52 protein-coding genes and 4 pseudogenes are annotated in these 55,248 nt (G+C 61.2%); 25 read left to right on the top strand and 31 right to left on the bottom strand.

Annotation, left to right across the window (positions count from 1 at the left end; translation table 11 throughout):
• The 6 genes and pseudogenes from OZ411_RS32545 to OZ411_RS32520 form a co-directional block, all read left to right on the top strand.
• A pseudogene (locus OZ411_RS32545) lies at positions 1 to 794 on the top strand (hypothetical protein); the annotation flags it as partial.
• Positions 795 to 1,420: 626 nt separating this feature from the next.
• Positions 1,421 to 1,876, top strand: coding sequence for a DUF3788 domain-containing protein (locus OZ411_RS32540; RefSeq protein WP_130578701.1), 456 nt, complete (start codon positions 1,421 to 1,423; stop codon positions 1,874 to 1,876).
• Positions 1,877 to 2,556: 680 nt separating this feature from the next.
• The gene (locus tag OZ411_RS32535; RefSeq protein ID WP_282531212.1) at positions 2,557 to 3,006 is read left to right on the top strand and encodes a (2Fe-2S)-binding protein; all 450 of its coding nucleotides are present in this window, start codon (positions 2,557 to 2,559) and stop codon (positions 3,004 to 3,006) included.
• A gap of 3 nt (positions 3,007 to 3,009) precedes the next feature.
• Positions 3,010 to 5,217: a xanthine dehydrogenase family protein molybdopterin-binding subunit gene (locus OZ411_RS32530; RefSeq protein ID WP_282531211.1), complete on the top strand. Its 2,208-nt coding sequence runs from the start codon at positions 3,010 to 3,012 to the stop codon at positions 5,215 to 5,217.
• Positions 5,218 to 5,458: 241 nt separating this feature from the next.
• The gene (locus OZ411_RS32525; RefSeq protein WP_130578697.1) at positions 5,459 to 6,478 is read left to right on the top strand and encodes a helix-turn-helix domain-containing protein; all 1,020 of its coding nucleotides are present in this window, start codon (positions 5,459 to 5,461) and stop codon (positions 6,476 to 6,478) included.
• Positions 6,479 to 6,864: 386 nt separating this feature from the next.
• Positions 6,865 to 7,026, top strand: a complete 162-nt coding sequence (locus OZ411_RS32520; protein ID WP_282531210.1) for a hypothetical protein — start codon at positions 6,865 to 6,867, stop codon at positions 7,024 to 7,026.
• Between the two features lie 140 nt (positions 7,027 to 7,166).
• Here the strand turns inward: OZ411_RS32520 and OZ411_RS32515 are convergent, their stop codons facing one another.
• From OZ411_RS32515 to OZ411_RS32500, 4 genes are all read right to left on the bottom strand, one after another.
• Positions 7,167 to 7,751, bottom strand: a complete 585-nt coding sequence (locus OZ411_RS32515) for a DUF3095 family protein (protein WP_130578695.1) — start codon at positions 7,749 to 7,751, stop codon at positions 7,167 to 7,169.
• A 152-nt stretch (positions 7,752 to 7,903) separates the two neighbouring features.
• Positions 7,904 to 8,419 carry a DNA starvation/stationary phase protection protein gene (locus OZ411_RS32510; RefSeq protein WP_130578694.1) on the bottom strand — a complete coding sequence of 172 codons (516 nt, stop codon included), beginning with the start codon at positions 8,417 to 8,419 and terminating at the stop codon, positions 7,904 to 7,906.
• Between the two features lie 26 nt (positions 8,420 to 8,445).
• The gene (locus OZ411_RS32505) at positions 8,446 to 10,071 is read right to left on the bottom strand and encodes a GMC family oxidoreductase N-terminal domain-containing protein (protein WP_130578693.1); all 1,626 of its coding nucleotides are present in this window, start codon (positions 10,069 to 10,071) and stop codon (positions 8,446 to 8,448) included.
• Between the two features lie 354 nt (positions 10,072 to 10,425).
• Positions 10,426 to 10,995: a hypothetical protein gene (locus tag OZ411_RS32500; RefSeq protein WP_282531209.1), complete on the bottom strand. Its 570-nt coding sequence runs from the start codon at positions 10,993 to 10,995 to the stop codon at positions 10,426 to 10,428.
• 126 nt (positions 10,996 to 11,121) lie between these two features.
• Here OZ411_RS32500 and OZ411_RS32495 point away from each other — a divergent pair, with 126 nt between their 5' ends.
• Entirely contained in the window at positions 11,122 to 11,349 is a 228-nt protein-coding gene (locus OZ411_RS32495) for a hypothetical protein (protein WP_282531208.1), read from the top strand.
• 272 nt (positions 11,350 to 11,621) lie between these two features.
• Here OZ411_RS32495 and OZ411_RS32490 read toward each other — a convergent pair whose 3' ends face one another.
• The 4 genes from OZ411_RS32490 to OZ411_RS32475 all read right to left on the bottom strand — a co-directional run bounded on the left by OZ411_RS32490 (position 11,622) and on the right by OZ411_RS32475 (position 14,637).
• Positions 11,622 to 12,023: a hypothetical protein gene (locus OZ411_RS32490; protein WP_130578691.1), complete on the bottom strand. Its 402-nt coding sequence runs from the start codon at positions 12,021 to 12,023 to the stop codon at positions 11,622 to 11,624.
• 399 nt (positions 12,024 to 12,422) lie between these two features.
• The gene (locus OZ411_RS32485) at positions 12,423 to 13,313 is read right to left on the bottom strand and encodes a LysR family transcriptional regulator (protein ID WP_130578690.1); all 891 of its coding nucleotides are present in this window, start codon (positions 13,311 to 13,313) and stop codon (positions 12,423 to 12,425) included.
• A 13-nt stretch (positions 13,314 to 13,326) separates the two neighbouring features.
• Positions 13,327 to 13,713: a winged helix-turn-helix domain-containing protein gene (locus OZ411_RS32480; protein ID WP_282531207.1), complete on the bottom strand. Its 387-nt coding sequence runs from the start codon at positions 13,711 to 13,713 to the stop codon at positions 13,327 to 13,329.
• A 288-nt stretch (positions 13,714 to 14,001) separates the two neighbouring features.
• Positions 14,002 to 14,637: a response regulator gene (locus OZ411_RS32475; RefSeq protein ID WP_282531206.1), complete on the bottom strand. Its 636-nt coding sequence runs from the start codon at positions 14,635 to 14,637 to the stop codon at positions 14,002 to 14,004.
• A gap of 231 nt (positions 14,638 to 14,868) precedes the next feature.
• On the opposite strand from OZ411_RS32475, the gene OZ411_RS32470 reads away from it, so the two are divergent.
• On the top strand, positions 14,869 to 15,261 hold the full coding sequence (locus OZ411_RS32470; protein ID WP_130578687.1) for a response regulator: 393 nt from the start codon (positions 14,869 to 14,871) through the stop codon (positions 15,259 to 15,261).
• Here OZ411_RS32470 and OZ411_RS32465 read toward each other — a convergent pair.
• The 3 genes from OZ411_RS32465 to OZ411_RS32455 all read right to left on the bottom strand — a co-directional run bounded on the left by OZ411_RS32465 (position 15,256) and on the right by OZ411_RS32455 (position 25,881).
• On the bottom strand, positions 15,256 to 21,141 hold the full coding sequence (locus tag OZ411_RS32465; protein ID WP_282531205.1) for an AAA family ATPase: 5,886 nt from the start codon (positions 21,139 to 21,141) through the stop codon (positions 15,256 to 15,258). The two genes, OZ411_RS32470 and OZ411_RS32465, sit on opposite strands and share 6 nt — an antisense overlap.
• A 403-nt stretch (positions 21,142 to 21,544) precedes the next feature.
• The gene (locus OZ411_RS32460) at positions 21,545 to 24,718 is read right to left on the bottom strand and encodes a multidrug efflux RND transporter permease subunit (protein WP_282531204.1); all 3,174 of its coding nucleotides are present in this window, start codon (positions 24,716 to 24,718) and stop codon (positions 21,545 to 21,547) included.
• Positions 24,715 to 25,881, bottom strand: a complete 1,167-nt coding sequence (locus tag OZ411_RS32455) for an efflux RND transporter periplasmic adaptor subunit (RefSeq protein WP_282531213.1) — start codon at positions 25,879 to 25,881, stop codon at positions 24,715 to 24,717. Before OZ411_RS32455 ends, OZ411_RS32460 begins: the two co-directional genes overlap by 4 nt.
• A 1,010-nt stretch (positions 25,882 to 26,891) precedes the next feature.
• Here OZ411_RS32455 and OZ411_RS32450 point away from each other — a divergent pair.
• From OZ411_RS32450 to OZ411_RS32435, 4 genes are all read left to right on the top strand, one after another.
• Entirely contained in the window at positions 26,892 to 27,383 is a 492-nt protein-coding gene (locus OZ411_RS32450) for an OsmC family protein (RefSeq protein WP_130578685.1), read from the top strand.
• Between the two features lie 258 nt (positions 27,384 to 27,641).
• Positions 27,642 to 28,559, top strand: a complete 918-nt coding sequence (locus tag OZ411_RS32445) for an NADP-dependent oxidoreductase (RefSeq protein WP_282531203.1) — start codon at positions 27,642 to 27,644, stop codon at positions 28,557 to 28,559.
• Between the two features lie 16 nt (positions 28,560 to 28,575).
• Complete coding sequence (locus OZ411_RS32440) at positions 28,576 to 28,809, top strand: nitroreductase family protein (protein ID WP_349017052.1); 234 nt, start codon at positions 28,576 to 28,578, stop codon at positions 28,807 to 28,809.
• A gap of 36 nt (positions 28,810 to 28,845) precedes the next feature.
• Complete coding sequence (locus OZ411_RS32435) at positions 28,846 to 29,391, top strand: carboxymuconolactone decarboxylase family protein (RefSeq protein WP_130578683.1); 546 nt, start codon at positions 28,846 to 28,848, stop codon at positions 29,389 to 29,391.
• A gap of 389 nt (positions 29,392 to 29,780) precedes the next feature.
• On the opposite strand, the gene OZ411_RS32430 is transcribed toward OZ411_RS32435, so the two are convergent.
• The 7 genes and pseudogenes from OZ411_RS32430 to OZ411_RS32400 all read right to left on the bottom strand — a co-directional run bounded on the left by OZ411_RS32430 (position 29,781) and on the right by OZ411_RS32400 (position 34,221).
• Positions 29,781 to 30,200, bottom strand: a complete 420-nt coding sequence (locus tag OZ411_RS32430) for a cupin domain-containing protein (protein WP_130578704.1) — start codon at positions 30,198 to 30,200, stop codon at positions 29,781 to 29,783.
• 912 nt (positions 30,201 to 31,112) lie between these two features.
• Positions 31,113 to 31,718 carry an MFS transporter gene (locus OZ411_RS32425; RefSeq protein ID WP_165421101.1) on the bottom strand — a complete coding sequence of 202 codons (606 nt, stop codon included), beginning with the start codon at positions 31,716 to 31,718 and terminating at the stop codon, positions 31,113 to 31,115.
• Positions 31,719 to 31,735: 17 nt separating this feature from the next.
• A pseudogene (locus tag OZ411_RS32420) lies at positions 31,736 to 32,005 on the bottom strand (hypothetical protein); the annotation flags it as partial.
• Complete coding sequence (locus tag OZ411_RS32415; protein ID WP_282531202.1) at positions 32,005 to 32,922, bottom strand: NADP-dependent oxidoreductase; 918 nt, start codon at positions 32,920 to 32,922, stop codon at positions 32,005 to 32,007. The pseudogene OZ411_RS32420 and the gene OZ411_RS32415, both read right to left, overlap by 1 nt.
• 335 nt (positions 32,923 to 33,257) lie before the next feature.
• Positions 33,258 to 33,524 (bottom strand): hypothetical protein, encoded by a 267-nt coding sequence (locus OZ411_RS32410; protein ID WP_282531201.1) that lies wholly within the window; start codon positions 33,522 to 33,524, stop codon positions 33,258 to 33,260.
• Positions 33,524 to 33,715 (bottom strand): hypothetical protein, encoded by a 192-nt coding sequence (locus OZ411_RS32405; RefSeq protein WP_207234456.1) that lies wholly within the window; start codon positions 33,713 to 33,715, stop codon positions 33,524 to 33,526. The genes OZ411_RS32410 and OZ411_RS32405 overlap by 1 nt, the downstream gene beginning before the upstream one ends.
• 101 nt (positions 33,716 to 33,816) lie before the next feature.
• Positions 33,817 to 34,221: a DUF4440 domain-containing protein gene (locus tag OZ411_RS32400; protein WP_130578680.1), complete on the bottom strand. Its 405-nt coding sequence runs from the start codon at positions 34,219 to 34,221 to the stop codon at positions 33,817 to 33,819.
• A gap of 360 nt (positions 34,222 to 34,581) precedes the next feature.
• Here OZ411_RS32400 and OZ411_RS32395 point away from each other — a divergent pair, with 360 nt between their 5' ends.
• Both OZ411_RS32395 and OZ411_RS32390 read left to right on the top strand, forming a co-directional pair.
• Positions 34,582 to 35,058 carry a redoxin domain-containing protein gene (locus OZ411_RS32395; protein WP_130578679.1) on the top strand — a complete coding sequence of 159 codons (477 nt, stop codon included), beginning with the start codon at positions 34,582 to 34,584 and terminating at the stop codon, positions 35,056 to 35,058.
• Positions 35,059 to 35,091: 33 nt separating this feature from the next.
• Entirely contained in the window at positions 35,092 to 36,555 is a 1,464-nt protein-coding gene (locus OZ411_RS32390; protein ID WP_282531200.1) for an MFS transporter, read from the top strand.
• Here OZ411_RS32390 and OZ411_RS32385 read toward each other — a convergent pair.
• The 9 genes from OZ411_RS32385 to OZ411_RS32345 form a co-directional block, all read right to left on the bottom strand.
• Positions 36,552 to 37,895: an MFS transporter gene (locus OZ411_RS32385; protein ID WP_282531199.1), complete on the bottom strand. Its 1,344-nt coding sequence runs from the start codon at positions 37,893 to 37,895 to the stop codon at positions 36,552 to 36,554. The genes OZ411_RS32390 and OZ411_RS32385 overlap by 4 nt on opposite strands.
• A gap of 61 nt (positions 37,896 to 37,956) precedes the next feature.
• Positions 37,957 to 38,502, bottom strand: a complete 546-nt coding sequence (locus OZ411_RS32380; protein ID WP_282531198.1) for a DUF1993 family protein — start codon at positions 38,500 to 38,502, stop codon at positions 37,957 to 37,959.
• A gap of 165 nt (positions 38,503 to 38,667) precedes the next feature.
• The gene (locus OZ411_RS32375) at positions 38,668 to 39,243 is read right to left on the bottom strand and encodes a cytochrome P460 family protein (protein ID WP_282531197.1); all 576 of its coding nucleotides are present in this window, start codon (positions 39,241 to 39,243) and stop codon (positions 38,668 to 38,670) included.
• A 508-nt stretch (positions 39,244 to 39,751) separates the two neighbouring features.
• Positions 39,752 to 40,489, bottom strand: coding sequence for a peroxiredoxin-like family protein (locus OZ411_RS32370; protein WP_130579956.1), 738 nt, complete (start codon positions 40,487 to 40,489; stop codon positions 39,752 to 39,754).
• Positions 40,486 to 41,421, bottom strand: a complete 936-nt coding sequence (locus OZ411_RS32365; RefSeq protein ID WP_130579969.1) for a LysR family transcriptional regulator — start codon at positions 41,419 to 41,421, stop codon at positions 40,486 to 40,488. Before OZ411_RS32365 ends, OZ411_RS32370 begins: the two co-directional genes overlap by 4 nt.
• A 417-nt stretch (positions 41,422 to 41,838) precedes the next feature.
• Positions 41,839 to 42,525, bottom strand: coding sequence for an antibiotic biosynthesis monooxygenase (locus tag OZ411_RS32360; RefSeq protein ID WP_282531196.1), 687 nt, complete (start codon positions 42,523 to 42,525; stop codon positions 41,839 to 41,841).
• Positions 42,526 to 42,540: 15 nt separating this feature from the next.
• Positions 42,541 to 42,672, bottom strand: a complete 132-nt coding sequence (locus tag OZ411_RS32355) for a hypothetical protein (protein WP_282531195.1) — start codon at positions 42,670 to 42,672, stop codon at positions 42,541 to 42,543.
• Positions 42,673 to 42,776: 104 nt separating this feature from the next.
• Entirely contained in the window at positions 42,777 to 43,523 is a 747-nt protein-coding gene (locus OZ411_RS32350; protein WP_282531194.1) for a ferredoxin reductase, read from the bottom strand.
• On the bottom strand, positions 43,516 to 44,121 hold the full coding sequence (locus OZ411_RS32345) for a sulfite oxidase-like oxidoreductase (RefSeq protein ID WP_130579959.1): 606 nt from the start codon (positions 44,119 to 44,121) through the stop codon (positions 43,516 to 43,518). Before OZ411_RS32345 ends, OZ411_RS32350 begins: the two co-directional genes overlap by 8 nt.
• A gap of 420 nt (positions 44,122 to 44,541) precedes the next feature.
• Here OZ411_RS32345 and OZ411_RS32340 point away from each other — a divergent pair, with 420 nt between their 5' ends.
• The 4 genes and pseudogenes from OZ411_RS32340 to OZ411_RS32325 all read left to right on the top strand — a co-directional run.
• Positions 44,542 to 45,048, top strand: coding sequence for a HAMP domain-containing histidine kinase (locus OZ411_RS32340; RefSeq protein ID WP_130579960.1), 507 nt, complete (start codon positions 44,542 to 44,544; stop codon positions 45,046 to 45,048).
• Positions 45,036 to 45,305 (top strand): annotated as a pseudogene (locus OZ411_RS32335) (thioredoxin domain-containing protein); the annotation flags it as partial. The gene OZ411_RS32340 and the pseudogene OZ411_RS32335, both read left to right, overlap by 13 nt.
• A gap of 40 nt (positions 45,306 to 45,345) precedes the next feature.
• Positions 45,346 to 45,564: a Na+/H+ antiporter NhaA gene (locus OZ411_RS32330; protein ID WP_245476344.1), complete on the top strand. Its 219-nt coding sequence runs from the start codon at positions 45,346 to 45,348 to the stop codon at positions 45,562 to 45,564.
• Positions 45,565 to 45,915: 351 nt separating this feature from the next.
• Positions 45,916 to 46,179: pseudogene (locus OZ411_RS32325) on the top strand (SOS response-associated peptidase); the annotation flags it as partial.
• 136 nt (positions 46,180 to 46,315) lie between these two features.
• Here the strand turns inward: OZ411_RS32325 and OZ411_RS32320 are convergent.
• Both OZ411_RS32320 and OZ411_RS32315 read right to left on the bottom strand, forming a co-directional pair.
• On the bottom strand, positions 46,316 to 46,588 hold the full coding sequence (locus OZ411_RS32320) for a hypothetical protein (RefSeq protein WP_130579961.1): 273 nt from the start codon (positions 46,586 to 46,588) through the stop codon (positions 46,316 to 46,318).
• 444 nt (positions 46,589 to 47,032) lie between these two features.
• Complete coding sequence (locus OZ411_RS32315) at positions 47,033 to 47,860, bottom strand: hypothetical protein (protein WP_282531193.1); 828 nt, start codon at positions 47,858 to 47,860, stop codon at positions 47,033 to 47,035.
• Between the two features lie 490 nt (positions 47,861 to 48,350).
• Between OZ411_RS32315 and OZ411_RS32310 the strand changes: the two genes are divergently transcribed.
• Genes OZ411_RS32310 through OZ411_RS32295 form a run of 4 tightly spaced genes read left to right on the top strand, consistent with a single transcriptional unit; the run spans position 48,351 to position 50,633 of the window.
• Complete coding sequence (locus OZ411_RS32310; protein WP_282531192.1) at positions 48,351 to 49,535, top strand: PD-(D/E)XK nuclease family protein; 1,185 nt, start codon at positions 48,351 to 48,353, stop codon at positions 49,533 to 49,535.
• Entirely contained in the window at positions 49,532 to 49,876 is a 345-nt protein-coding gene (locus tag OZ411_RS32305; RefSeq protein ID WP_282531191.1) for a hypothetical protein, read from the top strand. The genes OZ411_RS32310 and OZ411_RS32305 overlap by 4 nt, the downstream gene beginning before the upstream one ends.
• Positions 49,873 to 50,370 (top strand): UvrD-helicase domain-containing protein, encoded by a 498-nt coding sequence (locus OZ411_RS32300; RefSeq protein WP_282531190.1) that lies wholly within the window; start codon positions 49,873 to 49,875, stop codon positions 50,368 to 50,370. The genes OZ411_RS32305 and OZ411_RS32300 overlap by 4 nt, the downstream gene beginning before the upstream one ends.
• A complete protein-coding gene (locus tag OZ411_RS32295; RefSeq protein WP_282531189.1) occupies positions 50,355 to 50,633 on the top strand; it encodes a hypothetical protein in 279 nt (92 codons plus the stop codon). Before OZ411_RS32300 ends, OZ411_RS32295 begins: the two co-directional genes overlap by 16 nt.
• A gap of 509 nt (positions 50,634 to 51,142) precedes the next feature.
• Here the strand turns inward: OZ411_RS32295 and OZ411_RS32290 are convergent.
• Together OZ411_RS32290 and OZ411_RS32285 are read right to left on the bottom strand one after the other, a co-directional pair.
• Positions 51,143 to 51,598: a hypothetical protein gene (locus tag OZ411_RS32290; protein WP_282531188.1), complete on the bottom strand. Its 456-nt coding sequence runs from the start codon at positions 51,596 to 51,598 to the stop codon at positions 51,143 to 51,145.
• 169 nt (positions 51,599 to 51,767) lie between these two features.
• Positions 51,768 to 52,007, bottom strand: a complete 240-nt coding sequence (locus OZ411_RS32285) for a hypothetical protein (RefSeq protein ID WP_282531187.1) — start codon at positions 52,005 to 52,007, stop codon at positions 51,768 to 51,770.
• Between the two features lie 1,038 nt (positions 52,008 to 53,045).
• On the opposite strand from OZ411_RS32285, the gene OZ411_RS32280 reads away from it, so the two are divergent.
• The 3 genes from OZ411_RS32280 (at position 53,046) to OZ411_RS32270 (ending at position 55,233) form a co-directional block, all read left to right on the top strand.
• On the top strand, positions 53,046 to 53,663 hold the full coding sequence (locus OZ411_RS32280; RefSeq protein ID WP_282531186.1) for a glutathione S-transferase family protein: 618 nt from the start codon (positions 53,046 to 53,048) through the stop codon (positions 53,661 to 53,663).
• A gap of 209 nt (positions 53,664 to 53,872) precedes the next feature.
• Entirely contained in the window at positions 53,873 to 54,400 is a 528-nt protein-coding gene (locus OZ411_RS32275; protein ID WP_282531185.1) for a DUF2867 domain-containing protein, read from the top strand.
• 338 nt (positions 54,401 to 54,738) lie between these two features.
• Positions 54,739 to 55,233 (top strand): hypothetical protein, encoded by a 495-nt coding sequence (locus OZ411_RS32270; RefSeq protein ID WP_282531184.1) that lies wholly within the window; start codon positions 54,739 to 54,741, stop codon positions 55,231 to 55,233.
• The last annotated feature ends 15 nt before the right edge of the window (positions 55,234 to 55,248 follow it).

Genomic DNA, 55,248 nt, shown 5'->3' with positions numbered 1-55,248 from the left:
GCATCGCGGCTGCACACCAACTTCTTCCAGCCGTCCTTCAAGCTGAAGGACAAGCGACGCGAGGGCGCGAAAGTGATCAAGCGCTATCATGTTCCGGCCACGCCCTATGCGCGCGCACTGGCGCATCCGAAGTTGAGCAAAGGCGTCAAACGGCGTCTTCGAGAGCTTTATCGCACGCTCGCCAGCACCTCGCACATCCCGAGGTGATTACCGAATTTGTCGATGCCTATAACGCCGAGCGCAAACGGCTCAAGAAAGAGGCGAGCACCGAACGCACCCGGATCGAGCGGCGGCTCGGCGAGATCGAGCGCGAGATCAAACGCATCGTCGATTTCATCGTCAAGGGAATGGCGACCGACGCGCTCATCCCGCGAATGAATGAACTGGAAGCCGAGCGCAAGACGTTTGCCGCGCGGCTTGAGACGGCCAAGGAAGCCGACAACGTGATCGCGCTGCACCCGAAGGCCATCGACCGCTATAAGCGCACGGTGAAGGAGTTGGCGAATGAATTGAAGCGCGGCACCCCAATGGAGTTTGCGACCATCCGTGAATTGGTGACGGCAATCATTGTGCACGCCAGCCCTAGCCGAGCGGGTGGCGCCGGGACGAAGGCGAACGCTGAGGATGGTCGGAGCGTGCGGATCGACATCAACGGGCGCCTCGCCGCGCTCTGCGGCAATCCGGCTTTGTTCTCCAATATCGCTACGTCGGGGGGATCGTTGGTAGCGGGGGTCCGCTACATCGCTAGACCCACTATTTCGCAATCGCTGTTTTCTTACTGGAGAGCAGCCTAACTCGCAACGTGGACCCTTTGTAGCTCGGCAAAAGCCGCCGTTCATACGCTATTTGTCGCCGGCTCGAAAGGTCCCTGCATAGGTTCAAATCCTGGACGCAGGCGCTCCCACAAACTTCCTCCGCTCGCAATTTCCGTGAAGTAGGTATCGGCGGTTCGAGAAGCGCGCGAGGGCGTTTCGGGCGCGCGGGGACCGCCGGTATGCTTCGGACCCGGCAGGAGCAAGCTAGTGCAGGGCTTCCCAACTAAGACCTAGCCGGGAGCGAACTACGGTGGAAATGCCGACGCCTTCGCAAGCGCGGAGCGTTAACTCAAACACCTGCGCGTTGTATGTCGCACGCGTCTCCCTGAACAGACTAGGCTCAAATGCCAGTCAACGAGCACAGTCCTGTCCTCGAAGAACGGACCGGACGTCCAGATTCCGTGTCCGCAAATCCACGCGCCGGATTTCAGCTTTGACGGGCAACTCGCCTATGCCCCAAATGGTGGAGAGAGGTCCGTGACAGAACTTGCGCAACACAGATTCAAACCATGGGAACATCGCGACACACCTTTCGCGCAAGATCAAGGTCGGCCGCCAAGTCTTCCGAACCGGTCTTGAAAAGTTGTGATTGAAGGAAAAGCGGCATGGAACAGTCCCCCCAGATCGGTGACAGGATCACTGACAAGTCAGCATCGCCCGATGATAGCACTGTCCGCGACTGGATCGGACCGGGCGCGTTCAAGCATTGGGCCTCTCTGCAGAACTGGATCGAGGAATTCTACCCCGGTGTCTTCGCGCCGGAATGGCTCTATGGCGGCAAGAAGCGCGGCTGGTCCCTACGCTACAAGAAAACAAAGGCGTTTTGCACCTTCGTGCCGGAATACAGGCGGTTTTCGGCCGTGGTGGTCTTGGGGGGAGCAGAACGAGACAAGTTTGAGGAGCGCCGTTATATCTGGCGCTCGCAGTTGGTCAAGCTTTACGATGAAGCCCAAACATACCCGGACGGGAAATTCCTGACAGTTGCGATCTCATCCGCAGATGATCGGCATGATGTGACGGAGCTTTTGACTATGAAGCGCCCTCCACCGTCGCGCGCTTGAATGTCGCGGAAATCTTAAGTTTCGCGGCAAAGTCGGCAAGACGCTGGATATTCAGCAAAAAGTCTGTCACAAGAATCGGATGGTGCCGAGCGGCCATCCGGCCGTCAGATCTCGCAACGACGTTGCACGATGCGTTATCGCGTGAAGAGTTAGCTTCAGCCCACCAACTACCGATCAATATGCTCCGGCAGGAGTGTCGTTACGATCCGCCCTATACGGCCACTGTTTGTCAGCGCGACGTTCGTGCAGATTTGCCAAACAAGTTGCAGGGTCTGCTCGACGAGCGCGACGCATGCGCCGCCGGCGGCCGGGTAGCCATCAATTCCCCGATCTCATCCACAGCCCTTAGGCATCAGGCCTTCCGTAGGTTCATCGACCAAGTAGATGCTGGGTCCGAGCAACATCACGCGAGTGAACGCCAGAAGCTTTCGTTCTCCCCCGCTCAGTGATTCCGCAATTTGTCTACGGCCCGCGGCGAGCCGCCCGAGGCGAACATAGGCTCTGTCAATTTCCTTCTTAGCTATCCGGTTTGCGAGCATTCCCCGTTGCTATGGAAACTATACATGCCGGCTATTGGAAAGCTTCGTCCCGTGTTGCGATCAATGCGTAGAGCTTTCGCGGATTTCATGAGTGACGTTGATTGGCTCATGGCTCACTCCCTACGCGCTCAAGAGGCATTCATGGCTTTCACATTAAAGATCAACGGCTCACCCCATGAGATCGATGTCGACGGCGACATCCCCTTGCTGTGGGTGCTGCGCGATGTGCTCGGCATGACCGGGACCAAGTTTGGTTGCGGCCAAGCACTGTGCGGCGCCTGCACCGTGCATATCGACGGTCAACCGGTCCGCTCCTGCCAGACGTCGGTCGATAGCATCGGCGATAGCGCGGTCACCACGATCGAGGTGATCGGCCAGACGCCGCAGGGCGCGGCCTTGCAGAAGGCGTGGCTGGAGGTGGTGCAGTGCGGCTACTGCCAATCCGGCCAGATCATGTCGGCGGCGGCATTGCTGAAAGATACTCCGAAGCCGAGTGATGCGGATATCGACTCAGCGATGTCGGGAAATGTCTGCCGTTGCGGTACCTATCAGCGTATCCGGGCCGCGATCAAGCAAGCAGCGGGAGTTTGAGCCATGGATAGGCTGATTCTAACGAACCGGATCGAAGGTGAAACGGCGATGTCGCGGCGCACCTTTTTTCAGGGCACAGGTTTGCTGCTTGGTTTTGCGCTGACCGGTGCAAGCACGGAGTCCGTCTTCGCGGCGCCTGCTTCTCAGGTGGTCGAAAACGAGGTCACGGGTACTTTCGCGCCGAATGGTTTTATACGGATCAATCCAACCGGCGCCGTGACCCTGGTCATTCCGATGATTGAGATGGGACAGGGCGTTTACACGTCGCTCTCGATGCTTCTCGCTGAAGAACTGGAAGTGAAGCTTGACCAGATTCAGGTTCAGCATGCGCCGCCAAATCATGCGCTTTACGTCAACTCGATCATCGGCATTCAAAATACAGGTGGTTCCGCCTCTGTCCGCGCCTTCTGGACACCGCTGCGTCAGGCAGGGGCAGTCGGTCGTAATCTGCTGATTGCGGCAGCCGCAAAGCGCTGGAATGTCGATCCAGCTGCTTGCCGCGCCAAGGATGGCGTCGTGTTCGATGCGTCAGGCTCGAAGCATCTGGGCTACGGCGAACTTGCGACGGCTGCGGCGAAATTGCCTGTGCCGCCTGCGGCAACCGTCAAATTGAAGGATCCAAAGGATTTCACCCTGATCGGCACGCGTGCCAAGCGCGTGGATTCACCGATAAAGGTCGATGGGCGCGCGCTCTACGGCATCGATACGCGACTGCCAGGCATGAAGGTTGCAGCAGTTGCTATTTCGCCCGTGCTCGGTGGCAAAGCGAAAACGGTGAACGATAAGGCCGCGCTGGCAGTGAAGGGCGTCCGGCAGGTGGTCAATATCGATGAAGCTGTTGCCGTGGTAGCGGATCACACGGGTGCGGCGAAGAAGGGGCTCGAGGCTGCCGCCATCACGTGGGACGATGGGCCGAACGGCAAGGTCAGCAACGCCGATATCGTCAAGCAGTTGGAGGAGGAATCCAGAAAGCCAGGCGCGGTTGCCCGTAACGATGGCGATGCAGGGAAGGCTCTTGCGGCGGCGGCGCAACGGGTTGACGCCATCTATCAGGTGCCTTTCCTGGCCCATGCGGCGATGGAGCCGATGAACTGCACCGTCCACCTGCAGAAGGACCGTTGCGACATCTGGGTCGGGACACAGGCGCCTACGATCACACAGTCTCTGGTGGTCGAACTCACCGGCCTCCCAAAGGAGGTGATCAAAATTCACAATCATCTGATTGGCGGTGGCTTCGGCCGAAGGCTGGAGGCCGATGGCACGGTGCTGGCCGTCAAGATCGCCAAGCACGTCGATGGTCCGGTGAAGGTGATCTGGAGCCGCGAGGAAGACATCCAGCACGATATGTATCGGCCGTACTATCTCGATCGGTTGTCGGCCGGACTTGACGCGGCCGGCAAGCCGGTTGCCTGGACGCATCGGATCGCCGGCTCCTCAGTCATGGCTCGCTACTATCCCCCTTACGTCAAGGACGGATTGGACCCCGATGCCGTAGAAGCGGCAGCCGAGCCGCCCTATGCGCTGCCCAATATCCACGTCGACTTTGTCCGGGTCGAGCACCCTGGTGTCCGGACGTCTTGGTGGCGCGGCGTCGGACCGACTCACAATGTTTTTGTGGTCGAAAGCTTCATAGATGAGCTCGCTCATGCTGCGAAGCAGGATCCCGTCGCTTACCGCAAGGGATTGCTTGGCCACAATCCGCGAGCGCTCGCTGTTCTGTCGCTCGCGGCGGAAAACGCAGGGTGGGGATCGCCCCTTCCCGCGCGGCATGGCCGCGGAATTTCGGTACAATTCGCATACGGAAGTTACACGTCGCAGGTCGCCGAGGTCGAAGTGGCGGCCGATGGCTCCGTCAAAGTCAAGCGGATCGTCTGTGCGATTGACTGCGGCATGTACGTCAATCCAGATACGATCGAAGCACAGGTTCAAGGTGGAACGCTTTTCGGCCTGACTGCCGCGCTCCATGGGTCAATCACCTTCAAGGATGGACGGGTCGAGCAGAGCAATTTCGACAGCTATCTGCCAATGCGTATCGACGAGGTACCGGTGGTGGAGACACACTTGATTAAGAACGCGGAGGCTCCGGGTGGCGTTGGTGAAGCTCCGACAGCCATTGTCAGTGCTGCAGTGACCAATGCGATCTTCGCCGCGACCGGCAAGCGCGTGCGCAGCCTGCCGATCGATACAAATTCGCTGAAATCGTCGTCTTAGTCCTTGCCCGTCATCCCGCGCGCGTTGTAGCGCGCTCGGGATGACGGTCGGGAACTAAAGCCGCGGAGCATAATGACTATGGGAGCGTTCGCGTTCTCGGCAGGTCCCAATTTCGTCTAATTGGCAAGAGACGAGGTTCAGTGGTACGAACAGCATGGCGACGCCCCCGCTGATCCTTGGAGAACAGGTTTCGGAGCACTATCGGCGCCGGTAGCCGGGCAATAAATAGGCCACTACAGCCATGCGGAACACCTCGAAAGCGGTTCCAAAGCAGGCTCTCGTCGGGCAGAACGTTTCGCCGCCCGCGGGCGCCACTGTCAAATTGTCTACAACAGACCTCAACAACTTGATGCAGGCGCTCGACATCGATGTCATCGCGCTGACTGAGATTTTGGTGCCGCACGGCCATCGAGTCGAATTTGGGACGATTGACGTACCCGGGATCCACTACAACTTGAGTGGCGTGGGACGCATGTCCATCAACGGCGGACCAGAGATGCCGTTGAGCCCTCATTTGCTCATCATCGTGCCGCCAAACACTCCGTTCACGATCGAGGTTGGCGGTGGAAGTAGCCCACCGAAGCTCATTTCGAGAGACTGCTGGACTCGTCAAGACGGCATCCTCCGCATCGCAGTGCCAAACGAGCAACCCGAAATTGTTCAGATATGCGGCTTTTTTAACGCATCCTTTGGTCAGTCTGTGAGGCTGTTCGGAGAACTCCGCGAACCCGTGATCGAGCAATTCGAGCCAGCGGACAAGATCGATCTGAAGCTTCGCGAGGCTATAGACGAGTTGCTACAACAGGAGGTCGGCGTTGGAGCCATGACAGCGTCTCTGCTCAAGCAGATCGTTGTCTCGTTGGTGCGACGGTCCCTCAAGTCATCCCAGCGGTGGACTGAACGATTCTCGATACTTGCCGACAGGCAGGTCACCCGTGCTTTTGCGGATATGGTGGCGCGGCCGGGAGCCGCCCATTCAGTTCAAAGCTTGGCACACAGTGCAGGATTGAGTCGTTCGGCGTTCATGGCGCGTTTCTCGGACATCTTTGGACAATCCCCGATGGCCATCTTGCGAGACTTGAGAATGCGCCAGGCTGCGATCGATTTGACGACAACGACGATGTCGATCGACGTCGTTGCTCTTAATGCGGGGTACGAGAGCCGTTCAAGTTTTGTGCGAGCTTTTCGAAAGGCGTACAATCGAGATCCGAGCGACTATCGACGGATAGCCAAGGAGGGCAGAGCCCGGAAGGAGATCTGAGAACAAGGTGCGATCCGAAAGCAAGAACGGGGCTGCCCCGCCATGGCGCCCTCCGCCTTGCGTCATGCAGAGCGGCGCTCAGACTCAGGTACTTCTCCGCTCGCAACATTTCGCTTCAAGTTGGCCGCGGCGAAGGCGTAACCCCCGGAAGCACCGTCAACGAAGTGCACGTGATTGGCTCGCGTGGGTGATGGCACGAAGCACGTAAGATTTGCCGCCGACTGTCGATGCGTTCCAAAAACGCATGCTCCTCTCCGCTGAGCCTCTTCCAAGCGTGCGTCAACGACGTCAGCGAATTCAGATGAGCAGTCCACTGTCATACGTAGGCCGTCATCGAATTTTCGGTAGTCCGTATTCTCCACAAGCTCTCGCCGGAACTGAGCTTCATGAAAACCACCAATAGGAATTCCCACCCGCGTCAGAATGGCGCGCAAGCATTTCGCAGCCCAAGCCGCAACGGGCATCTTTCGGCTGCCTTTCTTGATGGCATGATCAAGATGGTCGCCGGTCCATGCAGGGAGCGGGCCTTCGACAGGCAACTCATCTGAACGGAGCGTCCGCAGGAGCTCCTGTATGAGTTCCACGAACGAAGTCGGATCATCGCACGGAACGACGATAAGAGAAAAGATGACGCCGTTCTTGGCGCTGATCGGCGCAAATCGGCACGAAAGACCCGTGAGATCGGCTGTTACTCCCACGGGCGCGCGCGGAAAGCTGTAGTCGCCTTGCTTGAGTTTGCGCTCTGCCCAGGCGAGTCCTCCACCGGCAAACATCGCGTAGGTGACGTTCGAAGAGGGCGCGAAACGGCTACCAGGACGTCCAAATGCTGAGCTCGAATGTCCGCGATAGGAATCACCGCAATGCGCAACGTGAGACCCAATGCGTCTTCAGCCCAAGCGGCGGTTTTTGCCAATGTATCCTTGGTGATGGACGAATAGGCGCTGGGCGCGGCGAAGCTCGCGCCATCTCCTCCGAACGTGGACGGAAACTGTAGGTCGGGTAGTGCATTGCTCACGGCGGCAAGAACCGCCGCACCGACCGTATTCACCTCACGGTACCGCCCTTGTTCAATAGCTTCGGTGGAATGGCTGACGTCCGTAACAGCGATGGTCCAGTCATGAGGTAGAGGGCGATACCGATCTCGCCGCAGTACGTCATCAAAAGTGTCGAAGGGCACAAGCGCCTGATAGAAGCGGTCGTCTTCGCCCTCTTGGTCAACCCTTCTCTGGAAACGACCGACTTCGAAGGCTGGCTCTGATCCATCCACCATCATTTGCACTCCCTTCGGTCGTCGTCGGAGTTCAGGGTGAAGCTGCTAACTCACTAAGGGTCAGCAATCGCCAGTCTAACGTCAAAGCCCTAGACGGGATTTTTGCGGGAGCGTAGGCAGTCACCCGAGCTTCGCGGGTGGCCATGCGCTCGGGGTCAAGCTCTCCTGGTCGCCTCGAACAGGAACCATGAGCGACTTTCCGCCTCGTCGATCCAGTTTTCGATCAGGCTGGCGGTGGAGACATCGCCATGCTCGTCGCAGACGTTGTGGGTCTGCCGCATCCGCTGGCTAAGCGCCAGGTTATCTTCCTTCAGCTCGGCCAGCATGTCTTCGGGCGTGACGAAGCCAGCATCATTGTCCTCGATATGCTTCACTCTGGCGATGTGGCCGATCGAACGAATCGTTGTGCCGCCAATCTTGCGAGTTCTTTCCGCGATGTCGTCCGTCATCGCAAAAATCTGCGCGGCCTGCACATCAAGGAGGAGGTGATAATCCCGGAAATGCGGGCCTGATATGTGCCAATGGAAGTTCCTGGTCTTGACGTAGAGCGCGAACACGTCTGCCAGAAGCACAGTGAGCGCCGCCGAAATATGCTTGGTGGCATTGGAGCCGAGATTGCTCGGCGTGTCGAGTGGTGCCTCGCGGCGCTTTCGCGCGTCTTCCATACTCATTTTGATCCCTCCTTCAGGGTTCTACCTTAGGCCACGTCGGCTCGCGCCGGAGCTCCGGAGGTCCGCTTCAGATCCTCGACCAGCATCGCCACGGCGTGGCGCGCAAGCGCCTGAGTCGGGGCGTTGGTATTGCCGCTGGTGATGTTCGGCATGATCGAGGCATCGATCACCCGGAGGCCGTCGACCCCGCGAACCCTGAGCCTCGCGTCGACCACCGCTCGCGCATCCTGGCCCATCCGGCACGTGCCGACCGGGTGCCACATCGTCGTCACGACACGCTTCACCCATTCGCCGATCTCCGCATCCGACTGGACGTGTGGGCCGGGATCCATCTCTTCCTCGATCACCGGCGCCAACGACTCCTGGTCCATGACCTTGCGGATCGCGCGCACTGACTCCACCGCGGCCCTCAAGTCTTCCTCCTCGCCGATGAAGTTCGGGTTGATGAGAGGCATCGACGTTGGGTCGCTGTCGGCCAACCGCACCCAGCCGCGGCTCTTGGGCTGAAGCACCACGAGTTCGAAAGTGATGCCCGAGCGGTCGCCCGCCGGGCCGAGTTGCTCGGTCACGACGATAGGAGCGTGATAGCATTGGATCGTGGGTTCGGCGGAGAAGTCGGACGGATTCCAGTGAGTCACCGTCTCGATGCCGTTGCCCGACGCCGGGCCATCCTTGGTGACGAGATAACGCAAGCCCGCCTTCACGCTACCGAGGCCCTGCGCGGCAGCCTGATAGCCGAGATCGCCCTTTACATAGACACGGACCGGTACCATCGGGTGGTCTTGGAGATTTTCGCCCACCTCCGGAGAATCGACGATCACCGCGATACCATGCTGTCGCAGCTGCTCGGCTGACCCGATGCCAGAGTGCATGAGGATCGTCGGGCTATGGACGGCGCCAGCCGACAGCACAACTTCGTCGGCCGTGATCCTCTTCAGGCTCGTGTCCATGAACTCAACGCCGACAGCCCGCTTGTTCTCGACGATGATGCGAACGACGGTCTTGCCGGTGAGAAGGGTTACGCGGCCCGAGGTGAGGTGCGGACGCAGATAAGCGTCGACCGCGCTGCATCGGCGCTGATCTCCGACCGTCGACTGCACTGGCGAGACGCCGATCTGGCTCTTGCCGTTATAGTCGGGATTATAGAGAACCCCATATTCCTGGAACGCCTTGAGGCAATATTGGTTCAGCTTATTGATGCCCTTGGGCAACTGGACCGCCAGACCACCATCTATGCCGTGATATTCGTCGTGGAAGGTGTCGTTGTCTTCCTGCGCCATGAAGACGGGAAGCAGGTCTTCATACGACCATTTGCCGGTGTCGCCGACCGCGTCCTGCCACGCAGCGAAGTCGCGTATCTGACCACGGACGTAGCACATCGCATTGATCGAGGAGCCGCCGCCGAGTACCTTGCCTGAGCGATATGCGCGCTTTGTGCCGTGCTGGGGAACCGTCTCGTATTTCCAGACATGCCGGTCGTGGGCCAGCAGTTTGGCGAAGCCGGCCGGAATGTGGATGAACGGATCGCGATCCATGTCGCCCGCTTCGATCAGCGCGATCGACGCATCGGTGTGTTCGGCGAGATAACTCGCGACAACGCAGCCGGCCGCGCCCGCGCCGACAATGACAATATCGTAGGCTTCCTGGGACATCAGTGCCGTTTTTCTTTCATAGCATTTGTATCGTTCAATCAACGCCCGTCGCTGACGCAGCGCCATCGCGGCTCCTGATCCTGAGATTGATCGGACCATGCTTTTGAAGAGTGACCTTGCAACGCCGGCGAGGGAAATCACCTCTCGCCATCGAGTCGATAGACGATCGTTATCGTCGCTCCCCGAGGTCGCCCTGGCGACGTTCGCCTCACCGGCATCGGTGACGTACCAGAGCTGCGTCGCAGCGTTTCGCGAGACGTGCTCTCGCGCTCGACGAAACAAAAAACGCGGTCCGCGTGTCACACCGGCTCCGGCCGCGCCGTCATGACTCGGGACCAACACTACCGCTGTCGCCTAGCTGATCCGAACCCCGCACATACCCGCGATGATCGCGGCCGAGATAGCGGCGCTTATTGCCACGCCCGCGCCCCAAAGACGATTTGCGGCGCGTCGATTGACGCCATGCGCGATCAGCACCACTCGCAATCCCGACGTAAGATGGCTTAGGACAAAGAAGACGCCGAGCGCGTAATGAGGCAACAGCCGGATATTCCATGCGTCATGAATGAGCCCGGTCGGGGCTCCGATCGCGAAATTCCAATCGGTCGGTATACCGAGAAAGCTACGAGCGTAGATGAAAACGGAGTTCATGTGCCCGAGGATGTACAGCGAGAGGTAGGCCCCCGAGCCGACCTGAAATGTCCGATGGAGGCCCTGCGGGGCGGCACTCCAACGCCAGGCCAGAAACAGGCCGGTGCCGATCTGGAAAAGCATGGCCGCGACCAACAGCGGTTCACCCACGTCAGAGCGGTAGACGACGCGGCCGACCTTCATGACGGCCGCATGTGCGTCGGGGCCGATCAACCCAAACAAGTGATTGGCTAGATGGAACGCCACATATAGAAACAAGACCGCCGCCGTCATTCCGTGGACAATGCGCCAGCGCCCCACGGTCGGCCGCGTCGCAGCGACAGGATTGCCGGCGGTCTGTGACCAGATCGCGATTGCGAGCCAAAGCACGCACCACACGAGTTCGTCGGGGATGGGGCTATGAATCAGGGCCTGAACGACGCCAAGAAAAACGAAGAGCGTTGGGGTCGCTACGCCGGCATAGGCGAGCCGCCGCGCCCATGGATCGGCGTCGGACCGGCAAGCGAGCGCGAGCGCGAGAAACGGCACGACGAACGCCACGGCCAGGATCAAGGTCGCGGCGACAATTGCGAGAGGCGAAGGTATTGCGGCCTGCGTGCCAACGACGACATGAAAGGCGCGGAGTAGAAAAGGGTAGCAAATGGCCGCCGCCGCGGGAGCCAGCGCCGAATAGTCGAAGCGTGGCCCGATCACGGCGCTTCGGTCCCGCGGCTGAGCAAACGCGTTCATCTTAAACCCCGTAAATATCAGCCGCCCGATCCGGCGAGTGCTTGCGCCGTATTAGCCCTCCACCATCGGCGCTATCAAGAATGATCCCGGCCCCAGCCCCAAGCGCGCGGGTCCGTGACCGACGGCTGCAGACGAACATCGGCGACGTCTCGACGACGCCTTCGCAGCTTTCAGCCAGCTGCGCGCCTGCCCAATTCCGGACGCATCGCAACCGGCTCCTCAGGCGCGTTCAGGACCGACGTCGTGAGCAGGACTGCCGCAGCGAGGACCCAATAGTACCAGGCGTCGAGCCCTGCGAATTTGAAGGCAAACGGTGCAATGACAAAGACCACCCCGACGGCGCGATCGACCCAAAGGTGCAGCCAGTAGGGAATGATGTGGACGAGACCGGTGGGATGGTCGGTCAGGGCGGCCAAGAGCAGCGCGGCCACACCGACGACAACCGAAAGCCACATTGCGACCGGTCCGCTTTGGCCGAGCTTCAGCACGAACGGAGCTGCGATCAAGACGATCGCGACAGGATAGTCGATCAGGTAGGCGTGGATAGACTTGGTGATGAAGCGAAACGACATCGGAGACTCCTCTGCTTGGTTACTCGAGCGGGTCCTTGCGACGTGGAAAGTGCATCCACCCAAGAGGGCGATTTCGCGATCCTGTGATGGCAAGCACTCCGTCACGGGCCAGCCCGGTTAGACGAGCAGTAAGGGTACGCCGGCACGCCAACCATTAGAAATGCCCGGTCGTTATCGTTTCCATTCCACTCGCCCGGCGCCATGGAAGCGGGTTAGTTTGGCGCGTCGACCGCGAGTGTCCGAGGGCGGTGCTTCAGTATCCGGCTGTCGAGGTCAGGGAAGGCTTGGTAAGACAGCATTGTTCGCTTCATGCGTAGCGCATTTGGGTGGCTTTTGAACCGGCCGCAGTGAACGCATGCGCCGCATGCTCTCCCCGGACGTTAGACGCATTCCACGATTTCACGCCGTCCGAGCGACGACCGACCAGTCGCGAAGCCGCGTGACCTTGACGAAAGCGTCCAGCGCCGGCGAGTAGCGGCGCCCCTGCACAGCCAGTAGCCGCACCTCGCGCGAAACCGGGTCGCCTTCGAGCGGAATGGTCTTGAGCGTCGGAAGGCGCGGCATGTGCTCGGGCGCGAGTATCACGCCGAAGCCCGCGGCGGCCATGTGCTGCAGGTGCAAGTCGTGACCGCTGCAGTGGCCGAGGTTAGGCGGTTCCTCGGGGAAATACGACTGCTGGATCTTAGGGGCGACGTCGCATTCGACGCGCTCCAGCAAGACGGTCTCACGGAGGTCGTCGATGCTGATCGAGGGACGGTTTGCGAGCCGGTGTGTCGGCGCGAGAACCACGACGTAGCGTTCCTCGAACAGCGACCAGTCGTCGATACGGGCAGGCACGTCCCGCACGTCCCCGACCATTGCGGCGTTGATCTCCCCTTCAAGCAAGAGGTCGACGAGCTTCTCCGCCACGCCCTCGCGCAGCTCGACGTGAAGTCCGGGGATGCAGTTTGCGATCTCCGCGATCGGATCGAGGACGAGCGACGCTGAGATGGAAGGGGCCAGGCCAATCTTCAGTGGCGCAACCTCTTTGCGTTGGAACTCCTGGGCCCTGCGCCGCACCGCCTCTGCCGAGGCCACTGTGCGCTCCAGCATCGGAAGGACTTCCTTTCCGAGGTCGGTGAGTTGGGTCAGCTGGCGCTCGCGGTAGATCAACTGGCCGCCGAGTTCCTGCTCGAGCTTCTGCACCCCCTTGGTCAGGGCGGGCTGCGTGACATTGCACTGCTCGGCCGCGCGGGTGAAGTTGAGTGTGGACGCGACGGCGAGGAAGTAGCGAACCTGATGAAGCTCCATGGGTTGTTCTCCATCAGGTTGTTGCGAGCCCGGCGAGATTGACGAACCGATGCCTGTCGCGGCCGTCATGCAGCGCGCGACACAGCGCGGACATATGGACCGTGAGGTTGGCGGGCTCGACCAAGACATTGGGCCAAAATCGGGCCATCAAGTCCTGCTTGCTGGCCAATTCACCGCGGCGTTCAAGCAAAACAGTCAGGATCTCCAGGGCACGACTTCCGAGTGGCACGGGCTTCTCGCCTTCCAGCAAAAGAAGCTGCGTCGGAAGCAGGCGAAACGGTCCGGATGAAACTTTAGTTGGTGGAACAAAGAAGGCCTGGTCCGTATCCGGAGTTTGAGAAACACAATTTACGTCAAATCCCGGTTCGGGATGCGCCAAGCGACCAATTAATGCGCGCATTATAACCTCGCGTGCCTGGAAAGGCGGTTTTCCGAGGAGAGCCTTGTTGGACGCATTTTGATGGCTTGGAGCGCTGCGGTCGATTGCGCGGAGGTACTTGTAAGGTTCGCTTGTCGCTGCCTGTGCTAAGCGATCGCTTAGAAGTGAGGGCGCAAACCTCGCGCCCCGAATCCGTTGGCCGGATGTGCACCTAAGGAAGAGGATCAGCGGCGCAGAAAAATGCGGTGGACGCAATTTGCGAGTAGATGGCGCCCTCGCACGAAAACGCCGAGGACATGCCGTTCCGGCTCAGGGGTTCTGCGGGTGCTCTAGTCTTAGATTAAGAATGTCCGCCATCCGGCTGAGTTCGGGAAGCGAACGTGCCTTCATCTTCCGCATCAGGTTCACGCGATGCACCTTCACCGTGGATTCGGCGATGCCGATATCGTTGGCAATCTGTTTGTTTAGGCGACCGGCCACGACGCCGAGCATAACTTCACGCTCACGGGAGCTGAGCATGTCGAAGCGCTCCTTGAGCACAGCCAATGCGCTATCACTCTCTCGACGGGCGCGATCGCGAGCGAGGCCGGCCTCGATGGCGTCAAGCAGATCCTGATCACGGAATGGCTTTGTAAGGAACTCTATCGCACCGCCCTTCATCGCCTGCACGGTCATCGGCACGTCGGCGTGCGCCGTGATGAAGATGATCGGCACTTGCCTGTTTGCGGCGACAAGGTCGCGCTGAAGCTCAAGACCGCTTCGCCCCGGCATTCTCACGTCGAGCACCAGGCAAGTGGGACCGTCCGGCGGATCGGCCTTGAGAAACTCGGGAACAGACGAAAATTGTCGGGCAGGTAAACCGACTGTCCGCAACAGCCGCGCGACCGACTCGCGAAACTCGGGATCGTCATCGATAACCAAGACACAGGGATTTGCCTCACCCATTCTCGGTATCCTGCGTGGGGAAGCCCATTTTCCCCATTTCCGACGTCACTCTACGCACAATTGGTCAAGATGAACAGGTCTCTTTGTCTAAGCGGATAGCCGGAAGCCTAAGCCATCGCTTACGGGCGCGGTCATTGCATTATTGGGAAATGTCCCGGACACTAGAAATTGCATGCAGGCGCGAGGTATGCCGCCAGTGTAGTGGAGCGAGGAAGACGCCTGGAACCGGCAATGTTGAACCGAACACTGATAGCCATCGTCGACGATGATCAGCTCTATCGTGAGTCAATGCGAAAGCTCGTAGTGTTAATGGGCTACACTGTCGAGGCGTTTCCGTCAGCAGCCGATTTCCTGGCGTCACGCTTTTTGCCGGAAACCACCTGCTTGATCGCCGACGTTCACATGCCCGGAATGACTGGAGTCGAGCTGCACAGGCATTTGGTCGATGCAGGGTACGCGATCCCGACGATCCTCGTTACCGCCTACCCCGATGAGGTCGTCAAGGATCGGGCTCTAAAGGATGGGATTGTTTACTACCTCAGCAAGCCAGTGGACGACGACTATCTCGAGCGATGCCTGCGTTCGGCTCTGCAGCCGAGTACGCCGATTGAGGACAATTCATGAGTCGTTGTCCGCCGGCAGAGTGAACTGAAATACGGCGCCGCGAGGTTCGTTCGCTTCCGCCCACAACTTGCCCCCATGAGCATGGATAATGGAGCGGCATATCGACAACCCCATCCCTGTTCCACTGGACTTCGTGGTGTAAAAGGTGTCGAAGACTCGATCGAGATGCTGCGCATCAATGCCGGGCCCAGAATCGCGTACGGCTACGAGGGCGCCTGCCTGATCCTGCTCGGTGCTGATCAACAGCTCTCTTACCCCTTCCTCAACCGAGCCCATCGCTTCAGCCGCGTTCAGAATCAGGTTCAGCAAGACTTGTTGGAGCTGAATGCGATCTCCCAGAACCGGAACCACACCGTGCGCAAGCAGAGTCTGGACCGAGACGCCATTCCTGTGGATCACGCTTTGTGCCAGTAGAATCACTTCGTTGGTAGCCGAATTGAGATCAAAACGCTCCTTTCGCGGAGGCGCTTTCTTGATGTGATCACGCATCCGTCCGACGATATCCTTGGCTCGGTCCGTGTCCCTGACAACGCAAGCGAGCGCTTCCCTGGTCTCATCCAGATTTGGCGGATTCATTTCCAAAAAGCGCGTCCCTGCACGGGCGTTGTTGCGAGCGGTAGCGATCGGGTGCAAAATTTCATGAGACAGTGAGGCGGCCAATTCTCCCATCATGCTCACGCGGTTCATGTGGGCGAAATCCAACTCGAGCTGGCGCAGCTTTTCATGTTCGTCCTGTGCTCGCCTTCGTTCCGTCACATCGACGGTTGTGGTGATAACCTCACTCACCGTGCCCTGGGGGGAAAACACATGGTAGCTGGTTCCTTCGACCCATTTGATTGTTCCATCAGGTAGGAGGAGTCTGAACTCGGCCATGAAATCTCTTTTCTGGCGCACGGCCTCCTGAACCGCTCCCCACACTCTGTCGCGGTCCTCTGGGTGAATGCGTTCCCACATACTTTGTCGACTTGGAAGGCCCTGCAGCGGATCAAACCCCCAGATCCTGTAACTCCCGTCCGACCAATAGAGGTAACGCTTCGTTGTCGCGTTGTAGATCCAATTGCCGGTGCGGCTGAGTCTCTGTGCTTGGCTAAGCGCTTCCTCGACGCGCTTGCGCTCGGTCAGATCGAGGACGAACGCAAGGCCCTGGTCACCTCCTTCCTTGAACAACGCGGCGCCAATAAGCACAGGCACGCGGCTGCCGTCTTTCCGAAAATATTCTTGCTCGAAGGGCTGAAGCCTTCCAGTCGAGTTCAGTTCTTCCCAGGCACGTTTGTCGAGCTCGCGCCACTCCGGCGGGGTCAGCCCAGTCCGGTGCAGGCGCCCCCAGACCAGGTCCTCACGGTCATATCCCACGATGCGTAGAAACGCGTCATTAGCTTCGAGGATCCGCCCTTCGCGGTCGGCAATGAGGATCCCAATGATGTTGGCGTCGACCAAACGCCTAATCTTCCCTTCCCGGTCCGCGAGGTCGTCATAAAGCCGCGAATTTTCCAGCGAGATTGCCGCCTGCGACGCAAGCACATTCAACACTGTGACGCGGTCAGGTGTGAAAACGTGGGCCGTCAGGTTGTTTTCGAGGTAGAGTACACCGGCCAGTCTGCCCTGTTTGAGCAACGGCAGACAGAGAATTGAACGGGCGTGATGCTGATGAATGTACTTATCGGCGGAAAACGGGTTCGCGGCTGCGGCATCGTGGAGAAGAACGCTCTCTTTCGTCCGGATCACGTAGTGTAGGATGGACTCCGGCAGATCTGCAGCGGTTACACTTGCTTGTCGCTGACCGACGGTCACCGTATTATTGCTGGTCGTGACTTCCGCCTCAATCCGATACCCGTCACCTACCGCAAGGATCAACAGACCTCGCCCGGCACCCGCGTGCTCAATCGCTGTGCGCATCAGCGTGTCGATCAGTTTTTCTAGAACGATCTCGCCCGACACGGCTTGGGAGACTTTGATAACAGTAGCTAGATCCAGTTGTTCGACGGGTGCCCCGATCGTGCTTGTGGGGCCGACAACCGGCTTTTCCTCCCTGAGGTGCGGATACAACTCGTCGAGTTGGCGTACCTTGCCGTCGGCTCCCCAACGGATGTATGCGTACCGCGCGTCCTGCAGATAGGCATGCGCGATCTTCTTGAACCCGCGCGCGGCATAAAAGCGTGCGGCGACTTCGTTGGCGAGCGCCTCGTTGTGGACAAAGCCGTGCGTGTGTGCCGAGTGGATAGCGTGCTCGTAAAGATGTTCGGCATCAAGCGCGCGGCCTTCGATCCGGGCGATCTCCGCCCCGACGAGTGCGGCGCGGTTCTCGAAGTTATCCGGGCAAGCCGTCGCCCAGACCTCGAGCTGTCGGTAGTGCGCGGCTAGTGCCCTGACATGCTCCTGCCATTGGCCGGCCGCCGCGGACTCGCAGCATGCTGCTCTGGAGAGCGCGCTGTAAAAGTGATATTCCGCGCATTCGAAAAAAGACGCCGATGTCGGCTGCAGCTGTTGCGCCCTCAATGAGGCTTCGAGGGCACCCGCATAGTCGCCGGCAAAGAAGCGTGCCTGCAGCTTGCGGGTCCAATACGAGCCCTCGGCCAACGCCAGATCCGGGTTCCTGAAGAAACGGGACTCCAGTAGGCGTTCGTCAAACTGCCCATCGTCAAAGCAACCGAAAATCGGCGTCAAGCCGCGGAGTGTCCGAATCAGCCCAAGCTGGCCGGCTATGGAGTCAATCGCAAAACCGAACCGTATGTTCCGCGCGAACGCGAGACCATGCTCGACCTCGACTTGCACGTTATCGAGCGGATCGCCCGCCGCGAGAAGATACGTGTTCAGGTGGGTGTGATAGTACGCCGCAAAAGTGAGGTCACCGATCTGGTTTGCCGTCTCAAACGCACGCAGCAGCAGATCACGACCTTCCCGGACATGTCTCGTCCAGAACATGAGTAAATATCCAAAGTTCAAATAGGTCCTGGCCTGGAAGCGCTTTAGCCCGCGCTGTTCGACCAGCTCATAGCCGAGACGGCCGAATCGAAGTCCCGCCTGGTAGTCGCCGAATTCCGGTCCAGCAAGCCTGCCAAGCACTGCATAGGCGTAGCACGAGCCGTCACAATTGCCGCCCTCGAGGCTGAGATTGACTGCTCGACAGATGACCATCGAACGTAGTTTCGCATCCGTATAGTGTGCAGGCGGCCCGAGCTTCGTCAGGACGTCGAGCGTCGCGAGCGATGCGGCATTGCTCATCAAAGGCTGATCAATGAGGCTTTCTATCGTGCGGGAGCCGAGTTGGGACCAGATCCGCTCATACTCGCGCCGAGCCTCGTCTTCCGTCGGGTGCGGCGACCAGTCGATACCCAGGTGGCGGAGATAGTCGAGACCGACTGCGATCGCGCGGCTGCCCTGATCCAGGGTCGTGTAAAGATCCACCTGCAGGCACGTGACGCGGGCTCGTTCGATCGTCGTTGCGGCACGGGCCGACAGCACCGCCAGGCGCTGCTCGGCTTCCGCCAGTGCACCAGTGAGAAACTCACATTCGGCCCGGTGCAGCTCCAGCTCAAAGATCAGGTCGTGCTGGCGCTCCCAAGAGTCCCGTGGCAGCAGTGCCGCGCCGGAGAGCAGATAGTTCAGCGCCGAGGCATAGGCTGTCGAGGTCTTGGCGCGTCTACCTGCAATGAAATTCAACTCCGCGACCCGCTCAAGCTCTTCAATTGACGTGATGAGATGCGAGCCGCGGTTGAGCTGATTGACGATTTCGAAGATCGTCTCCTCCAGCTTCTCTGGAGGGGTCTGCGCTGCGAGCAGCATCCCTATTCGGAGATGGGCTTCGGCACGCGATTCCTCCGGGATCAAGGAGTAGACGGCTTCCTGGACACGATCGTGGAGAAACTTGTAGGAATCTTCCGAACGAAAGATCAGCCCTGCTCGCACCGCTTCCCAAAGCTGGCCATGCATCTCCTCGGCGGAGTCATGGTAAACGATCCGCAACATGGTGAACCCTGCGTCGTTGCCCAGGCAGGCGAGCTTCTGCAATGCGTTTCGAGTTTCGGCGGACAGGCGGTTCAGCTTCCCTACCATAAGGTCCACCACATTGTCGGTGTAACCTTTGGCGTGAATGCGATTCAGGTCCCAGCACCATCGAGCCTCGCCATAATCGAAAGTGAGCAATGCTTCGTCGGCGAGCGCAGAAATGAACTGAATAGCGAAAAACGGATTGCCGGTTGTCTTCTCGTGGATCAGCTGCGCCAGCGGCGTGATTCTCTCTGGTTCGCTGTGAACAGAATCCGCGATTAGTTGTCCCAAGTCTTCACAGGTTAGGGGTGCCAATACGATGTCTTGCAATATCGCTCCAGCTTGGCGCATCGCTTCGAGCTTGCGCATCAGCGGGTGGATGGGATCGACTTCGTTGTCGCGGTAAGCGCCAATCAACAATAGGTTCTGCACATCCGGCCGGGTCAACAGATCCTCGAGCAGATCGAGCGTTGCTGCATCGAGCCATTGGAGATCGTCGAGGAACAGGGCGAGCGGATGTTCCGGCCGCGCGAATACGCTGATAAATCGCCGGAACACCAGCTGAAAGCGGCCCTGTGCATCCTGTCGCGGCAGCTCGGGGACCGGCGGCTGTTCGCCGATGATGTGCTTCAATTCCGGGACGAGATCAACAATGAGCCGACCGTTCGGTTCGAGCGCCTCGAGCAGCGCCTCCCGCCATTGCCGCAGCTCCGCTTCGGTCTTGCTCAAAAGCGGGCGGATCAGGCTCTGCAAGGCCTGCGCAAGGGTGGCGTAGGGGATGTCGCGCTTGTATTGGTCAAACTTGCCCGATGCAAAAAAACCGCGGGGCAGAACAAGTGGCTTATGAAGCTCGTTGACGACCGCGGACTTGCCGATGCCGGAGTATCCGGAAACCAGCACCAACTCCGGCCTGCCGCCGGCGACGATACGGTCGAAGGAGGCAAGCAGGGTATCGATCTCGGCTGTCCGACCATACAATTTCTCGGGGATCAACAGCCGGTCCGGAGTGTCGTGTTCCCCGGGCGGGAATTCGTCGATATCGCCTCGGGTTTCCCATTCAGCAAGGCAACGCAGTAGATCGCTCTCGGCGCCTGCAGCCGTCTGGTAACGCTCCTCAGCAGTCTTGGCGAGCAGCTTCATAATGATCGCAGAGACGGAGGCTGGGAGGTTTTTTAACCGCTCGCTGGGCGGCGCCGGTGGTCTTGCAATATGGCAGTGCACCCATTCCATCGGATCGGCCGCCGTGAAGGGCAGAACGCCCGTGAGCATCTGGTACAGCGTGACGCCGAGGGCGTAGAGATCGCTGCGGGCGTCGACCGAACGGTTCATCCGCCCGGTTTGTTCGGGTGCCATGTAGGCAAGCGTACCGGCGATGGTCTCGGGCGGCTCGGGCGCCTGCCGCTCGCGGGACAGGCGCGATGCGATGCCAAACCCGGTGAGCCGCACGTGTCCATCCGCGCAGTCCACCACAATATTAGCTGGCTTGATGTCTTTGTGGATGAGCCCGCGCTGATGAAGCTTGCCCAGAGCCGAGCTAACAGCGATAGCAAGGCGCAAGAAGCGTCCTACCTCCATGGGCCCAACGAGCAAACGATCGAGCGGCTCCCCGCCCGGATCATCGAGCACCAGCGCGGTCCGACCGGCGTCGCGCATGAGGGCCAGCGGCCGCGCCGCCCATGCCCCGTCGAGCTCATCTTTCAGTTCGTATTCGTGCGTGAGGCGATCGAGTCTTGTCCGAGACGGGTGGTCGGCGGCAGGGGCAACAAGCAGTACGGCGAGGCGGTTGCCATTGTCGTCCAGTCGCCAGCCACGGCTGAACACGCGCTCGCCGTCCTCCCACAACACCTGAGAGCTACCATCCGAGTACGCGACGTTCAGCGGCTGCTGCACCATCTGTCAGACTCCGGCGTCGAGCTTCGGCTTGAAGTCGGCTGATCAAGCTCTTCGCGTGCCGCACGCGCGGCCCCTCTCCAGCCTGGAGAAATCGTACTCCATCGCCCGAGAAATGCCAGCCGCCCTCCATCTTGCCGGGTACGGCGGACGCGGATCCTCCTTCGTTTAGCAGCAATTTGGAGCGATTTACCCGCCCTGAGGGTGCCGAGACTCGAGCTGGAACTCAGCCATCCCGAGCGCCAGCTGACGCAGCTCACCGATCTTGGAACGGAAATCCTTCCGATGCTGGCGCGCATGCTGGCCTCGGCAGAGACGGTACGTCGTCGAGCCCAGGCGCGTTCCGCGCTCCTCAGTGTAACTGAGATAGTGTTCCGGCTTCATCGCGCATCGGCGCCGCCGCGACTCACTCCGCCGCGGCCGCGGTCGTCTGGGTTGGCTTGCCCTCGTTCTTGCCTTCCGCGAGGTTGCGCACCACCATGTAGAAGATCGGCGTGAAGATCAGGCCGAACAGCGTGACGCCGAGCATGCCGAAGAACACGGCGACGCCGACCGCCTGGCGCATCTCCGAGCCGGAACCGGTCGACACCACCAGGGGCAGCACGCCGAAAATGAAGGCGAACGACGTCATCAGGATCGGCCGCAGCCGCAACCGACAGGCCTCGATAACAGCCTCCAGCCGCGACCTGCCCTCGGCCTCGATGTCGCGCGCGAACTCGACGATCAGGATCGCGTTCTTGGCCGCAAGTCCCACCAGCACCACGAAGCCGATCTGGGTCAGGATGTTAACGTCCTGGCCCATGATGCGCACGCCGATGGTGGCCGCGAACAGGCACATCGGCACGATCAGGATCACCGCGAACGGCAGGCTCCAGCTGCCATATTGCGCCGCCAGCACCAGATAGACGAACAGCACGCAGATCGGGAACACATAGAGGCCGGCATTGCCACCCGTCACCTGTTGATAGGACAGATCGGTCCATTCGAAGGAAAAGCCGCTCGGCAATGTTTCGTCAGCCAGTTGCTTGATGGTGTTGAGCGCCGTCGTCGAGCTCACGCCCGGTGCCGGCTCACCCTGCAGCTCGGACGCCGAGTAGAGATTGTACCGCGCGACACGGTCGGGGCCCGAGATGTTCTTGAAGTCCACGACGCTGCCGAGCATCACCATGTCGCCGGCGGCGTTGCGGGTACGCAGCCGCGCGAGATCGGTGGTCTCCTTGCGGAACGGGAGATCGGCCTGTGCGGTGACGTGATAGGTGCGCCCGAACAAATTGAAGTCATTGACGTAGGTCGAGCCGAAATAGGTCTGGATGGTGTCATTGATGTTGGCGATCGGCACCCCAAGCTTCTGCGCCTTGACGCGATCGATGTCGACGAACAGCTGCGGCGTATTCGCCGTGAATGGCGAGAAGACCGAGGTCAGGTTTGGCGACTTCCGCGCGGCGGCGACGAGCTCGTCGGTCGCGGCCGCCAGCAGCTCAGGGCCGCGCCCCTGCCGATCCTGGACGCGGATGGTGAAGCCGCCGCTCGTGCCGATACCCGGCACCGCGGGCGGCGGAATGACGATGATGAAAGCGCCCTGGATCACCGACAGTCGCTTGCGCAATTCGGCCGTGATGGCATTCGCCGACAACCCCTTTTTCTGGCGGGCCTCCGGCTCATCGAACACCGGGAACAGCGCCGCCGCATTGCCGGACTGCGTGCGCGTCGCGCCGGAGAAGCCGGCAAAAGCCGCCACGCGAACGATGCCCGGCGTATCCAGCGCGATTCGCTCGATCTCGCGCACCACCGCAGTGGTCCGCGCCAGCGACGCGGCGCCTGGCAATTGCGCCGAGATGATGAGGTAACCGCGATCCTGCGCGGGAATAAAGCCCTGCGGGGTGGTAGCGATTAGCCAGCCGGCGCTGCCGATCAGCGCGAGATAGATCACAAGCATCACCACCGTATGCCGGATCACAACGTCGGCGGCGGCCGCGTAGCAGAGCGCCAGGCGATCGAAGATGTGGTTGAACAGCGCAGTAAAGCTGTCCCAGCCGCGCGCGATGATGTTCCAGCGCGCCGGCGGACGTTTCTCCTCGTGCGGAGTAAGGATCTGCGAGGCCAGTGCCGGCGACAGCGTCAGCGAGCAGAAGCAGGAGATCGCGGTCGCGACCGCGATGGTGACGGCGAATTGCTGGAAGAACTGTCCGGAAATGCCGCCGAGGAAGGCTGTCGGCACGAACACCGCGCACAGCACGAGTGCGATCGAGACCAGCGCGCCGCCGACCTCCTCCATGGTCTTGAGCGCCGCCTCGCGCCGGCTCATACCGTTCTGGAGATGTCGCTCGACATTCTCGACCACCACGATGGCGTCGTCGACCACGATGCCGACCGCGAGAACCAGACCGAACAGCGTCAAATTATTGATCGAGAATCCGAGCGCCGCCATCACCGCGAAGGTGCCGACCAGCGACACCGGGATCGCGATGATCGGGATGATCGCAGGCCGCCACCCCTGCAAAAACACCAGCACCACGATGACGACGAGCGCCATCGCCTCGTAGATCGTCTTGATCAGCTCATGGATCGATTGGGCGATGAATTCGGTGGGGTTGTAGCCGATATTGTAGTCGAGCCCCTTCGGGAAGCTCGTCTTGAGCTGCGCCATCGTGTCGGAGATATGCTTCGCGGTGGCGAGCGCGTTCGATCCGGGCCGTTGCGTCACCACCATTGCGACGGCCGACTTGCGCAGGATGAAGCTGTTGGTGGTGTAGGACAGCGCGCCGAGCTCGACGCGAGCGACGTCGCGCAGTCGCACGGTACGGCCGTCGGAGCCGGCCTTCACCACGATGTCCTCGAACTGCCTGGGATCCTTGAGGCGGCCGGTGAAGACGAGGTTCGGCTGGAATGCGCGATCGGCGATCGGCGGCTCGGCGATCTGTCCGCCGGTGATCTGCAGGTTCTGGGCGCGGATCGCGGCCACCACCTCGCTCGATGTCAGACCGACATCGGCGATCCGGTCGGGATCGAGCCACAACCGCATCGAGTAGTCGCGCGCGCCGAACATCTGGATGTCGCCGACGCCGTCGAGCCGCAAAAGCTGATCGCGGACCTGCAGCAGCGTGTAGTTGGAGATGTAGAGCTGATCGAACGTGTCGTCGGGCGACAGCATGAACACGACCATCAGGATGTCCGGACTGTTCTTGCGCGTGGTCACGCCGTTGCGCTGCACCTCTTCCGGCAGCCGCGGCTGCGCGATCGCGACACGGTTCTGCACCAGCACCTGGGCGGTGTCGAGGTTGGTGCCGAGCTTGAAGGTGACGGTGATGGTGAGCTGGCCGTCTGAGGTCGCCTGGCTGTAGAGATACAGCATGTCCTCGACGCCGTTGATCTCCTGCTCGATCGGGGCGGCGACGGTGTCGGAGACGGTCTGCGCCGAGGCGCCCGGATATTGCGTGGTGACGGTAACGGTCGGCGGCACCACTTGCGGATATTCCGAGACCGGCAACGTCCGGTAGGCGACCGCGCCGACGATCAAGAGCACGATCGACAGCACCATCGCCAGGATGGGCTGGTTGATGGAGAGCCTGCCGAGATTCATGGCTTGGCACCTGCCGCGGGCTGGCCGCCTGCTGGCGGCCTATCCCCTGCCGGGGGTTTGACCATTTGCGGCGTCACCTTGGCGCCGACGCGGGCGCGCTGCAGCCCGTCGACGATCACGTGATCCTCGGCCTTGAGACCCTCGCGGATCACGCGCAGGCCCTCATCAAGCGGTCCGAGCACCACCGGCCTTGCCGCCACCGTATTGTCGTCCTTGACCGCGAACACGATCTTGCGCGACTGGTCGGTGGCAACAGCCGTGTCGGGCAGGAGCAGCGCCTCGTAGGGTGACGAGCCGATGATCCTGACGCGACCAAATTGCCCCGGCAGGATCGAGAGATCCTTGTTCGGAACCACCGCGCGGCTACGCAGCGTCGCGGTCGAGATGTCCAGTCGATTGTCGAGAAAGTCCATCTTCCCCTCATGCGAGGGCTTTGTCTCGCCGGTCAGCGTCACCTGCACGGGATTTGACGTATCGCGCGAACTCGGCCGCTTGCCTTCGAACCACAGCTTGCTGTTGCGCTGATAGGTCGCCTCGTCGACGTCGAAATAGATGTAGATCGGATCGAGCGACACGATCGAGGTGAGCAACGTCGCGCCGCTATCGGCGCCCTGCACGAGGTTGCCCGGGGTCACCAGATGGCGACTGACGCGGCCGGTGATCGGCGCCAGCACGTGGGTGAATTCGACATTGAGCTGCGCGGCCTTCAGTGCACCCTCGGCCTGCGTCTCGGCCGCATAAGCCGCCTGCAAGGCCTGACGGCGCTGATCGACGACCTGTACGGAAACTGCGCTAGTCTGGACCAGGTTCAGCCCACGGTCGAGTTCACGCTTGGCTAGCTCTGCCTTGGCCCGCGCGTCGTCGAGTTGGCCCTGGGCCTGCGACGCGACCGCCTCGAACGGGCGCGGATCGATGATGTAGAGCAGATCGCCCGCATGGACGATCGCACCGTCCTTGAACTCGACGCTGTTGACGAAGCCGCCGACGCGGGCGCGGACCTGGACCTCCTCGATCGCCTCGAAGCGGCCGGTGAACTCGTCCCAGTCGGTGACCGTACGCTTGACCGGTTGCGCGACTGTCACCGGAGGCGGCGGAGGCGCGGCCGCCTGCGATTGCGCCTTCTCGTCGCAGCCAGCGAGCGCCAGCGCGAACAGCAGACCGATCGGCGCGCCGCCGCATCGAAGGCGACGAAACGAACCGCGCGCCGGAGCCGGAGGCTCGGTTCTGCCAGTCGTACTCACTTCCGTCTCTCCAAGGACCTAGAATGTTGCAATTGAATTGGACAGGTCGCACGGCTACCGTCGGCCGGTCTCAATAAAGGCGGCAGCATTCGCACCGCCGTTCCGATGCCGATCTCGAACTTGATTTCGATGGCGCTGTCGCTCTCTCGGACAAATCCCTGAACCTAACCGAGACTCGAACCTTGGCCCAACCGGCTTCGTCGTCAAACTGGAGTCGAACGCACTTGCCAAAACACTTCTCGTAATGTCAGCGTGCCCAAGGGCGCGACGATTTCAATTACGTCGTTGCTTTGCATATCGACCCACTGCCTTTTAATCTTCCATCGTGTTCCGCGTGTCGATCGCGGAACCGCAAGTTTCGGCTCGACGATGCTTTGGAGAATGACCTTGCAAAGCCGGCGACGGAAATCACCTCTCGCCATGGAGTCGATAAACAGTCGTTATTGTCGCTCGCCGCGCGAGCGTGACGCCGTAGCGAGGAATGCCACAATCCGCAGAGCACTCGAAACCGCGACGTTTTCATTCTGCAGAGACTTCTAAGTCGCGTTCAGTCGCGGCGTCGTCGCCTCGGGCCTCAATAGTGTGGGGGCCGAGTTGGAAAGCGGTGCGCTCGTTCGCATTCTGTCCGACTGGGACTTCGGCTCGCTGGAAGTCAATGCATTGTTCGTGAACGGAAACACCATCAAGCCCGCTACACGCGTTCACGGATTTGCTCACCGGGACTTCGACACTGACTTCACGGAGCATTCCTGGCGGTTATGGACATGATAGCTTTACCCGAATGGTCGCCGGATTTACTTGCTGAACGCACTGGCTGGAGCGGACGCAGCACTGAGAGCTCGCACGAACGCTAAGAATTATTTTGCGCTGCCACTGGCGTACACACTCGTCGAAGCCGGTGGATCAATCATTCGAACGATCGGGACCTTATCATGACCAAGATCCGCGAAGTCGTCGTCGCAAGCGACCCCACCAATCATGGCGCGCTGGTTGGCCATGTCGGCGAATCTCGGTTTCCTGTCGGCGGCCCAGATGGCGGCGGCCACATTTCTTCCGGTCCCAATCCTTACGACCTTCTCAGCGCGTCTCTCGCCGCATGCACCGCTATGAGCGTTCGTTTTCAGGCTCGGCGCCAGAAACTACCGCTGGAGCGGGTGGAGGTGGGCGTCAGCTTCCACCACGGCGCCCAGGGCGAAAGAGATTCGTTCGAGCGCACCCTCGTGCTGGGGGGAGAACTCGACGCGCAGCAGCGCGCATTCTTGCTGGAAGCCGCAAACCTCTGTCCCGTAGGCCAAATTCTCGGCATTAGTGCGGATATTACCACACGCCTGGACGTTACAACTCCCGGCCACAACGAAAGCCCTCAGGCCAGCTACGAGGATGATCTGGCACAACTCCCGATCCCGAATATCACTCCGGATTGAGCGTCTCTCGTGCAGTCGATCACTGCACCCGGGGTACCGCGGCCAATCATACCCGCAGGGTCTCCAGTTCGGTGAACCCGCGACGCCTCGCGGGGCATTCGCTCCGCGGCTCACCGCTGGCGGGCTTTGATCTTTCGCGTCGATGGCATCGATTCCATAGCCACGGGTCATTGGACCATCGACTTTCACGATCGTACTTTTGCTCGTCTGCAAGAGAACTCGAAAGATGACGACACACCACACACAGGGAGGTGGATGATGAAGGCAATCGTCGTAACGGACCAGGCTGCGGGAACTGCCGGGATGAGGCTCGTGGAGCGGCCCGAGCCGCAAGCGGCGATCAACGACGTCGTCGTTCAAGTTCATGCGTCGGGATTCGTCCCTACTGAGCTGACGTGGCCCTCGACATGGACCGACCGCCTCGACCGTGACCGGACACCGTCGATCCCCGGCCACGAGCTGGCCGGGGTAGTCACCGCTCTCGGCTATGGCACAACGGGGCTGTCGGTGGGACAGCGAGTGTTCGGCCTCGCCGACTGGTATCGCGACGGCACCCTGGCGGAGTATGTAGCAATGGAGGCGCGCAACCTCGCGCCGCTCCCGGGTGACGTCGACTTCGCGGTGGGCGCGAGTCTGCCAATCTCGGGCCTCACCGCGTGGCAGGGACTGTTCCAGCACGGCCGCCTTCAGGCGGGGCAGAGCGTCCTCGTGCACGGCGCGGCCGGCGCAGTCGGGTCCATGGTGACGCAACTCGCACAATTGGGCGGCGCCTACGTCATCGGCACCGGACGTGCCGCTGATCGTCAGAAGGCGCTCGAGTTCGGCGCGCGCGAATTCGTCGACCTCGAGAACGACGTCCTCGAGGACATCGGCGAAGTCGATCTGGTGTTCGATGTCATCGGCGGCGACATCGGGAAGCGTTCCGCCCGCCTGATTCGAGCTGGAGGAACACTGGTGTCCATCGTCGGGCCGAGCGAGGCGCGGCCCGCCGACGGCTTGGCGGTCGACTTCGTCGTTGAGTCCGATCGTGCCCAACTGAGTAAGATCGTCGAGCGGCTGCGGGACGGACGACTGCGGACGAACATCGGCAACGTCTCGACCCTCGACGATGCCGTCGCTGCCTTCAATCCGACCAAGCGGATCAGCGGGAAGACGATCATCCGCGTTCGCCCGTGAACGACGCGCGCCTTCGATGCACGCGGCCGGCTGCGTCATATCCTTCGGCGCAGCTGCGATGATCTATGAGGCCCGCTCGCTAGGCCTGGGTTCGACGCCGATGATCGGTTTCGATGCCGAAGTAGTGCACCGCGAGTTCGGACTGGCTGAGGACGAAGTACCGGTCATGCTGTTGTCAATAGGGGAGCGTCCGGGAAACTGGCCGCAGAGGCCGTGCCGTCCGGTCGCCGATGTGCTGGATCTCGTATAATTCTGTTTGTAAAACCAATAAGTTGGGGAGACTACGATGCCAAGATGTGCCGCTCTAAGGTCGGAGCAGGTGCCGGCCGATTCGAAACCGACCCTCGATATGTTCACCAAGAACATCGGGTTCACCCCAAATATGATGGCGACCTTCGCGGCAAGCCCGATCGCCTTCAACTCATGGGCCACCCTGCTCGGCTCCATGAGCAAGACGCTCGACGTGAAGACGCGTGACAGCATCGGCCTCGCTGTCTCCGAAGTGAATGGCTGCGACTACTGCCTGACGGTTCACAGCTTTACGGCCGATCATATGGCCAAGCTGCCGGCCAATGAAATCATTCTCGCTCGGAAGGGCCATGCCAGCGACCCGAAGCGGGACGCCGCCATCCGGTTTGCGCGCAAAGTGATCGATACCCGCGGCAAGGTCAGTGACGCCGATCTGAAAGCCGTCCGCGATGCCGGCTACACGGATGCGAACGTCATGGAGATCGTCGCGCTGGTTGCCATGTACTCCCTGACGAACTTTTTCAATAACGTGTTCGATCCCGAGAAGGACTTTCCCGTCGTCGCGCCTGCTGGCTCGATCTGAACTCTATGCGGTCGCATCGACCATCTCCTAGGGTGCTCGGAGCATTGCAAGGCAACCACTACTTCCCTCCCGAGTCCGTCAATACGGCAGTCGTCATCACCCGGATTTCCGTCCAAATAAGATGTATTCAGCCGGCACATAAATGGACCGCAATTCGACGATCGGCTGTTCAGTAGCGAATGAGTCCGAACAGGCCGAATAGGCCCTCCGCGTGCTGCCAAGCCTCGGCTACCCTTCATCCGCCAGGGTGGACGAGCCGCTCGAGGCTCTCCGCAGTATATTTTCGGGAGCTCTCAGTGTGCATGGTTTCCGACGTTCTCAAATGGAACGTCCGCCCACAGAGTGTAACGCGCTGATCCTGTAGATTCTTGCCTGGCGCAGCCAGTAGGTTATTTGACGGGCGTGGTCAGCACTTTGTCATTGGTGTCGAGGACGAAGACAGCGAGCAGCTTTGCCGGCTCTGACTTGCTCGCGTTGCGGCTGATCGAATGGGTCGCGCCCGGCGGTTCGGACCAGCTGTCGCCTGCCCGATAAATGCGCGTCTCGCCGTCATTCATCTTCGACTCGATCGCGCCCGAAATCACATGGTCGTAGATGAAAGCCGACTTCGCGTGGGTGTGGGACGCGGAGGCTGCGTCGGAGGCGTAATCGACTTCCACGGCGATCAGCGATTTGCCGGGGATATTAGGAATTGCCTCCTCGAAGTTTTTCGTGACGGTTTGTCCTTCGCTATCATGGGCGTAGATCGGGCCGGCCATCGAGATGGCGAGGGCCGCGCCGCTGGTGGCGATGATGGTTCGGATCTTCATGGGCTTTCTCCTTCCATCTATAGGTCTTCGTTCTTCATTGTTTCCTCCCGGCCTCGCGGGCCGGCTGATTACGGACACCGCACGGGTCAGTCTCGCGGGATGAAGTCGACGTGGGGCCCCGGCTCGATGATGAACACCGCGAGCGTGGCGAAAACGCAGGCGACCGCGGCGACCGCCATCGCCGCGTGGAATCCCGAGAACAGCTGAGGACCGCCCTGCTGCAGGACTCCGCCCAGCAGGGCGATGGCGAAGAGTGACCCGGCGCGAGACCGCGCTGTTGACGCCAGACGCGGTTCCGGCGCGACCGGGCTCGACGGAGGTGAGGACGAGGGTCGTCAATGGCGCGATCGCCAGGCTCATGCCCAGCGCCAGCAACAGGATGCTGGGGAAGATGTCTGCCCAATAGGTCGCGTTGGGGCCGATACGGAGCGCCATGGTGCATCCCGAGGCGACGACTGCGCCGCCGGCGAACAATGGCAAGCGCCGGCCGAACCGCCGGCAGAGCATACCGGCGAGCCGCGAGACGACCGTAATCAGCACTTGCAGGGGAATGAAGGCCAGGCCCGCCACCAGCGTCGGCCGGTGCGCGCCCCGGATCATCACGAACGGGATCAAGGTTAGCACGACCGTGAATGGCCCGTAGAGGAGCGCGGTGAAAAGGTTTGCGCCAACGACCGACCGCGAGGCGAAGAGGGACGGCAGCATCGCGTTGTCGCCTAATCGCCGTTGGCTCACGATGAGGCCGGCTAAGCCGCCCAGACCGACGATCAAGGTGACGAGCACCCAAAGGTTCGGACCGGAACCGTTGGTCAGGTTGGTCAGCCCCGCGCCCAGCCCGCTGAGCCCGACTGTCGAAAGGACCGCGCCACCGACGTCGACCCGGGCGTGGCTGGTCGGGGAGTCATTGGGTATTCACACGGCGCCGACGGCCAGCGCGCCGGCGACCACGGGCAGGAGCATCAGAAAGGTCGTCCGCCAGGACCCGTGATCGAGGATCGCACCGGCGATCGCGGGCGCGACGCCGCTGGCGACAGCCGCGGCGGCGGACCAGATGCCGACCGCACGGGCTTTCTTGTCGGCGGGAAAAGCCTGCCCAAGCACGGAAAGGCCGTTGGGCAGGATCACGGCTTCGCCCAAGCCTTGCAGGAAGCGGCCGACGATGAGCGGCGCGAAACTCGGCGCGAAACCAATCGCGGCCGCGCCCAGACCGTAGAGAGCGATCCCCCCGAGGAAGATCCGCTTCTGTCCGAACCGGTCACCCAAGGCGCCGGCGACCAAGGTCAGGGCCGCGAGCGGCAGGAGCTCGGCGTTCATCACCCACTGCAGGTCGAGCGGCGACAGGCGCATGTCTCGTCCAATCGCCGCGAGCGCGACCGTGACGACGGCGCTGCTGACGAACACGAGGCAGCCGCCCAGGCTCGACGCGGCGAGCACCTTGGTGCTGCCCTGCGCGCCGACGGCCTTAGGCTCGGAGAGCGCCAGGCCGCGGTCGGTCAGGATCAGGGACGCGCTGCTCACGACGCAATCCCTCAGGTGAGGAGGATCGCGCCCGATTCGAACAGCGCGAGCGGCGTGCCGCTCGGCCCGTCGGGGTCGTAGATTGCGGGAATGTTGCCGTTGGGGTTGAGCGCGAGAAAGGCCGGGTCGTGGCTTTCGTCCGCCAAGATGTCGATCCGGTGCGGCTTTGTGTCGACGTTAATGACCCAGGAGACCAGCCAGATTGCAAAGGCAACGACGATCGAGACGATCCAAAAGGCGACGTTGACCCACGAAGAGGACAGAATCCCTCGCCTCCCCAAGTTCATTACGGACGAACCCGGATGATCGTCTTCCCGCTGATCCGCTTGGTCGGATTGAAAGCAGCGACGGCATCGTCGAGGGTCGCGATGTTGCCGATGTTCGTCCACAGTCGTCCGTCCCGCACCCGCTGGACGATCTCACCCAGTTGGGCGCGATCGGGCGCGAGAACAAAGTCGATCGCCAAGCCGCCGGCGGGCCGCGCCTCGGTCGGCCCGGCGATGGTCACCAGCCTTCCTCCAGCTCGGATCAGCCCTGCGGACCGTTTCGCGATGTCGGCGCCGAAGACATCGAAAACCAGATCTACCGGGGCGACGTCTTCTAGGGCGTCGTTCTCGAGGGCGACGAACTCCTGCGCGCCGAAGTCGAGCGCCGTCTGACGGTGGACGGCGCGTCCGGTGCCGATGACGTAGGCGCCAGCCTCACGTGCGAGCTGGGTCACTATCGAACCGACTGCGCCGGCCGCGCCGTGCACGAGGACGCTCTGCCCCGCTTGAAGGCGACCGTGCTCGAACAGTCCCTGCCACGCGGTCAGGCCCGGCATCGCCACGCTCGCGCCCACCGTGAAGTCGACATCACCCGGTAGCGGCGCGAGGTTGCGCGCCTCGACGGCGACATACTCGGCCAAGGTGCCCCCGCGATACGAGTCCGTGAGGCCGAACACCCGCTGTCCCACCGACAGCTCCCTCGTGCCGTAGCCAAGGGCGGTGACCACTCCGGCCAGCTCCTGCCCGGGAATCACCGGCGCCCGGTCACGGCCGAGGCGATCGGTCCAGGTCGAGGGCCACGTCAGCTCGTCCCAGGTGAATCCCGACGCATGAACCTGAACGACGACGTCGTTGATCGCCGCCTGCGGCTCGGGCCGCTCCACGAGCCTCATCCCGGCCGTTCCCGCAGCCTGATCCGTTACGACGATCGCCTTCATGAATTGCCTCCTCGGATACTTGTCTCTTTGCTGGATATGTTCCAGCGATAAGAGCCCGTTCGACATCTCATGTGGTAGCTTCCGCGACAGTGGTATCCATTGATCGCAGCGCGAGACGAAATTTTCCAATAGCCGGCACGTATAGTTTCCATAGCAGCGCGGAATACTGCTGCGACGGTCCTCTCTGCCATTCGTAATCAAGGCAAGTGTGCAGGCCCCGCCGGCATCACGCCGCGCAGTGAGGCAATAGCGATCGTCTATCGATTCTATGGCGAGAGGTGATTTTCCTCGCCGGGGGTTCGACCACCACGATGTGAAACCGCTGTCAGAAGCACCTACAACCCAAAACGAGACTGCAAATGACCTCTCCTACAAACTCGAGACGGCGAGCTCGTCACCACGAGGCGCAGCGGTTTGTAGACACTTGCGGCCGCGGTGTTATCGATGCAGAGCCCTGCCCGCGAGAACTCGGCGGGAAGCGAGCCGCACCGGCGCATGGTGCTTGCTACTTGCGCGCTCGCATCCTCGATGGCGTTCATCGACCGGACAGCGCTGCCCGTTGCGGGCAGCGAAATATCGGCGATGCTGTAGTCGGCGCCCATCACCCAGTCGCGGCACGCGACCTTTCGTCGAGGACACCGAGCAGCCGCGCTGATTGTCTTGCGTAGGGGTCGCGCGGGCGATTGTCGGCGTCGAGTTGATGGACAAGGGCCTCGAGACGGTCATGGCGCGGCGAGTTAGTGCTGTCGGCCTGCACGGTCCATAGCTCGACGATCCTGATACACTCGGGCATTGGGCGCAGCCAAGCAGCTACGCCACCACGGTATCGCGGTGATCGTCGACGCCAGTCTGAAGAGCGGCTCCATCGCTGAGAGCCGCCGTGGCGCACATACGTCAGGCGGGATGTCGCACCGCCGTGCCTTGATTATTGTCGATAATGTACCGCCAGAACCCATCCGCGCCGCGCCGCATGATGTCGCTCGCTGTGCCGTGCATGTGCACGATCTTGCCGTCAGGACCTGTTCCGTCAATTGACCAGTCCAGCACAATCTGGGCGGTGTCGCCGCCGACGAACACATGGCGCACATTTGCCTTCAGCGGAAGGCCGAGCTTGATATCGTGCTCGAGTATGGCCGTGAACTCGGCGCGATCAGTGATGGTTCGCCCGTCGTTCGCGACGAATACCGCCTCCGGGGCGTACAAGGCCATCATTGCCTCGATCTTTCCGGAGTTAAATCGCTTGAGCAGAGACGGGATAACGCCTTCGGGTTCAGTTGGGAGTGGAAATCTCTCGGACATCAGGGGGTCTCCTGTTTTCTGCTGGGCGCCATTCGGTAACATTTACGAATGTCGCAGTTATTGATCGCAGTGCCGGACGAATTTTTCCAATAGCCGGTGCGTATAGTTTTCATAGCGGCCGGGAATTGTGCCCCGACGGTCCTCTCCGCCATTCGTAAATCAAGGCAAGTTGTGCAGGCCGCGACGCGTCACGCCGCGCGGCGAGCGGCAATAACGATCGTCTATCGACTCTATGGCGAGACGTGATTTCCCTCGCCGGGGGTTCGACCGCCATGGTGTAAGACGTTTTTCTGTCAGAAGCGGTGAAGGATCATTCGGCGCTTTGAGCGCTAGACATTTCAAACAAGGAGCGCAATTGTGATGCTGCAGAATAACGATGTCTTTCCCTCTCTTACCTTTGCTCGCGTCGGTGGCGGCGAAATCCATTTGCCTGCCGATCTCGCCGGTTGGTTCGGTGTGGTCCTATTCCACCGGGGTTCCTGGTGTCCGTACTGCAATGCCCAGCTTGCCGCTTTTGCGAGAGCGGCGGACAAATTCGCTGGGGAAGGCGTCAAGGTCGTCTCTGTATCGGTAGACGATCGGGAAAAGTCGGAGATGCTCGTCGAAAAGCACAAGCTCAATTTCCCGATCGCTTACGGCGCCAACGCGCGAGCGGTTTCCGCAGTCACCGGCGCCTTCGTCAATGACGATCCCGTCTGTCTCCAGGCAACCGGCTTCGTCCTCAATCCCGAAGGCCGGGAGGTGACGGCCGTGTATTCGACCCGCGCGATCGGCCGTCTGATGCCCGACGATGTGCTCGGATTTGTCCGCCACCTCAAATCTTTGGCAAAGAACTGAAGACCAGCGGCAGACTAGCGGGGAGGTCGATGAATGGCACAGCCACTTGTGGAGCCGTGCAGCCGCGGCGTTATCGATGCAGCACCCTGCCCGCGAGAGCTCGGGCGGGAAGCGTCGCCTCAGTGCCGGCGCATGGTCCTCACGGCCTGTGTGCTCGCGTCCTCGATGGCGTTCATCGATGGGACAGCGCTGCCCGTTGCGTTACCGAGACTGCGCGCTGATTTCGGAGCGGACCTCGCCTCCGTTCAATGGGTTCTCAACGGGTATATGCTGGCGCTCGCCTCGCTGACATTGATCGGCGGCGCGCTCGCCGATGTTTATGGCAAGGCGCGCATGCTCGGGCTCGGTTGCGTCCTGTTCGGTCTGGCGTCCGCAGCTTGCGCGCTGGCGCCTTCGCCCGCCTGGCTGATCGCTGCCCGCGTCGCGCAGGGAGCGGCCGCAGCGATCGTCACCCCCGCCAGCCTCGCCCTGATCGGGGCCACCTATCCGCGCGCGGAGCGAAACCGGGCGATCGGCGTATGGGCCGCGGCATCGGCTCTCACCACCGCCGGAGGTCCTGTCCTGGGCGGCTGGCTGACCGAGACGTTTGGCTCGCCATCCGTGTTCTGGATCAACCCGCCGCTCGCGCTCGTCGCAGTGGGAGTCCTGCTGGTCTTCGCGCCGAAAGATGGCCGCATCCAGCGCGGGTTCGACGTGATTGGCGCCGCGATCCTCGCTTCGGCGATCGGAGCGCTCACCTGGGCGCTCAGCCAAATCGGCCCTAGTGAAGCTCAGGCCGCTGCGGACACTCCAGCCCCGCCGGGCACGGTGCTCACAATCGTCGCCGGGCTTGGCATTGTCGGGCTCGCCGTCTACGCGTTCTGGGAGCTCAGAGGCGAACACCCGATGACGCCACCTCGCCTGGTGGAGAACCGCGCCTTCCTCGGGCTGAACGTCGCCACCCTGATGGTCTATGCGGGGGTTTCGATCATGTTCTTTCTGCTACCCTTTGACCTCGTCGATCGCCGCGCCCTGTCGTCGACCGATGCCGGGCTGGCATTCCTGCCCTTCACGCTCGGCGTGGGACTCTTGTCGAATTTCTTCGGCGGGTTGGCGGACAAGATTGGCGCACGGGCCATGCTCGTCGCGGGTCCGGCAGGTGCGGCACTCGCGTATATCTTGATGGCGCTCGGCCGGGACGAATCCCTGATGCTCGGCGTGATCGGACCCATGACCCTGCTGGGCCTGTCCTTCGCTGTGCTCGTGGCGCCGCTCACTGCGTCGGTCATGTCGAGTGTGGATCAGGCCGACGAAGGGCTCGCCTCCGGCATCAACAATGCGGCGAGCCGGATTGCACAGCTTGCCGGGGTAGCACTGGCCGCCGGCGTCGCGTCTTTCGCGTCCGGCTACGAAGTCGGTCTTGCCGTAGCCGCTGCGGCCTCGATCGGCGGCGCCTTTACAGCTGCAATAACCCCGACGCCGGCCGCGGCGAAAGCGGGCGGCTCGGGAGGGACTTAGAATCTGAACCGACGAGCGCTGCTGGTAGCGGCTCCCATCAGAGCGAAGGCCATTCCGGCGACCAAACAAAAGACCGCGCCATGATCTCCGCCCAGGCCCAAGATCAGTGAGACCAAGGCGGAACCAAGTGACCATCCGACGTAGCGCGCCGCGGCATTCATCCCACTCGCAGCCCCGCTACGCCCTATGGGTCCAGCCGTCATCATCGCAGTGTTGTTCGGGGTCTGGAAAAGGCCAAAGCCGATACCGCAAAGGGCCAGCCGCCATACGACATCCCACTTCGCCGGAGTTGTCGGCAAGAAGACCATCAGAACCAAACCGGCCGCCAACAACGCCAAACCAATGCTGCAAATCACCGAGGCAGGATAGCGGATTGTCAAGCGACCGGCGATTGGGGCCGTGACGGCAGTCATGAACGGCCAGGGCGTCAAGAGAAAACCTGTCTCCACGGCCGAAAGATGCATCCCCGTCTCAAATAAGAACGGCAAGGAGACGTAAGCTAGAATTTGTGCTGCATAGGAGCAGACAGATGTCCACACCGATAGGGTAAACAGAGGTATACGGAAAAGATCGAATGGTAACATTGGCACAGGGTGCTGGCGCTGTTGTCGAACGAAGAGTCTAAAACAGACAAGACCTGCAACGATCTCTCCCATCGCAATACGCCCATCGCCAATACCCAGCGTGCCGACACCGACGACGAAAAGTCCGAACGCTAACGCATTGAGAGCGGTCCCGGTCAGGTCGAAAGGGCGAGCAACCCGAACGTCTGATGGAGCAGCGGCAATGAATTGCGGTACCGCGAGGCCGAATGGCACATTCACCAGAAACAACCAGGGCCATTTTGCCACGGCAAGTATTGTCGCCGCGATGGTAGGACCCAATGCTCCAGGTATCGCCACTGCTAATGCGACCAACGCGAGGCCCTTGCTGACCATGCGGTGCGGATAAATCACGCGTACAAATGCAACGCCGGCCACAGCAACGCCGGCCGCTCCAGCACCCTGAATCAAGCGCGCACTCACCAGCATCGGCAATGTTGGAGCGAAGGCGCAACCCAACGACGCGAGAACAAAAATAGCTAGGCCGGCGGCATAAACACGCTTCAGACCGAGTGATTCGGCCAGACTTGCAACGGGCAACAAGCAGACCGTTGCCGAAAGCTGATAGGCGTTCACGACCCAAACGGTCGCTGCGTCACTACTTGCGAATGAACGCGAGACATTCGGCAACGCGATATTCACGATCGCGCTTCCGAGGGAACTTAGACCAAGTCCAAGCAAGATGCAGAGCATTACCCAGCGGCGCTTCGACGCCGCTAAACATTCGACGCCGCCCATCAGGATGCAATCTCCGGCGCGAACTTTGGGCGGGGCCCGTGCCGCGCACCGCGCCCGCCTCTCACGAGTAGTCACCGCCGCTCTGCTGGCTGAGGTTGCCGAGGTAGTCGCGCTTCCCGATCTTCGCTCCGAAGTGCCGAAGAATCGCGTGCGCAATCGAGATGTGGAAGAAGAAGTTGGGCAGCACCAGGTGCCGGATGTAATCGTCGCCGCCGAACCACCCGCGCACGATAGGCGGCGTCAGCTCGTATGTGTGGGACCGCGCGCCGGCAATCTCGTCCGGCCGCACGTTTTGCAAGAAGTCGCGCGTCTCGAGGAGCCGGCCCTTCAATGCAGGGTACATCATGGGGGTGTTGTGGGGTGCTGGCGCGTCGCGCTGCATCAGCTTCGCCATGTGTGCGTAGACCTTGTTGCAGCTCACGGAAAACTGTTCTGCGAAAGTCAGCATGTCGGTCGCGAGCCGCTCGCCAAGGATCCTCCCAAGCTCAATCCCCCTGATCCGCTCGAGTGCTTGAGCGTGATCGAGATAGTCGTCCATCACGTTCAGTCCGTGCACCATGACAGGGACCGTGATGTCATAGACCGAGAAGGACACGTCGAACTCCATGCGCTCGTTTGTACTCTGAACGTCGATCGGACCCGCAAGGCCGATAGCCGAAACGAATGGTCACAACAGGCTCTTCAATCTTCCAGATTGCCGCACCAGCTTGCGGGATTCGACATTACCTCCGCGAAACTGCGGCAAGAGAAGAGCGCCCACGCATACGGTCGCCTAGTGACGCAGGACGGGATATCCATTCACATAAATCCAGTCCGTGGCCTGGGCCGGCACGTGGCACCCCTGGCAATCGGAATGGTAGTCCGTCGAGGTGGTCTTGAGCGGCTTGTCCGCGTCGAACCACGACCATCCCCACCCGTCGCCCCACAACGGGTTGCCGGGGTGCGTTCCCTTACTGTCTCTCACCATGACGAACCAACCCTTGAGCTTGTCGGCGTGGCTCACCGTGCCGGTGGTTATCTCGTTCGTCGAGGTCTCGAAGACCTCTTTCACCAGAACGGCGCCGTCCGGGAAGTGCCCTGTCTTCCGGTAGGCGTCGATTGCCCCCGCAGATGCGTAGACGGCGTGCATTTCCTTCGAGCCTTGGCCGCTGTCGGCGGCAATTGCCCAGTTCCCGAGCGCTTGGTAGAGGGTTCGATAGTCTGCCGGTACGCGCAGGTGCCCGGCGGCGTCCACCACGTTCGCGGTCGGGTCGGCCGGAGCCGCTCCGCTGATCTGAGCGAGCGCCGCCACGGTGCCGGCGACCAGCGAGACGGCGACGGCTAGTCCGACAGTCCTCGATAATTTCATAGGGGTTTCCTGCTGCCCGCGCGCGGCACGGCGGCTCGGCGCAATGGCTTCAATCAATGTCGGGCCGGCCGCGCGTGCTCGGCCGGTCCAGCGGACCAGAGGATCGGATACAGCCGACGAAATCGGAAATTCCCTTTGGACATGCATTCGATAGGCGTGAGGTATCGTCGTCCAAAAGCGCCGTGCGCGCCGGCGTCCCGTCTGTCGGCGATCAGCCGTCGAGGAGTGCGGCGTACTCCGGGTGCCGGGCGGCATAGGAGGACATGAAGGGGGCACTTCGCGATCACTCTTCTCCCGTCGCGTCGCAACGCTTCGAAAACGCCATGCGCCAGCCTCGATCCATACCCTAGGCCGGATAGCTCTTGTGGCACCTCCGTGTGGAGCAGGACGACGCGACCGTCTTCGACCTTGTAGTGGGCGACTGCGAGCGCGCGCTGTCGTAGAGGGGCATTTCAAACCGGCTCATCGCCGGATTGTCCCGGATGTCGCTCTCCACCTTCTGCCTTCCTCAGTAGGACGTGGAAGCGGCCTGGCGCAGCGAGACCAAGATTTGCGCGGGCTCCTCCCGTATCGTGAAGTCGGGCTCGACGAACGCGCTGCGGATCCGGCCTTCTGCGTCGATCACGTAGGTCGCGGGAATGGGCAACATCCACACCGGTGACCCGTGCCGGGCGCCGAAGTCGAAGCCTAGCCTGGAATAGTGCGCTTTGGTCTCGTCGGGCACGCGGAACAGCACGCCATACGACATGGCAACGCCGTAGTCGACGTCGGAGAGCACCTTCAGGTCCAAGCCCAGGCCTCGCTTGAGCTGCCGCGGGAAGTCCCTCGTCTCGGGTGTCACGACTGCGAGGGTCGCGCCGACGCTCTCGAACTCATCCTTCGCGGCCTGGAGGGCGCAGAGCTCAGCGCTGCAGAACGGACACCAGCCGCCTCGGAAGAAGCTCAGGACGAGTGGTCCGTTGCGGCGCAGCTGTTCCGAGGAGTGGAGACGGCCGTCGGCATCCGGCAGGAGGAAGTCGGGCGCGTCGTCTCCGACCTTCAACGCGTGCGATGCCACGTCTGTATCGCGGAGCCAGCCCACGAGGTGGTTGTATGACTCCCAGTCCGCGGCGCTGAACGTCGTGAACAGCTCAGTGCGAACCCGGGCGAGTGTCTTGTCGGTCTGGTTTGGCATCGGCGGGGAGTTATCAGGCTGAGGATCGATTGGCTGGAAACGGCTGGCCGCCGGCGTGCGTGTCCTGGTCATGCGGGCGCCCTCGCCACTTCCGGGACCGCTGCGTGCGGCACGCCCCGGTCGGGGACTTCGACCGACCAGTCGCGAAGCCGCGCGACCTTGACGAAAGCGTCCAGCGCCGGCGAGTAGCGACGCCCTTGCACAGCCAGCAGCCGCACCTCGCGCGAAACCGGGCAGCCTTCGAGCGGAATGGTCTTGAGCGTCGGAAGGCGCGGCATGTGCTCGGGCGCGAGTATCACGCCGAAGCCAGCGGCGGCCATGTGCTGCAGGTGCAAGTCGTGACCGCTGCAGTGACCGCGTTGGGGCGGTTTCTCGGGGAAATACGATTGCAGGATCTTCGGGGCGACGTCGCAGTCGGCGCGTTCCAGCAAGATGGTCTCACGGAGGTCGTCGATGCCGATCGAGGGACGGTTTGCGAGCTGGTGTGTCCGCGCGAGAACCGCGACGTAGTGCTCCTCGAACAGCGACCAGTCGTCGATGCGAGCAGGTATGTCCTGCACGTCCCCGACCATTGCGGCGCCGATCTCCCCCTCGAGCAAGAGGTCGACGAGCTTCTCCGCCGCGCCCTCGCGCAGCTCGACGTGAAGTCCAGGGACAAACTTTGCGATCTCTGCGATCGGATCGAGGACGAGCGACGCCGAGATGGATGGGGCGAGGCCGATTTTCAGTGGCGCGACGTCCTTGCGTTGGAACTCCTGGGCTCGGCGACGCACCGCCTCTGCCGAGGCCAGTGTGCGCTCCAGCATCGGAAGGACTTCCTTTCCAAGATCGGTGAGCTGCGTCAGCTGGCGTTCGCGGTAGATCAACTGTCCGCCGAGTTCCTGCTCGAGCTTCTGCACCCCCTTGGTCAGGGCGGGCTGCGTGACATTGCACTGCTCGGCCGCGCGGGTGAAGTTGAGCGTGGACGCGACGGCGAGGAAGTAGCGAACTTGATGAAGCTCCATGGGTTGTTCTCCGTCAAGGTGCGGCCGTCGATACTGACGAGCCTTTGCACTCGACGACGTGACGGGCACGTCGCAATCATGAGGGCGTAGATGCTACTTGTGGGCACACGTTGGAACGGCTCGGTCGATTGATTTGGACGCACGGACACGCTTTCCGGAACTTCTGAGAGCCGGGCCAGTGCACTGTGAGGTGGGCGAGAACCAGACGGGCCGCCGCGCCGGGTGTGCGCGATGCCGAAACACGATCGTCAGCGCTGAGATCAATCGTTGGACAACAAGCGGAGCAAGCCCCAACGACAATTCGTCAACCGCCAACACGTCTGGGCGAGCCATGATCCTGAGAACCTACGCTAGGCGGGTTGGCGCCATCCACTGGCGGGGACCACGATTTGGCTGGCTCTTCCGGACGGAGCGGTGTCAGGCGTGGAGGGTCTCGCCGCCCTTGGCATCTGCGTAGTATTGAGGCGCCTCGCGACGGTCGTATTTCCCGTAGTCGCGCACAATCCGCACTCTCCGGACCCTCGCCTTGTCGAGCGGCGCGGAAGCATCTTCGTAGGCCTGCGCCGCAGCGGCGTCCTTCCAGGATATGAGCAGAATCAGGTCGCCGGGCGTGAGCACGGCGTCGAAGATGTCCCAAGACGTGCAGTCGGCGGCCCAAGGGTTCAGTCCGAGCCACTCGGCGCACTCGTACGGGTTGTTGGTCTGCTTCCACTCCGCGGGGCGCGTCGCGTTGATCAGCATGACCGTCGTTCCCTCCCCGACTTCGGTCTCATCGAGCCGCTGCCCCGTGAGGGCGTACCCAGCGGGCACCTGATTGTCGGCAGTGATCTCGCCTACGCGGAGATGGTAGTCCGCGAGGATTTCGTCGCGGCCCTTCTGCTGGACCTCATGGTGGCGCATGCGGGTGCGCCAGCGGACAAGCGACTTCTCGTCCCGCCAGTTCGAAAGCGAAAGGATCCAGCCCTCGCGGGTCAGGCTCTTGTAGCGGATGTTGTCGACGAAGCCTTCGACCTGCTCCAGCTCGGGGCGCAGCATCTTGGCGTTGTCGAGGTAGTCATCCCAGTTCTCTTTATCGGGGAGGACTTCGAAAATCACTGAAAACATGGTCGTATCCCGCTTCTAGAGTGCTGCAGCGAAGTCGGTCTCGATGTCGGAGTGCCCCAGCCATGCGCGCCGCCTTCGCAGCAGAAGACCTTCGAGCCATCGATCGATCGTCTTGGACAGCATCCGCGTGGCTCCCGTTTCGTTCACTGTTGCGTATCCTTGCATTCAGCGCGACCGTGATCGCCGCAGGCCGCACGGATAATCTGGCGTTTGCGAAAATTATCCTCTCGCGAAGCGAGAGGGATCGTCTCTCAAGCGCCGTAGCGCTCGGTCTTGATCGCCCCGGCTTCCAGTCCCAAAGCGAGCGCGGCGTCCGCCGCGATGTCGACGAAGGCGTTCGACCCGCACACGAAGGCGCAGCCGGGGGACACAGGCAGCCGCCCCGCGACGCTAGCGACCATCCTGCCGTCGATCCGCCTGCTGAAGTCGGTGCGGCGCATCGCCGGCTCGCGTGTCAGAGCCAAGGCGAGCACGAAGTCGGGAAGCGACCTCTCCAGCTCGAGGAGCTCGTCCGTGAACAGCACGTCACCCCAGGTCCTGGAGGAGAGCAACAGCGCGACAGGCACTGGCTCTCCGCTGGCTTTCCGATACCGGATCATCGCCATGAGCGGCACGACGCCGGAGCCGGCGCCGATCAAGAGCACTGGTTTGTTGGAAGGCCCCGGCCAGAGAAAGTGTCCGCCAAGCGGCCCGCGAAGCTCGATCGTGTCGCCTACTTGGGCGACGTCGTGGAAGAACGGGGAGACCTCACCGTCCGGGAGGCGCTCGATCGCCAGCTCGATCACCTTGGAATCGCTCGGGGCCGAGGCGATCGAGTAGCTGCGCATGGCAGTGTAGCCGTTGGGCGCAGTCAGCCGCACGTCGACGTGCTGTCCGGCCGTATAGTCGAACGGTTCGGAGAGGCGGAGAAAGAAGCTCTTGATAGCCGACGTTCTCGTCGCGACCTCGACAATCGCACAGCTCTGCCATCGCGCGGTTGCGGCAATCGCTTCAGTCATTCGTGTATCGCTGCTCTTTCCACGGATCGCCGTACATGTGGTACCCGCGCAGCTCCCAGAAGCCGGCCTCGTCGCGCTCCGTGAACTGAAGCCCGTTCACCCACTTCGCCGACTTCCAGAAGTAGAGATGCGGAACGAGCAGGCGCGCCGGCCCCCCATGGTCGCGCGGCAGCGGCTGGCCTTCGTACTTGAGCGCGACCATCGCCTTCCCCATTGCGAGGTCGGCGAGCGGCACGTTGGTGGAGTATCCATCGTAGCAATGTGCGAGTGCAAACGGAGTGGGTGCGGTAAGGCCAGCGTCGGCGAGGATGTCGTCGACGGCTACGCCCTCCCAGGCGGTGTTGAGCTTCGACCACGAGGTCACGCAGTGGATGTCTCGCGTCATCTTGGTTCGTGGGAGCGCGTTGAACTCCGACCAGCTCCACGCTTTGACCGGACGAGGTCCGACCTTGAGCGTGAAAGTCCGGTCCGCGGGCTCGATTCGCGGCGTGGGGCCGGCCGTAAGCACCGGGAAATTGTCGACGAGGTGCTGTCCCGGGGGAATCCGGTCCGATAGTTCTGATCCGGATTGGCGGCCTGTGAAACCGCGAGTGACCATAGCGGATTTCCTCCGTCGGCGGGTGAAAGGAGCTTAGTCCCGCACAACACGCTAAGCTGCTGTGCGCCAGATGAGCAAGGTACCGGCGAAGCATGGAATTCCGCTCGGCGAATGGGAAATGACGTCACGCCATGAAGTCGATAGCCGCGCGTTATGATGGCCGTAGGCACGTGAACATCTCTTCGCGGTCGCCGAGAGTTCCGCTCGGGCGAGTGCTCGCAGACCGAAGCGCCGCACTCCCTCCGCAGCGGTGCCAAGCGTCTCTCAGCCATTCCCGATAACGGTCGGCTATCGACTCCATGGCGAGAGGTGATTTTCCTTTAGACCGTCATAGACTCAATCTTCGAGCTGCAGTCGCCCCCCTCGTGTACGGGCCGAAGTCGGCGTTCCGTTGAACGATCGCAAGCCAGGAGGTCCGACATGCGGATCAAAGAGACACCCCACGTTACCTTCCCGGGCGTGGTCGAGAGCCCTCCGCCGGAGGATGTCGTCGTGCTCGCGGACAGCGGCGTCGCGCTTGGAGTACAGCGCGCATTCGGTGCGAAGGTGCGGAGCGTCTGCGATGACGGCAGCGGCCTCATCGCGTCGAGGTGCGTGGAGATTCCGCTCGTCGGGCGTCGCGGCGAGATCTCCGGGATCCTGTGCCGGACCGCCCCATGGTCCGACACGCGCGGCGTGTTCTCCTCCCGCGGGCCGGAGGGGGCGGGGGCGATCGGGGACGTGGCGCAGTTCGTGGTCCACGACATCAACAACCTTCTCGCTGTGATCGGCAGCGGCCTGCGGTTGCTCGAGTGCCAGAGCGACGCCGCATACCGAAAGGCCATCGTCAGCAAGATGCAGCACGCGATCACGCAAGCAGCGTTGCTCAGCCGTCAGTTTCTCGACGCTGCGCGACCACGCGCCGAGTCTCAGCGATGGAGCTCATGATCCCGCCCGGCGGCCTCGACCGTCCGGTCGACCACGAGACGGACCACGTGCTCGGCCCGACCGATGCCGAGATGACGCTCGTCGAGTACGGCAGCTACGCGTGTCCGCACTGCAGGGCTGCCAACGAGCCCATCGCGCAAGCACGCGACCAACTCGGCGACCGCGTCTGCTACGCCTTCCGGCACAGGCCACTCACGGACATCAGCCTTGCGTTTCGGGCCGCCGAGCTCGCTGAGCTTGCCCAGACACCCGAGGCGTTCTGGTCGGCGCAAGCCGGCGGAGTACACGTGGCGGCAGTTGGCCGGGGCAGGAGCTCTCGCTGGCATCGGTTTCACGATCTCGCTCTTCATCACCGGGCAGGCGTTTCCAAGCGCCACCGACTTCTCAGCCGCCAAGATCGCCGTGTTCGCCGCGTCGATTCTTTCGGCCGTCGTTGGGACTGCCCTGCTCTGGGGAGCTTCGCGCCAGGAGCTGATCGAAGACGCGCCGCAGAGCGCTGGCATGCAAGTGTCATAGCCCGGTGTTTATGCGGATCGTGAACGGAGGGCTTTCGATGATTTTACCTGCCGGTACGACAATAGCAGTTGCTGACGGCGAGACGATGCGCCTGTTCCACAATACAGGCGTGAAGGCGCCCCATTGGACGGCGGTGGATACGGTACCATAGAACCATCCATTTAGAAGGCCGCTGAGTCGTACCAGGCGTCAGGCTCCAAACAGCTCAGGGCGTTTCGAAAGCCTTTCAGCGCCTCGCGCAGGCGCTCCAGCGGCCCTCATGCCACGAGATCCTACTGCCAAGCCGCCGAGGGCGCGGGAGCCGGCACACTAGAGGCAGTGTCAGCCAGGGCAAACGAGCTGATCGGTCGGACCTTCAAAGGCGACCGGGGCACAAAATCGAAGCCGATACCAGGACCGCATCTGGTCTACGGCTTTCTCACCACAGCGCCGAATGCAGTTGTCACGCCGATCCATCCCAAAGCCATGCCGGTGATCCTGACGACTGATGAAGAGCGAAATGTTTGGATGCGCGCACCGTGGGATGAAGCGAAGGCGTTACAGCGACCGTTGCCTGACGATGCGCTTAAGATCGTGATGCGGGGCGAGGACAAGGAAGACAAAACAGCGGCGTGATGCCTGTAGCATTATCGACGACAACACGCTGAAAAAATCGACGGCACCCGCATACGCCGTGTTTAGGGGGTCCAGAATGGAAACTTGTAGGGTCAACGTTTGCTGTCGACCGATGCGAATTGCATGGGCGGTTCACTCAACAGATCGCGATGCGATCCGCCGTGCTGTCAAATTGACCAATGCGCTTTGAGGAGGACGGCACAATCCGATTGTATTTGCGGATCACCCCGAAAATGCCAAGCGACTGATTGATGTTTTCCGGGCCGATCACATCGTCCCTCTTGGTGGCGCGCCGGAATTGCAGGCCCTCCGTGATGAATATCCGCATCTGATAAACCCATTTTTGCAACACGAGTTGTTCGTTGATCGTCAGTTTGGGCAAGGGCGATCCTATCTTCTCGATGTTCAAAACGCGCTCATTTACTGGGAGTAAGCGGCGGGACTGGACCGGTGCGCGTGAGCATGGATTCCACCGGATTGTTTGGGACAACTCCGATCCGATGGCAGATGCGTGGTTGTTTCAATTTAGCGCGTTTCCCGAGCACAATGAAATAGGAATCGATTACGCATCCGTTCTTAGGCAGGCTACTGAAGCACCTGACTTCCGAATCGACCCCGCCGCACCCGTCTCTGACGAAGTCTTTGACCTGTGCCTACCGTAAATCACATCCGGCCATATTGACGGTGCAGGCCGCCCAGGATTGGGCGGCAGGCGATATTCCCGGCCCATTCGACGCCGCGAGGGACCGGGGCATCCTTGTTCAATGCCAAATGAGTGCGCGTGGCGTTGTAGTAATCTTGGTACGACAGCAGGACATGGCGGAGATGGCGTTCGCCGAAGACGACGACATGATCAATGCATTCCCTCCGGATTGAACCGATCAACCGTTCTGCACAGGCGTTTTGCCAAGGTGAGCGGAAAGAACGTCGGGCGGTCTCGAATGCCGATCGACCGGACCCGGCGGACAAAGATCTCGCCATAAGCTCGATCGCGGTCCCTGATCAAGTAACGAGGGATTTGCTCCCAGCCACAGGCTTCAGTGAGCTGATTCGCGATCCATTCGGCCGTCGGGTGCGCGGTCACCCCAAACCGCAGGATCTGCCGCCGGCCATGGCCCATGATCAGCAAGCCATAGAGCAGTCGGAACGAGATTGTCGGCACGACGAAGAGGTCCATTGCGACAATGCCCTCAGCATGGTTGCGAAGGAACGTCTTCCATCCCTGCGAGGGAGGGCCCCTCCTCCGCGCCATATACTTGGCGACGCTGGTCTGCCCGATCTCGACGCCGAGTTTGAGAAGTTCTCCATGGATTCGCGGCGCTCCCCATAACGGGTTGGCGATGCTCATCTCGCGGATCAGTCGGCGAATTTCCAACGCTACAGCTGGTCGCCCGCTACGATGCCGCGATTTCCACCGCCAATACGATCTGAAACCGGCACGGTGCCAACGGATGACGGTATCCGGCTTCACAATCGTCAACGCCTTGATGGTATTTGGCACCAACCGATACAGCCCAACAAAGACCAGGCGATCCATGGCACTGAGGGCCAGTCTTTTCGGCACATGCCGTCGCTGGATGTTAAGTTGATGACGAAGGATCAGGATCTCAGCTTGCAACGAAACCCGCGACCGGAACAATAAGACCAGCACGGACCAGACCAGGCTGTAGGCTTCGCTCATGAGACAGAAGCATTGCGCAATTCGGCCTCACATACCAGCCGGATCAGGTTTCCGACAGAGACAGCCCGCCGTGATAGCCGCCCGTGGGATTTGCCGAAGTCTCGCAAGCGTTTTCGGCGTTTAATGACATGGGTCCGGTAACAACGTCGCTGATGATATGCTCGAAATACGGACCTCTGTAATTGGGAGCCACCTTGCCTTTCAAGGGCGACGTGCGGCAGCGGCGCGCGCAAACGAATGCGGGCTGCAAATCCTGACACTGCCGCAGCTCGCTGCAAGGCTTGCGGGTGGGTTTACCGCGCCACTTGCGACGGAGGTACTCGACCTTGGCGTGCAGCACGCATTAGCCGAGGGCGGCTTCGTCGAACTCGATGCGGTAAGACACCTTCCGGGGATGTATCGAGCAGTTTCGCGCACGAGTGCAGGCTGTCCTGCCACTGGTCGAGCTGCTCACAAGCGGAATTTCGGCTGCGAGGGAGCCGGCCAGCAATTGCTGCGCGGACGCGCACTGCAGCTTTGGGAAGCGGCTTTGTGGACCGCGCCGCCCGAGGCCATCGAGCTTTCTTTGCAGAATGCGCGGTTCGAGTCCGAAAACGACGCCGCCGATTCGATCGTCTGGTGTTCGGCACAGGATCTAGCGGCCGCGCCGCGCACCCACGTCCGTCTGCTGGGACTCACGAACCGGAATTGGCCTCGACGGGCCGGCGGCGATGCCATTCTACCTGACCATGTCCTGCCGGCGGACGAGCTCGATGTCGATCCAGTCGCCAAGGCCGACCGCAGACATTTCCGGGTCATCCTCGAAGCGGCGTCCGGCGAGGTCGTCCTGTCGCGCAGCCGCCGAAGCGCGCAAGGTAGCCGACTGGGACGAAGCCCCCTCCTCCAGGATCGCGCCGAAATCTCGCTGTCGAGAGCCCGCGTCCCAGAGCACGCCTGGAATGAGGTGGACCGGCTCATGGCCCGTCCGAGGGACGCCGCCAAGATCAATCGAATCGCGTCAGCTGATCTGTGTTGGCGCAATTGGCATCTCGGATCGCTGACGCGAAATGACGGCCAGTTCGAGGCGGATCATCCAGTTGTCCTGAGGGCGATCGAACGCGTGCAGTCCCCGACATCCTTGCAGAGATTGCTGCGGGATCCACTCGGCTTCGTCTGGCGCTACGGACTTGGTTGGATGGCGCCCCAGGATCGGGAACAGCCGCTCACGATGGCGCCTACCGAGTTCGGCAAGCTGGTGCATGAGCTCCTACGGCGTTCGGTCAACTTGCTTGAGCAACAGCCTGGTTATGCGCGCGCGTCGGACCGAGAGATCGAGGACGCACTGAAAGAGGCCGCCCAAGTTGTCCGCGAGAGCTGGCCGCTCGAGGGGCACGTGCCTCCAACCCTGCTGTGGAACAACACACTCGATTTCGCGGCTTCCCTTGCCCTAGTAGGGCTATTGCGCAAGGAAATCACGGAAACTGCAACGCGCAGTTGGACCGAGGTTCCGTTTGGTCAATCCGAGGACTTCGCAATCGACCGGAAATTGCCTTGGGACCCGAGGATTCCCGTTGCCGTACCGGGCACGCCCGTAAAGCTGCGCGGCACTATCGATCGCCTGGACCTGCGAATGGATCATTCCGCCGCCCGCCTAACAAGACAAGCGAAGCTCCCAGGAATGCCAACCGCATCGTGATCAACGGCGGGGCCGAGCTTCAGCGGGCGCTGTATGGCCTCGCTTGCCGGCAGTTGCTGCAGGAAGATCCGCAGATCGTCGCCAGGCTTCTTTATCTCCGGGGCGAGCCTCTGGTTCTAAGGCTTCACGATCTCGATGCGGCAATCGAACAGATCGCAGCCTTCATCAACGTAGCCGTTGCAATGCTCCGACGTGGCTCTGCGGTGCCGGGTCGGCTGTCGTTCGACAAATCCAACGAGCTGCGATTGGCGCTTCCGGCATCGCCCGGCTATGAGAGGCGCAAGCTCATAGCCTACAACAAGGCGAGTGAAAGTATCGCCCGCTTCTGGAGCGTACCATGACGGCCATGGTGGACGACGCCGAACGTCTGCGGGCTTTGACCGACCTGGACTCCTGTCTGTTGGTTGAGGCAGCCGCGGGCACCGGCAAGACGTCCCTTCTCGCGGGCCGCGTGGTGATGCTGCTCGCGGCTGGCGTAGATCCAAAATCCATCGCAGCCATCACATTCACAGAACTCGCGGCCGGCGAACTGCGTCAGCGCATCGCGTCGAATCTCGACTGCATCCTCTCCCTTCCCGCGATGGCTTGCGTCTCAGCGATGCAAAAGGCGATCAGGCGCAGCATGGAGCGGGAAGCCATGGAGTTCGCGTGCGAACTCATGCACACGTCCAAAGCCTTCCACGCCATGGTCTGCAACCGGCTAGAAATCATCTGCCATGAAGATTTCGACACCCTGGCCGCGCCATGGGTCGTCCCGTTCGTCGCCTTCGCACAGTCCAAGGAGCGCTACAGCAAGTCGATCGGTGAAGCCCGGCTCATATGGTTGGCAACGTAATCCGCATGATGTGCAGGTCGCCGAAATCGCGCGCTGGCTGCCATTTCGGCGCAGCCATCGGCCTTCGATCGATGCTGGAGAACTTCGTTCCGACAATCCCCGACTGGGCCAACGACCAGCATACGCTGGCAGGCCGCAAACTGGGCCGCGATCTCGATCATTTCCGCACCGAAGGCGCAAAGCTGATACCGCCGCCGACAGGTGATGACCCTTACGAGGGCGAAGCCTATCGGTTGTGGGCGCTCAAGCAGCAGGGCAAGTGAGACGCGCTAACTGGTAACGCCGGGAAAATCACAAAATTCGGTGCTTTTATTCCTTGACCGAGCGTTGGTTTTTCGACTCCAAAATTGGGACTTGCGCGCGTTGCGAGGTCGCGCCCGGAAACTGTCCAATTTCGGACGCGTTACGATCATTCGCTCCAAGTCCCCGGTACCATCCAGACGCAACTGGACGGTCCGTTCAGGTCGCCACCAGCGTCCTTTCCGTACTTCACCAACAAGCCGTCCCGCCTCGTGCAGACTTCGATAGCGTAGACCATGATGCTGATCCTTTCTAAACTGGTACATTCTCCCCAAGGGATCTAAGTCCGAGGTGGTGGACACTTTTTCTGGATTGCACGGAAGCAACTCCAATCACGAAGTTCTGAGATGCCTGCCCCGTGCTCGCCGACAGTCGCGTCCTCGCTGACGAGGTGATGGCCGGGATTAAGTTCTTGGCGTTTCGCCGGCAAGCCGATGAAAGCGGGCAAGGCATTGAGATCGCGAGGCTTGCGCTATAGCCCGTCATCCTGCCACGGCATCGTTGGCAGCGACGGCACCTGCCGTCTGTACCTCCGCCGCTCGCCCGTCATGGGCGTCGGCAGCTTCAGAGTGGCCAACTTGGCCACTCGTTCCCGGCTCACCTCCGGCCCCTTCTCGAACGCGCGATGCGGCTTCACCTCGCGCGCCAGTTCTTTGGCTTCGGCCTCGTCAATGCCGCGCCAGCGGTTCGATAACCGGAATACGTTGCCGCCGCGCGGACCCGTCTCGATCTCGATCAGGCCAAGATTGACGAGCATCGGCAACGCTGACGACACCACCTTCTGCGTGATGCGGTGATCCAGCATGAAGGAGAGGTAGGACACGCTCGCGCTCTCGCCGGCGCCGATCGCCTGCTCGATTGCAGCGAGCACCCCGCGCGCACTCTGTGGCAGCGCCAAATAGGCCGGGCCGTCTGATCGATCTGTCATCGTCACCTCTCTCGATCCTTCTACAGGCCAACCACACCGCCAGCGCGACCATGACGACGACCGCCGCGACGAAGATCGCAGTCTCGATCCGCGACATTCGCCACATCGCGCACCGCCTTTGTGTACCAAATGGTACATAATTGAGCGACATGAAAAATTGCAAATACCTTCACACCGGGGTCGCGCGGTCACCCATTTCCTCACGCTCACCAAGGGATCCAAGAAGCCGATTGGGACGCGGTCGCCCCCAACTCCTGCCGTACTGGTCTTGATCGTAGGCCTGAAGGATGCGGACAAAATCGGCCATGCTGGATCGATCCCGATTGCCGGCCATAGCCGCAACCTGAGTGTTGGACGCGGGCTGGCTCCCTTGCCAAAACCGCATTAGGAGATCGGCGATGTTTTTCATGGCGTACTCTCCGCAGCCAACTGTGGCAGTAGACACTAATTTCTGGAGCGGCAACGCGCGGCTCGATCAAGGGAAAGGCCGGCGGGCGCTACGCCGCCGACCTTGTCCTGCAACTGCCTGCTCGTGGCCGGTTCCGTTGCCTTTCACTCCGCATTCATTAGGTAGCACCGAGCACTTGGTTGACGCCATTGCGCGCGGGTATGAAGTGACCGTACTGAGGTACGCTCCGGCTAGTGAATGGGTATAAGTCGACTAGACGTCAGTTGAATCCCAAGGGGTGCACACAAAAAGAAAGGCCGCCTGCGTTGCCACAAGCGGCCCAAGTCCAGGGAGGAAACGCCCCAAAGGGGGCAGCGATAGCGGGTCGTGAGGGGAGCTAGGGGTCGCTACCGCATACCCCTATCTAAGATGATCTCGATCAACAGCTCAATTGAACGTAGGTAACCGTCGGGCATCTAAACGGGTAACGGATACGATACGAAGGTTTAAGGCGCTCGCCATCCCCGGCCCTCGCGCCGGCGTTTCACGCATCACCGCAACCTCGGTGCGAACCGTGTCAGCATCGAGCGCACACCATCACGACCGTTAGTTGCACATATCCCATTTCCATCGGACGCCATCACCGATATACCTCGGGTTGCTGAATGCTGCTGGAGATAGCAATGGTAGGGGATGAGAAGACCGTCGGCGAAAGCTTGGGGTCATTCCCAACGTTGTTGGTGCAATCTCCTTGATGGTCCTCATCTTGGCCTTCGTTCACGAGTGAGCTATTTCAACGTGATTCAATAGTGCGATAGGCTGACTGCCGTGGATCGGTATCGGCTTCGCGATTGTTATGGTTTTGAGGCTCACCGACGTCACGCGGCACATCTACCTCGGTACGGGCCAAGCTCGTGAAATGCTTCGCAGACCGATCAGGCTGGTAGATCCGATACACACCGCCTGTGATGGTGCGCGCCTGCATGGCGGTTGTCGCCCCGGATGGCGCAAGGTATCCTTTCAGTTTGCGGATCGGTCCTATCCCGAAGGGAAAATCGCATGCTCAAGATTTATGGAGCGCCTCACTCCCGTGCGTTTTGCGTCATCTGGCTCGCAAACGAGATCGGCATTCCCTACGAACTCATTCCTGTAACGTTCAGCGTGCCAAACGCCCAATGCAAGGAACCCTGGTATCTCGCGCTGAACCCGAACGGACTTGTACCCGCTATTGATGACGGCGGCTTTGTCATGTGGGAGACCGCGGCGATTAACCTCTATCTCGCCGAGACCTACAAGAACTCCCTATATCCGTCGAAGCCGCAAGGTCGCGGACGGATGCTTCAGTGGACATTCTTTGCGACCACCGAGGTCGAACCGCCGCTGATAACGCTGTTCAGAAATCGGATCTTCTTTCCACCGGAGCAGCGGAACGAGTCCTTGGCCGTTCAGGCAGAAGAAACCCTGCGCGCAAAACTCGCGATACTTGAGGATCAACTCGTCGAAACTCAGTTTTTCGGCGGTGGCACATGGAACATGGCCGATTTTATGGTTGCGTGCGTGCTGTGCGTTCTCGCCCGTCTAGAGTTGGACCTCACGTCCTACCCAAGACTTGATGCTTGGCTGGCTGCGAGCCTCAATAGACCGGCGGCGCAGGCGGCTCGCAAATTACGAGAATAGAATTGTCGCGGCCATTGCGGGCGCCCCATGCGCTCGCCCGCCCAACGCCGCTCGGCAGGGGGAAGGAAGGTACGCGTTGCGTTCGATTTTTGCCGTGGTTACCGCGTTTGTTCTTTCCAGCTCTTCCGCGCAGGCGAGGGCATTAGTCCACCTGCAAACGTCCGCGGTGCAACGTCATATTACTCCGAGACCAGGATGAGTGTCGTCGAGTGCACGTGCCTTCCGAGAGCGCCCTAGGCAAGACTCTGATCGAACGCGCGGATTTTAGTGACGCATACCGCGCACCACTGCGCCGCCCCGAAGCGGGCATCATTGAAATCTTCTTTGCGATCTTTGCCCACCGGCCGGTCTGGATGAACCTGTTACTGGTTGCGCGGAACAACGTTGCAGGCTTCGCCAGCCTTGAGACGTCGACTACCTCGGAAATTCTGAACATCCAAAAGAACGATCGTTATATCGTGGGACAGAAGATTGGCCCTTGGCCGATTTTCTTCCTGGGGCCGGACGAATTGATTGCGGGACGGGACAACAAGCATATGGATTTCCGGGTGTCGATCATGAAGGTTCGCAATGGCAACGGCCCAAGCGTCGTCGTGTCTACGCTGTGCATGGTTCACAATCGCTTCGGGTGGTACTACCTGTCCTTCATCACTCCTTTCCACAAATTTGGTTTTGCGCAAATTAATGGCGAGTGCCTTTGCCGCTGGGCGCCAGTAGAACGCATATCGTGCGACTGAGATACTATTTCACAAAGGTAACGGCCTTGCTGACTTCTGTTTAGGGTCAGGCACAAGCGGCTGAAATACCCGCGCCGATTGGTGAGGTTTGCGACTTCTGCTCAGGGTCAAGAGCGTCGTCCTCTGCAATAGACGGCTTCCCATCAACTTCCGCTATGCTTTGTTAGCGACCGAGATCGCGCGGCGGTGCAATATGTCGCGAAGGGCCAAAAGCTGCTATCGCGTGCCTCCTTGTGTGCTAAACTTCCTGTTCAAGCTCGGTCTGGCCAAGCGGGCGGTTGAGTGTCGCAGGACCTTCCCAACCCGAGTGCGGCCGGCGCGATGGCGGAGGCCGGCGGTTGAATCCCTCCAGTCTGTTCGGCACATATGGGCATGCCAACTTCCAGGTCTTGTGGGAGGACGGCGAACACGTCTTCTGCAGTGGCGTGAACCCCGCCACCCCTCATCGCTCCGCCGTGCTGACCGTGTTTCCCACTAGGGAGCATCCGACACCTGCCACCCTCAATCGCCTCGCGCACGAATGTGGTTTGAAGGACGAACTGGATGGGGCTTGGGCCGCGAAACCGCTCGAGCTCATCTGCGAAGGCGGTCGGACCATGCTGGTGCTCGAGGATCCCGGCGGCGAGCCACTCGACCGGCTCGTTGGAGCACCGATGGAAGTGAGAAGCTTCTTGCGCCTCGCCGTCGCCATCGCGGCGGCACTTACCCAGGTCCACCGCCGCGACCTCGTCCAGAAGGACATCAAACCCGCCAATATCCTCGTCAACCGGGCGACCGTCCAGCGTCCCGATGTTCAGCTCGAAGATCGTTGCTCTTTGAACGGGTCGCCGTAAATGTGATATCCGTTA

Source organism: Bradyrhizobium sp. Arg237L (assembly GCF_029990105.1).
Lineage (GTDB): Bacteria > Pseudomonadota > Alphaproteobacteria > Rhizobiales > Xanthobacteraceae > Bradyrhizobium.
This window is presented reverse-complemented; position numbering and strand designations above follow the sequence as displayed.

What these genes read in the sequence shown, in the direction of transcription:
- OZ411_RS32285 (WP_282531187.1), bottom strand. Translation starts at nt 52,007, where the DNA reads ATGAAAAACATCGCCGATCTCCTAATGCGGTTTTGGCAAGGGAGCCAG.
- OZ411_RS32295 (WP_282531189.1), top strand. Translation starts at nt 50,355, where the DNA reads ATGGTTGGCAACGTAATCCGCATGATGTGCAGGTCGCCGAAATCGCGC.
- OZ411_RS32380 (WP_282531198.1), bottom strand. Translation starts at nt 38,502, where the DNA reads ATGGAGTTCGACGTGTCCTTCTCGGTCTATGACATCACGGTCCCTGTC.
- OZ411_RS32525 (WP_130578697.1), top strand. Translation starts at nt 5,459, where the DNA reads ATGCGGAACACCTCGAAAGCGGTTCCAAAGCAGGCTCTCGTCGGGCAG.
- OZ411_RS32350 (WP_282531194.1), bottom strand. Translation starts at nt 43,523, where the DNA reads ATGACTGAAGCGATTGCCGCAACCGCGCGATGGCAGAGCTGTGCGATT.
- OZ411_RS32400 (WP_130578680.1), bottom strand. Translation starts at nt 34,221, where the DNA reads ATGTCCGAGAGATTTCCACTCCCAACTGAACCCGAAGGCGTTATCCCG.
- OZ411_RS32290 (WP_282531188.1), bottom strand. Translation starts at nt 51,598, where the DNA reads ATGACAGATCGATCAGACGGCCCGGCCTATTTGGCGCTGCCACAGAGT.
- OZ411_RS32450 (WP_130578685.1), top strand. Translation starts at nt 26,892, where the DNA reads ATGACCAAGATCCGCGAAGTCGTCGTCGCAAGCGACCCCACCAATCAT.
- OZ411_RS32540 (WP_130578701.1), top strand. Translation starts at nt 1,421, where the DNA reads ATGGAACAGTCCCCCCAGATCGGTGACAGGATCACTGACAAGTCAGCA.
- OZ411_RS32395 (WP_130578679.1), top strand. Translation starts at nt 34,582, where the DNA reads ATGCTGCAGAATAACGATGTCTTTCCCTCTCTTACCTTTGCTCGCGTC.
- OZ411_RS32445 (WP_282531203.1), top strand. Translation starts at nt 27,642, where the DNA reads ATGAAGGCAATCGTCGTAACGGACCAGGCTGCGGGAACTGCCGGGATG.
- OZ411_RS32495 (WP_282531208.1), top strand. Translation starts at nt 11,122, where the DNA reads ATGAATCAGGGCCTGAACGACGCCAAGAAAAACGAAGAGCGTTGGGGT.
- OZ411_RS32465 (WP_282531205.1), bottom strand. Translation starts at nt 21,141, where the DNA reads ATGGTGCAGCAGCCGCTGAACGTCGCGTACTCGGATGGTAGCTCTCAG.
- OZ411_RS32435 (WP_130578683.1), top strand. Translation starts at nt 28,846, where the DNA reads ATGCCAAGATGTGCCGCTCTAAGGTCGGAGCAGGTGCCGGCCGATTCG.
- OZ411_RS32440 (WP_349017052.1), top strand. Translation starts at nt 28,576, where the DNA reads ATGCACGCGGCCGGCTGCGTCATATCCTTCGGCGCAGCTGCGATGATC.
- OZ411_RS32460 (WP_282531204.1), bottom strand. Translation starts at nt 24,718, where the DNA reads ATGAATCTCGGCAGGCTCTCCATCAACCAGCCCATCCTGGCGATGGTG.
- OZ411_RS32475 (WP_282531206.1), bottom strand. Translation starts at nt 14,637, where the DNA reads ATGGGTGAGGCAAATCCCTGTGTCTTGGTTATCGATGACGATCCCGAG.
- OZ411_RS32280 (WP_282531186.1), top strand. Translation starts at nt 53,046, where the DNA reads ATGCTCAAGATTTATGGAGCGCCTCACTCCCGTGCGTTTTGCGTCATC.
- OZ411_RS32505 (WP_130578693.1), bottom strand. Translation starts at nt 10,071, where the DNA reads ATGTCCCAGGAAGCCTACGATATTGTCATTGTCGGCGCGGGCGCGGCC.
- OZ411_RS32520 (WP_282531210.1), top strand. Translation starts at nt 6,865, where the DNA reads ATGAAAACCACCAATAGGAATTCCCACCCGCGTCAGAATGGCGCGCAA.
- OZ411_RS32300 (WP_282531190.1), top strand. Translation starts at nt 49,873, where the DNA reads ATGACGGCCATGGTGGACGACGCCGAACGTCTGCGGGCTTTGACCGAC.
- OZ411_RS32490 (WP_130578691.1), bottom strand. Translation starts at nt 12,023, where the DNA reads ATGTCGTTTCGCTTCATCACCAAGTCTATCCACGCCTACCTGATCGAC.
- OZ411_RS32415 (WP_282531202.1), bottom strand. Translation starts at nt 32,922, where the DNA reads ATGAAGGCGATCGTCGTAACGGATCAGGCTGCGGGAACGGCCGGGATG.
- OZ411_RS32485 (WP_130578690.1), bottom strand. Translation starts at nt 13,313, where the DNA reads ATGGAGCTTCATCAGGTTCGCTACTTCCTCGCCGTCGCGTCCACACTC.
- OZ411_RS32500 (WP_282531209.1), bottom strand. Translation starts at nt 10,995, where the DNA reads ATGACGGCGGCGGTCTTGTTTCTATATGTGGCGTTCCATCTAGCCAAT.
- OZ411_RS32375 (WP_282531197.1), bottom strand. Translation starts at nt 39,243, where the DNA reads ATGAAATTATCGAGGACTGTCGGACTAGCCGTCGCCGTCTCGCTGGTC.
- OZ411_RS32360 (WP_282531196.1), bottom strand. Translation starts at nt 42,525, where the DNA reads ATGTTTTCAGTGATTTTCGAAGTCCTCCCCGATAAAGAGAACTGGGAT.
- OZ411_RS32410 (WP_282531201.1), bottom strand. Translation starts at nt 33,524, where the DNA reads ATGGGCGCCGACTACAGCATCGCCGATATTTCGCTGCCCGCAACGGGC.
- OZ411_RS32370 (WP_130579956.1), bottom strand. Translation starts at nt 40,489, where the DNA reads ATGACCAGGACACGCACGCCGGCGGCCAGCCGTTTCCAGCCAATCGAT.
- OZ411_RS32390 (WP_282531200.1), top strand. Translation starts at nt 35,092, where the DNA reads ATGGCACAGCCACTTGTGGAGCCGTGCAGCCGCGGCGTTATCGATGCA.
- OZ411_RS32480 (WP_282531207.1), bottom strand. Translation starts at nt 13,713, where the DNA reads ATGCGCGCATTAATTGGTCGCTTGGCGCATCCCGAACCGGGATTTGAC.
- OZ411_RS32315 (WP_282531193.1), bottom strand. Translation starts at nt 47,860, where the DNA reads ATGAGCGAAGCCTACAGCCTGGTCTGGTCCGTGCTGGTCTTATTGTTC.
- OZ411_RS32515 (WP_130578695.1), bottom strand. Translation starts at nt 7,751, where the DNA reads ATGATGGTGGATGGATCAGAGCCAGCCTTCGAAGTCGGTCGTTTCCAG.
- OZ411_RS32430 (WP_130578704.1), bottom strand. Translation starts at nt 30,200, where the DNA reads ATGAAGATCCGAACCATCATCGCCACCAGCGGCGCGGCCCTCGCCATC.
- OZ411_RS32470 (WP_130578687.1), top strand. Translation starts at nt 14,869, where the DNA reads ATGTTGAACCGAACACTGATAGCCATCGTCGACGATGATCAGCTCTAT.
- OZ411_RS32530 (WP_282531211.1), top strand. Translation starts at nt 3,010, where the DNA reads ATGGATAGGCTGATTCTAACGAACCGGATCGAAGGTGAAACGGCGATG.
- OZ411_RS32405 (WP_207234456.1), bottom strand. Translation starts at nt 33,715, where the DNA reads ATGCCCGAGTGTATCAGGATCGTCGAGCTATGGACCGTGCAGGCCGAC.
- OZ411_RS32510 (WP_130578694.1), bottom strand. Translation starts at nt 8,419, where the DNA reads ATGAGTATGGAAGACGCGCGAAAGCGCCGCGAGGCACCACTCGACACG.
- OZ411_RS32535 (WP_282531212.1), top strand. Translation starts at nt 2,557, where the DNA reads ATGGCTTTCACATTAAAGATCAACGGCTCACCCCATGAGATCGATGTC.
- OZ411_RS32385 (WP_282531199.1), bottom strand. Translation starts at nt 37,895, where the DNA reads ATGGGCGGCGTCGAATGTTTAGCGGCGTCGAAGCGCCGCTGGGTAATG.
- OZ411_RS32365 (WP_130579969.1), bottom strand. Translation starts at nt 41,421, where the DNA reads ATGGAGCTTCATCAAGTTCGCTACTTCCTCGCCGTCGCGTCCACGCTC.
- OZ411_RS32345 (WP_130579959.1), bottom strand. Translation starts at nt 44,121, where the DNA reads ATGGTCACTCGCGGTTTCACAGGCCGCCAATCCGGATCAGAACTATCG.
- OZ411_RS32340 (WP_130579960.1), top strand. Translation starts at nt 44,542, where the DNA reads ATGCGGATCAAAGAGACACCCCACGTTACCTTCCCGGGCGTGGTCGAG.